General features: G+C 61.3%; 37 protein-coding genes. 19 read left to right on the top strand and 18 right to left on the bottom strand.

The genetic code is table 11. The annotated features are described in order from the left end of the window. Nucleotides 1-234 precede the first annotated feature (234 nt). From PMI35_RS09085 to PMI35_RS09110, 6 genes are all read right to left on the bottom strand, one after another. The gene (locus PMI35_RS09085; RefSeq protein WP_008062814.1) at nt 235-1,059 is read right to left on the bottom strand and encodes an SDR family NAD(P)-dependent oxidoreductase; all 825 of its coding nucleotides are present in this window, start codon (nt 1,057-1,059) and stop codon (nt 235-237) included. Between the two features lie 30 nt (nt 1,060-1,089). Continuing rightward, complete coding sequence (locus tag PMI35_RS09090; RefSeq protein WP_008062812.1) at nt 1,090-1,506, bottom strand: MaoC family dehydratase; 417 nt, start codon at nt 1,504-1,506, stop codon at nt 1,090-1,092. A gap of 14 nt (nt 1,507-1,520) precedes the next feature. After that, nucleotides 1,521-1,961: a MaoC family dehydratase N-terminal domain-containing protein gene (locus PMI35_RS09095; protein WP_008062810.1), complete on the bottom strand. Its 441-nt coding sequence runs from the start codon at nt 1,959-1,961 to the stop codon at nt 1,521-1,523. A gap of 29 nt (nt 1,962-1,990) precedes the next feature. Continuing rightward, nucleotides 1,991-3,175, bottom strand: coding sequence for a lipid-transfer protein (locus PMI35_RS09100; protein ID WP_008062808.1), 1,185 nt, complete (start codon nt 3,173-3,175; stop codon nt 1,991-1,993). Between the two features lie 28 nt (nt 3,176-3,203). Continuing rightward, nucleotides 3,204-4,304, bottom strand: a complete 1,101-nt coding sequence (locus PMI35_RS09105; protein ID WP_238543196.1) for an acyl-CoA dehydrogenase family protein — start codon at nt 4,302-4,304, stop codon at nt 3,204-3,206. Between the two features lie 306 nt (nt 4,305-4,610). Then, entirely contained in the window at nt 4,611-7,415 is a 2,805-nt protein-coding gene (locus PMI35_RS09110) for a LuxR C-terminal-related transcriptional regulator (protein WP_008062805.1), read from the bottom strand. A gap of 202 nt (nt 7,416-7,617) precedes the next feature. On the opposite strand from PMI35_RS09110, the gene PMI35_RS09115 reads away from it, so the two are divergent. The 12 genes from PMI35_RS09115 to wrbA all read left to right on the top strand — a co-directional run bounded on the left by PMI35_RS09115 (nt 7,618) and on the right by wrbA (nt 22,836). Next, nucleotides 7,618-9,174, top strand: coding sequence for an acyl-CoA synthetase (locus PMI35_RS09115; protein WP_008062803.1), 1,557 nt, complete (start codon nt 7,618-7,620; stop codon nt 9,172-9,174). Nucleotides 9,175-9,448: 274 nt separating this feature from the next. Next, entirely contained in the window at nt 9,449-10,588 is a 1,140-nt protein-coding gene (locus PMI35_RS09120; protein ID WP_008062802.1) for an acyl-CoA dehydrogenase family protein, read from the top strand. Nucleotides 10,589-10,611: 23 nt separating this feature from the next. Next, a complete protein-coding gene (locus tag PMI35_RS09125; RefSeq protein ID WP_008062800.1) occupies nt 10,612-11,814 on the top strand; it encodes a lipid-transfer protein in 1,203 nt (400 codons plus the stop codon). A 138-nt stretch (nt 11,815-11,952) separates the two neighbouring features. After that, nucleotides 11,953-13,785 (top strand): DUF1302 domain-containing protein, encoded by a 1,833-nt coding sequence (locus PMI35_RS09130; protein WP_008062798.1) that lies wholly within the window; start codon nt 11,953-11,955, stop codon nt 13,783-13,785. A gap of 26 nt (nt 13,786-13,811) precedes the next feature. Next, complete coding sequence (locus PMI35_RS09135) at nt 13,812-15,179, top strand: DUF1329 domain-containing protein (protein WP_008062796.1); 1,368 nt, start codon at nt 13,812-13,814, stop codon at nt 15,177-15,179. A 169-nt stretch (nt 15,180-15,348) separates the two neighbouring features. Then, nucleotides 15,349-16,701, top strand: coding sequence for a coniferyl aldehyde dehydrogenase (locus PMI35_RS09140; protein ID WP_008062795.1), 1,353 nt, complete (start codon nt 15,349-15,351; stop codon nt 16,699-16,701). Nucleotides 16,702-16,728: 27 nt separating this feature from the next. Continuing rightward, nucleotides 16,729-17,811: a Zn-dependent alcohol dehydrogenase gene (locus tag PMI35_RS09145; protein WP_008062793.1), complete on the top strand. Its 1,083-nt coding sequence runs from the start codon at nt 16,729-16,731 to the stop codon at nt 17,809-17,811. A 14-nt stretch (nt 17,812-17,825) separates the two neighbouring features. After that, on the top strand, nt 17,826-19,019 hold the full coding sequence (locus tag PMI35_RS09150; RefSeq protein ID WP_008062790.1) for an acyl-CoA dehydrogenase family protein: 1,194 nt from the start codon (nt 17,826-17,828) through the stop codon (nt 19,017-19,019). A 12-nt stretch (nt 19,020-19,031) separates the two neighbouring features. Next, nucleotides 19,032-20,174, top strand: a complete 1,143-nt coding sequence (locus tag PMI35_RS09155) for an acyl-CoA dehydrogenase family protein (protein ID WP_008062788.1) — start codon at nt 19,032-19,034, stop codon at nt 20,172-20,174. 237 nt (nt 20,175-20,411) lie between these two features. Beyond that, nucleotides 20,412-21,095 (top strand): nitroreductase, encoded by a 684-nt coding sequence (locus PMI35_RS09160; RefSeq protein ID WP_008062782.1) that lies wholly within the window; start codon nt 20,412-20,414, stop codon nt 21,093-21,095. A gap of 154 nt (nt 21,096-21,249) precedes the next feature. Further along, nucleotides 21,250-22,128, top strand: a complete 879-nt coding sequence (locus PMI35_RS09165) for a ring-cleaving dioxygenase (RefSeq protein WP_443217066.1) — start codon at nt 21,250-21,252, stop codon at nt 22,126-22,128. A gap of 78 nt (nt 22,129-22,206) precedes the next feature. After that, the gene (wrbA, locus tag PMI35_RS09170) at nt 22,207-22,836 is read left to right on the top strand and encodes an NAD(P)H:quinone oxidoreductase (RefSeq protein ID WP_008062778.1); all 630 of its coding nucleotides are present in this window, start codon (nt 22,207-22,209) and stop codon (nt 22,834-22,836) included. A 14-nt stretch (nt 22,837-22,850) separates the two neighbouring features. Here wrbA and PMI35_RS09175 read toward each other — a convergent pair whose 3' ends face one another. Together PMI35_RS09175 and PMI35_RS09180 are read right to left on the bottom strand one after the other, a co-directional pair. After that, nucleotides 22,851-23,453, bottom strand: coding sequence for a glutathione S-transferase family protein (locus tag PMI35_RS09175; protein ID WP_008062776.1), 603 nt, complete (start codon nt 23,451-23,453; stop codon nt 22,851-22,853). Between the two features lie 193 nt (nt 23,454-23,646). Further along, nucleotides 23,647-24,540 carry a tryptophan 2,3-dioxygenase gene (locus PMI35_RS09180; RefSeq protein ID WP_008062773.1) on the bottom strand — a complete coding sequence of 298 codons (894 nt, stop codon included), beginning with the start codon at nt 24,538-24,540 and terminating at the stop codon, nt 23,647-23,649. Nucleotides 24,541-24,735: 195 nt separating this feature from the next. Between PMI35_RS09180 and PMI35_RS09185 the strand changes: the two genes are divergently transcribed. After that, entirely contained in the window at nt 24,736-25,647 is a 912-nt protein-coding gene (locus PMI35_RS09185; protein WP_008062771.1) for a LysR substrate-binding domain-containing protein, read from the top strand. A 171-nt stretch (nt 25,648-25,818) separates the two neighbouring features. On the opposite strand, the gene PMI35_RS09190 is transcribed toward PMI35_RS09185, so the two are convergent. Both PMI35_RS09190 and PMI35_RS09195 read right to left on the bottom strand, forming a co-directional pair. Then, on the bottom strand, nt 25,819-27,165 hold the full coding sequence (locus PMI35_RS09190) for an amidase (RefSeq protein ID WP_008062759.1): 1,347 nt from the start codon (nt 27,163-27,165) through the stop codon (nt 25,819-25,821). Next, nucleotides 27,162-28,277 (bottom strand): iron-containing alcohol dehydrogenase, encoded by a 1,116-nt coding sequence (locus PMI35_RS09195; RefSeq protein WP_008062757.1) that lies wholly within the window; start codon nt 28,275-28,277, stop codon nt 27,162-27,164. The genes PMI35_RS09190 and PMI35_RS09195 overlap by 4 nt, the downstream gene beginning before the upstream one ends. 423 nt (nt 28,278-28,700) lie before the next feature. Here PMI35_RS09195 and PMI35_RS09200 point away from each other — a divergent pair, with 423 nt between their 5' ends. Next, entirely contained in the window at nt 28,701-29,594 is an 894-nt protein-coding gene (locus tag PMI35_RS09200) for a SphA family protein (protein WP_008062756.1), read from the top strand. A 4-nt stretch (nt 29,595-29,598) separates the two neighbouring features. On the opposite strand, the gene PMI35_RS09205 is transcribed toward PMI35_RS09200, so the two are convergent. Further along, nucleotides 29,599-31,176, bottom strand: coding sequence for a winged helix-turn-helix domain-containing protein (locus PMI35_RS09205; RefSeq protein WP_032831852.1), 1,578 nt, complete (start codon nt 31,174-31,176; stop codon nt 29,599-29,601). A gap of 205 nt (nt 31,177-31,381) precedes the next feature. On the opposite strand from PMI35_RS09205, the gene PMI35_RS09210 reads away from it, so the two are divergent. The 4 genes from PMI35_RS09210 to PMI35_RS09225 all read left to right on the top strand — a co-directional run bounded on the left by PMI35_RS09210 (nt 31,382) and on the right by PMI35_RS09225 (nt 35,385). After that, complete coding sequence (locus tag PMI35_RS09210) at nt 31,382-32,134, top strand: SDR family oxidoreductase (protein WP_008062754.1); 753 nt, start codon at nt 31,382-31,384, stop codon at nt 32,132-32,134. A 42-nt stretch (nt 32,135-32,176) separates the two neighbouring features. Further along, the gene (locus tag PMI35_RS09215; protein ID WP_008062753.1) at nt 32,177-32,590 is read left to right on the top strand and encodes a cupin domain-containing protein; all 414 of its coding nucleotides are present in this window, start codon (nt 32,177-32,179) and stop codon (nt 32,588-32,590) included. Between the two features lie 96 nt (nt 32,591-32,686). Continuing rightward, nucleotides 32,687-33,784: an HlyD family secretion protein gene (locus tag PMI35_RS09220; protein ID WP_008062752.1), complete on the top strand. Its 1,098-nt coding sequence runs from the start codon at nt 32,687-32,689 to the stop codon at nt 33,782-33,784. Beyond that, entirely contained in the window at nt 33,781-35,385 is a 1,605-nt protein-coding gene (locus tag PMI35_RS09225; protein ID WP_008062751.1) for a DHA2 family efflux MFS transporter permease subunit, read from the top strand. The genes PMI35_RS09220 and PMI35_RS09225 overlap by 4 nt, the downstream gene beginning before the upstream one ends. Here PMI35_RS09225 and PMI35_RS09230 read toward each other — a convergent pair. The 7 genes from PMI35_RS09230 to PMI35_RS09260 all read right to left on the bottom strand — a co-directional run bounded on the left by PMI35_RS09230 (nt 35,372) and on the right by PMI35_RS09260 (nt 39,840). Further along, entirely contained in the window at nt 35,372-35,872 is a 501-nt protein-coding gene (locus tag PMI35_RS09230) for an outer membrane beta-barrel protein (RefSeq protein WP_008062750.1), read from the bottom strand. The two genes, PMI35_RS09225 and PMI35_RS09230, sit on opposite strands and share 14 nt — an antisense overlap. A 218-nt stretch (nt 35,873-36,090) precedes the next feature. After that, a complete protein-coding gene (locus PMI35_RS09235) occupies nt 36,091-36,981 on the bottom strand; it encodes an AraC family transcriptional regulator (protein WP_008062748.1) in 891 nt (296 codons plus the stop codon). After that, nucleotides 36,981-37,316 carry a hypothetical protein gene (locus PMI35_RS09240; RefSeq protein WP_008062747.1) on the bottom strand — a complete coding sequence of 112 codons (336 nt, stop codon included), beginning with the start codon at nt 37,314-37,316 and terminating at the stop codon, nt 36,981-36,983. Before PMI35_RS09240 ends, PMI35_RS09235 begins: the two co-directional genes overlap by 1 nt. Before the next feature lie 123 nt (nt 37,317-37,439). After that, nucleotides 37,440-37,697, bottom strand: coding sequence for a hypothetical protein (locus PMI35_RS09245; RefSeq protein WP_008062746.1), 258 nt, complete (start codon nt 37,695-37,697; stop codon nt 37,440-37,442). Between the two features lie 110 nt (nt 37,698-37,807). Continuing rightward, nucleotides 37,808-38,290, bottom strand: a complete 483-nt coding sequence (locus PMI35_RS09250) for a hypothetical protein (RefSeq protein ID WP_008062745.1) — start codon at nt 38,288-38,290, stop codon at nt 37,808-37,810. Further along, nucleotides 38,287-39,102 (bottom strand): winged helix-turn-helix domain-containing protein, encoded by an 816-nt coding sequence (locus tag PMI35_RS09255; protein ID WP_008062744.1) that lies wholly within the window; start codon nt 39,100-39,102, stop codon nt 38,287-38,289. Before PMI35_RS09255 ends, PMI35_RS09250 begins: the two co-directional genes overlap by 4 nt. Nucleotides 39,103-39,303: 201 nt before the next feature. Continuing rightward, nucleotides 39,304-39,840, bottom strand: coding sequence for a glyoxalase superfamily protein (locus PMI35_RS09260; protein ID WP_008062742.1), 537 nt, complete (start codon nt 39,838-39,840; stop codon nt 39,304-39,306). 380 nt (nt 39,841-40,220) lie between these two features. On the opposite strand from PMI35_RS09260, the gene PMI35_RS09265 reads away from it, so the two are divergent. Further along, entirely contained in the window at nt 40,221-40,682 is a 462-nt protein-coding gene (locus PMI35_RS09265) for an HvfA family oxazolone/thioamide-modified RiPP metallophore (RefSeq protein WP_008062740.1), read from the top strand. The last annotated feature ends 163 nt before the right edge of the window (nt 40,683-40,845 follow it).

Here is a 40,845-nt window from a genome sequence, read left to right as displayed (position 1 = left end):
GCTTTTGTTTTTGATCTGGGTGCCCCGTTAACCACGATGGCCGAACGCAGGCATTGCGCAGTGGGGAAACCGGCAGGACGCCGGTTTAGCCGCGGGTAGAGGCCCCGATGGCGGTCGTCACAGGTTGACGGACAGGCTCAGGGTGTGAGGGGGCAAGAAAATCTAAAGCCAAAGCAAAGCAAAAGCGAGGCGGCCGACCGGCCTGGTCGGGCACGCTCGCTCCTACAATTTTGCCTACTGCAGATTGCCCGCCACAGCGATGGTCTGCGCCGTGATGTAGTTCGACTCCGGCGAGCAGAACAGGTACACCGCATCCGCCGCTTCCTGCACGGTACCCGGGCGGCCCAACGGGTTGCGCTGGGCGAATGACTGGGCAGCCTGCGGGCTGATCCCGACGCGGATGTCACGGCCTTCGATGTTCACCGTGGCGCCGGCATGGGCGTCGGCCTTGGTCATGCGGGTTTCGATGAAGCCGAAGGCCACGGCGTTGACGTTGACCTTGAAGCGCCCCCATTCACGGGCCAGCGCGCGGGTCATGCCGATCACACCGGCCTTGGCCGAGGAGTAGTTCATCTGTCCGGCGTTACCGTTGAGGGCCGAGACTGAGGAGATGTTCACCACCTTGCGGAACACTTCGCGCTCTGCCGCCGCATCAGCCTGGGCCTGGGCCTTGATGATCGGGTAGGCGGCACGCAGGATGCGGAAGGGCGCGGTCATGTGGCAGTCGAGGATCGCGTACCACTGTTCGTCGCTCATCTTCTGGATCACGTCATCCCAGGTGTAGCCGGCGTTGTTGACGATGATGTCGATGCTGCCGAAGTGGTCCATCGCGGTCTTGACGTAGCGGTCACCGAAGTCCGGCGCGCTGACGTTGCCGTGGCAGACAGTGGCCTGGCCACCCATCTGGCGGATCAGTTCAGCGGTCTCGTGGGCCGGGTCGGCGTCCAGGTCGTTGATCACGATGCGCGCGCCTTCGCTGGCCAGTTTCAGGGCGATCTGCTGGCCGATGCCACGGCCGGAACCGGTGACCAGTGCGACTTTGCCGTCGAGTTTTGCCATGGGGTATTGCTCCTCAATGATGGGGTGTGTTTACAGGGCGATCACGGCGTCGCCAACGATTTTGGTCTCGCCGTACTGATTGGTGGTGCGCACTTCGACCTTGATCCGTTGCTCGCCATCGACCTCGAAGCGCTCGACCACGGCGCCCGTGCAGGTGATCTGGTGGGCCAGGTGGGTAATGCCGAGAAAGCGCACGCCGAACTCGCGCAGTTGGCGTTGATCGACCCACTGGGTCAGCAGGCGGCCGAGGTAGGCCATCGACAACATGCCGTGGGCGAACACATCGGGCATGCCGGCGCGGCGCGCGTAATCGGTGTCGATATGGATGGCGTTGTGATCCCCCGACGCACCGGCAAACAGCGCCAGGGTGGTGCGGTTGATCGGTGGCAGTGCCAGGGCTGGCAGGCTGTCGCCGATATTGATTTTTTCCAGGCTTATCGCGTTCATCAGGGTTCTCCGCTTCAGCTGTTGCGCTGCACGAGCACGCTGCGCAGGTCCGCGACGTGCTCACCGTGCTGATTGGTGACTCGGGTTTCGCGCACCACGAATTCCAGGGCGCCGGCTTTCTTGTCGTAGATGTCGGCGATGCGCACGTCGAAGCGCAGGGTGTCGCCGGCATAGGCCATGCGGTGATAACGGAACGACTCCTCGCCGTGGAGGATGCGTGCGGTGACGATCCCCAGTTCGTCGCGCCAGGCGTTCGACGGGATCTGCAATTCCAGCGAGAACAGGAAGGTCGGCGGCAACGGCAGGTTGGGGTAACCGGCATCGCGGGCGGCTTGCTCGTCGAAGTAGATCGGGTTGGTTTCCCCGGTGGCCTTGGCGAAGAAACGCAGTTGCCCGGCTTCGGCGGTGACGAGGAAAGTCGGCAGCTGTCTGCCGATGTGTTGTTTGTCGATCATCTGGGTGGCTCCTTTGCCTGGCAGGCGCGTCAGTTCTTCTGGTACACGGTCACCACGCAGGCGCCGCCCAGGCCGAGGTTGTGCTGCACAGCGACACGCGCGTCGTGCACCTGGCGCTGCTCGGCGGTGCCGCGCAACTGGTGGGTCAGTTCAAAGCACTGGGCCAGGCCGGTGGCGCCCAGTGGGTGGCCTTTGGAGAGCAGGCCGCCAGACGGGTTGGTCACCCATTCGCCGCCATAGGTGTTGTCGCCATCGTTGACCAAACGCTCGCCACCGCCTTCTTCGCACAAACCCAGGCCTTCGTAGGTCAGCAGTTCGTTTTGCGCGAAGCAGTCGTGCAGTTCGATCACGTCGATGTCTTTGGGGCCGATGCCGGCCTGGTTGTAGGCGATGTCGGCGGCCATGCGCGTCATGTCGAACCCGACCACGCGGATCATGTCCCTGGCGTCGTAGGTGCTCGGCAGATCGGTGGTCAGCGCCTGGCCGGCCATCAACACATCGGTGCGCAGGCCGTGTTTTTTCGCGAACGCCTCGGACACCACGATGGCGGCAGCGGCGCCGCAGGTGGGCGGGCAAGCCATCAGGCGGGTCATCACGCCTTCCCACAACATCGGCGCGGCCAGGACTTCCTCGGTGCTGACCACGTTGCGAAACACCGCCAGCGGGTTGTTGGCCGCATGCCGGCTGGCCTTGGCGCGGATCCTGGCGAAGGTTTCCAGGCGGGTGCCGTACTTCTGCATGTGCGCAAAGCCCGCGCCGCCGAACTGGCGAATCGCATTGGGCAGGTCCGGCATGCCGATCAGTTCGTTGGCCAGCAGCAGGGCGCGTTCGGTGGCCGGGGCGCGGTCGGTCCAGGCGGATTTCAGTGCGCCGGGGTTCATGTGCTCGAAGCCAAAGGCCAGGGCGCACTCGACCGCGCCGCTCTGCACGGCCTGACGGGCGAGGAACAGGGCGCTGGAACCGGTGGCGCAGTTGTTGTTGACGTTGACCAGCGGTATGCCGCTCATGCCTACGCGGTAAAGGGCTTTCTGGCCGCAGGTGGAGTCGCCGTAGACATAGCCGGCATAGGCTTGCTGGATGTCATTGAAGTCCAGTCCCGAGTCGGCCAGGGCCTGGCGAATCGCCTGTTCACCCATGACGTCGTAGGGCGCGTTGGTCCCCGGTTTCTTGAACTGGATCATGCCGACGCCAGCCACGAATACCTTGTTGCTCATCGTGATGTTCCTTTGTTGTTTTAGAGGGTCAGAGCTTGCGCGCGATCAATTCGCGCATGACTTCACTGGTGCCGCCGTAGATGCGGTTGACGCGCATGTCGACGAAGGCGCGGGCGACCGGGTACTCGAGCATGTAGCCGTAGCCGCCATGCAGCTGGACCATGTCGTCGATGCATTTCCACAGGGATTCGGTGGTGTAGAGCTTGGCGATCGCCGCCTCTTCGAGGGTCAGCCGGCGGCGCATGTGTTCGCCCAGGTAGTGGTCGACCATCACCCGCATGGCGGTGGCCTGGGCCTTGATGTCGGCGAGCTTGAATTTGCTGTTCTGGAAGTCCCAGACGGTCTGGTTGAAGGCCTTGCGGTCCTTGACGTACTCGACGGTTTGTTCCAGCAGGCGCTCCAGTTTGGCGGCCGCGGACACGGCGATGGAGAAGCGCTCTTGCGGCAACTCGCCCATCAGGTAGGTGAAGCCCAGGCCCTCTTCGCCGAGGCGGTTGCCGACCGGCACGCGGACGTTGTCGAAGAACAGCTCGGCGGTGTCTTGCGCATGCTGGCCGACCTTCTGCAGCTTGCGACCGCGCTTGAAGCCGGCGCGGCTGGCTTCCACGGCGATCAGGCTGATGCCCTTGGCACCGGCGGCCGGATCGGTCTTGCACACGACGATTACCAGGTCTGCGGTCAGGCCATTGCTGATAAAGGTCTTGCTGCCGTTGATCACGTACTCGTCGCCATCGCGCACGGCGGTGGTGCGTACGGCCTTGAGGTCGCTGCCGGTGCCGGGTTCGGTCATGGCAATGGCGAGGACGATCTCGCCGGTGCAGATGCCCGGTAGCCACTTGCGCTTTTGTTCTTCGTTGCCGCAGCGATTGATGTACGGGGCAATCACGTCGGAGTGCATGCCGAAGTAGGCGCCACTCACCCCGGCCCGGGCGAACTCTTCGTTGAACACCGCGCAGTGGCCAAAATCACCGCCGCCACCGCCGTACTCGGTTGGCAAGGTGATGCCGAGCAAACCTTCACGCCCGGCCTTGAGCCAGGTTTCGCGGTCGACCTGGCCGGCCTTGTCCCAGGCCGCCTGGCGCGGCAGGCATTCACGCTCGAAAAAACGTCGTGCGGTGGTGCGGAACATCTCATGGTCGTCGCGGAAAACGGTTCGGGCAATGTGCACGCAAGACTCCTCAATGATCACGGGCCGGCTCGGGCCAGGCTTCGACGCAGGCGCGCGTTGCGCCTTTGGACTGAGGGTTACGATAGGGTGGGGGGCTTGGGCAAACGCCACCCGGGGTGGGTGGCGGGGCAAGAATCAGCGATTGACCAAACAGCACAATCCCTGTGGGAGCGGGCTTGCCCGCGATAGCGGTGTGTCAGTCACCGATGATGTTGAATGTACCGGCCTCTTCGCGGGCAAGCCCGCTCCCACAGGGATTGGGGGGGCTTAGATTTGATCGCCCTGCGATTCAAGGTCGCGCACCCGCGCCACCGCTTCATCGCGGCTGTTGACGCCCAGCTTGCTGTAGATATGGCTCAGGTGCCATTTCACGGTTTCGGGGGACAGCCCCAGCGCACGGGCGATTTTCTTGTTGGGGAGGGCCTGGGCGAGCAGGCGCACCACTTCGATTTCCCGTTCGCTCAACGGCTCCATGCCGGCGGTGAGGGGTTTGCCCGTGGTGGCGGGGCAGGGCTTGTCGCTCGGCACGGTGGGGGCCGACACCTGGGCCGCCTGCAGGCGCTCGACGTAGAACGCCAGCACCGGGTCCAGGTTTTCCTGGCTCGCAATGTCAGCGATCAGTTGCAGGGCGTCCGGGTGGGCGTCGAGCAAGGTGCGCAGCAACCCGTAGCGTTGCCCGCGCCGCAGCGCTTGCATGACGTGGCCGCGGGCGGCATCCGCGTTGCCGCGCTGGGATTCGATCACGCCACTGAGGACCAGCAGGCGCACGGTACCGAGCTGGCGGCGGTGCCGTTCACAGGTTTCGATCAGTTGTTCGATACGCGCTAACGCGCCGTCGAGGTCGCCTTGCTGAATTTGCCAGCGTGCCCGCGCATTCTCCGCCAGGATGTGGATTTCCTTGAGGGCACTGTGCCCGGCATCGGGATGGCGCGCATCGATGGCTTCCAGGCGCTCAAGCTTGGCGCGGGCCTGCGCATGCTCGCCGAGAATCATCAGCCAGCGCACCTGCCAGGTCAGGCAGTAGGCTTGCAGGCGCTCGAGTCCGAGTTTGATCGCGTACTCGTCGAGCCGTTCGACATAGGCCAGGGCTTCCTGGTGATTGCCCGCCAGCCATTGCACATTCCACAGCACCTGCATCACGCGCAGGACCGAATCGGGAATCGAGATCCGCTCCAGGATGTCGACCCAGCCCGACAGCAGCTTGAACGCCCCGTCGACATCATTGGTTTCGTAGAGCACCTCGCCCAGCAGCGCGGCGGAGAGGTAAGTCGCGTCGGCACCGGCCTTGCCGCAATGCGCAGCCTCATGCATCACGTCCCGGTAAACCCGTTCCGCCTGCTGCATCTGGCCTTCAAGGGCGTGGCTCAAGCCAATCATGCAGCGACCTTGCAAGCTGCCGGCGGTGGTTCCAAGAAGGGGTTCGCCATGGATCAGCAGCAGGGGACGGTCGAGTTGCACCTGGCGTGCCTTTTCGTATTCGCCCCGGTGCATGTAAAGCCAGGACAGGATATTGGCGCATGAGCCGATGGCAACGCTGTTGCTGTCCGGTGGTGGGGAGAGCAGTTGCGGCAGCACCGTCATCGCCGCGTCCGTGTCATCGCGCTGCAACGCCAGGGAGGCACGCAGTAACGCAATCATGAAGCGATCGTGCACGTCACTGTCAGGGACGTCGTGGAACAGTTGATCCAGGCTCTTGGCGCAGGCGACGAAATCCCGGGCATAGAGTTGCATCCGGGTCTTGAGGATGCGCAGCTTTACCCGTGCCTGCACTTGCTCGACAGGCAACAGCCGAACCAGCTCGATCAACATCCGCAAGTCACCATGGGCATACAGTGCCTCGGCCTGTTGCTCCACCAGGTCGGCGGCGCCATCGGGATCGCCGGCCATGACGGCGTGGTGCACCGCCTCATCCAGGTGCTGGTGATCACGAAACCAGGCCCATGCCCGCGCATGCACCGCCTGTTGTTCGGCCGCGCTGCGCGAATCGAAGTATTTGAGCAGCGTTTCACGCAAAAGCGGGTGCAGGCGATACCAGGTTTCCCGTGCGGCGCTGTCCACGGGGATCAGGAACAGGTTATCCCGTTCCAGGCGTGCGAGAAGCGCATTGGCCTCGCCGACTGCCTGCGGGTTGCCGCTGAGGGCGGCGCACAGCGAGGCGCAAAAACGGTTGCAGACCGCCATCAGCAGCATCAGGTCCAGGTCCGTCGGTGACAGATGGGACAGCACCTCGACTTCGAAAAACCTTGCGAACGCCTGGTCGTCCCGCACCTGGTCGGTGCTGGCGACGGCCGGGTGATTTTTCTTGCGGCTGACAGCGAGCAACTGCAGCCCGGCGACCCAGCCATCGGTCAGTTCATGCATCAGCTTGGCATCGCGGGCGCTGATGTCGCCCAGCTGTGCCTTGAGAAACTGCTCGGACTCGGTCGGGGTAAAGCGCAAATCGCGCAGGTTCAGTTCCAGCACCAGCTCCTGGCCACGCAAGCGCGCCAGCGACAGGGGCACGGTGCTGCGCGATACGAGGGCAAGGTGCAGATTGGCGGGGGCGTAGTCGATCAGCCATTGCAGGGCCTGGTGAATGCCGACGTCGGTCAGGTGGTGCAAGTCATCGAGCACCAGCACCAGTTCGCGAGTGCGCCTGGCCATACTGCGCACCAGGGTGATGACGGTGCGCTCCACCGCCTCACTGTCGATACCGCGACCTTCCATCTGGGTGGCTTCGCGTACCAGGTCCGGGTCGATCTGGCCGAGGCTGGCGAGCAAGTAGTCGAGGAAACGCGTCAGCTCATTGTCGTCGGCAGACAGCGTCAGCCACGCCACATCGAAACCCAGCGCAAGCAATCCCTGGCGCCAGGCGATCAGCGTGGAGGTCTTGCCGCAACCGGCCGGCCCCTTGATCACGATGCAGCGCTGACGGCGGGCCTTGAGCATTTTCTCCTGCAGGCGCTCACGGGAAATCAGGCGTCCGGCACCGCGCGGTGGAATCAGTTTGGTGCTGACGATCGGAGACTGGACCGCACTGTAGACCTGGCTGGCAAGGGTGTCCGATGCATCGGACTTGCGGTGTTTGTCCATGGGCTTTCCGATTCTTTTTTGTTTTGTGAATGCGTCGAATCCCTTCGAGTGTAACCCAGACCATGGGCGTCATGACTCTGTCTTTGGCGGCCACCACCCGATGTGGGTGGTGGTCGCGATAGAGCGGATTGATCTACTGGAAAGCACAAGAATAGGGGCGCTACGGCCTTACCTGACAACAATAATTCACAGGAAAACCACCATGTATCTGACCCAAGGACTGCACCGTGTCTTGCAGCAGCGCCCCCATGCCCTGGCAACGGTTTTCCACGACCGGCGCCACACCTATGCTCAGTTGGCCGACCGCGTAGCCCGTCTTGCTGGCGCCCTGCAGCGACTGGGTATGGCAACCGGCGACCGCGTGGGCCTGCTCGGTTTGAACTCCGACCGTTTTCTCGAGTACTACCTGGCCACCTGGTGGGGCGGCGGCGTGGTCAACCCGGTCAATATCCGCTGGAGCGTGGCGGAAATCGTCTACTCCCTGGACGATTGCGACACGCGCATCCTGATGATCGACGACACCTTCCTGCCCATGGCCGAGGCGATCGCCAGCACGGCCAGGGTGCGACCGTTGTTGATCCATGTCGGAGACGGCCCGGCCCCCGACGGCATGCTCTCCTACGAACGACTGATCCGTGACGCCGAGCCTGTCGACGACGCCTTCCGTGGTGGCGACGACCTGGCCAGCATCCTGTACACCGGCGGCACCACCGGCCGGCCGAAAGGCGTGATGCAATCGCACATGAACCTGTGGTCGGCGGCGGTGGCCCGCGCGGCCGATGTACCGGTACCGGCGGATGCGCTGACTTTGCATATCGCTCCGATGTTTCACCTTGCGGCGCTGTCGCGGGTAATCCTGATCTCGCTGCTCGGTTTGCCGAGCATCTTCGTCCCGGCCTTCGATGCGCTGGCGGTGATGCAAACCATCGAGCGTGAGCGGATCACCGACATCCTGATCGTGCCGACCATGCTGCAGGCGTTGATCATGCACCCCGAGTTTGCCAGGCATGACCTCGGCTGCCTGCGCAGCCTGACCTATGGCGCCTCGCCGATTGCCGTGCCGTTGCTGGAACTGGCCCTGAAAGCCTTGCCGAACGTCGAGTTCACCCAAGGTTATGGCATGACCGAAGCCGCCCCGCCGATCAGCGCCAACGGCCCGGAAAACCACAGCGCCGAGGGCATCGCCAATGGCCGCTTGCGCTCGGCAGGCCGTCCCGGACTGGGGGTCACGGTGCGCATCGTCGACGAACAGGACAACGAAGTCCCACGCGGTACGGTCGGCGAAGTCCTGGTCCGTGGCCCGAACATCATGCTCGGCTACTGGAATAAGCCCGAAGAAACCGCCCAGGCCCTGCGCGGCGGCTGGATGCACACCGGCGACGGCGCCTACATGGACGATGACGGCTATCTCTACATCGTCGACCGCTTCAAGGACATGATCGTCAGCGGTGGCGAGAACGTGTATTCGGGGGAGGTCGAAAGTGCGATTGCCAGTCACCCGGCCGTCGCCGCCTGTGCGGTGATCGGCATTCCCTGCGCGCAGTGGGGGGAGGCGGTGCACGCCGTGGTCGTGCTCAAGTCGGACAACGAAGTCGCTGGCGCGCAGATCATCGAGCACTGCCGCCGCCAGATCGCCGGCTACAAGACCCCCAAATCGGTGGAGTTCCGCACGACCTTGCCCTTGTCGGGTGCGGGCAAGGTGCTCAAGCGTGACCTGCGCGAACCGTTCTGGGCCGGCAAGGACCGAGGCGTGAGCTGACACCGCCACACATCTGAATCCATTCCCCCGTAGGAGCAAAGCTTGCTCGCGATGGTCGTGAACGATAACGCGCGCTGTCTGAATGATCGCGTTGTACGGACCTCTATCGCGAGCAAGCTTTGCTCCTACAGGGAACGAGTACATCCGCAATTCCGCTTTTCAACCTCGCCGCCATTCGCTACCCGATCCGGGTGGCGAGAATCCCCACCCCGCTCAATACATTGGACTCACGAACCAGGCGCAAGCCTTGCCTGGCCATCCACTGGAGAGTCCGATGCACATCAACCGTACCGTCTACCGCGAAGACCACGAAATGCTGCGTGAAACCGCGCGGCGTTTTTTCGAGCGTGAATGCCTGCCCAAGCAGGCGCAGTGGGACGAAGCCGGACAGGTCGACCGCGAGACCTGGCTCAAGGCTGGTCGCCACAACCTGCTGTGCCTCACCGTGCCGACCGAATACGGTGGCGGTGGCGGCGATTTCGGGCACTCGGCGGTGTTGATCGAAGAGCTTTACCGCGCCGGGGTTTCAGGCTGGAGCCTGGGTGTGCACTCCGACATCGTCGCGCCGTACATCGTGCGCCTGGGCACCGAAGAGCAGAAGCACAAATGGCTTCCGAAAATCTGCTCCGGCGAAACCATCCTGGCCGTCGCGATGACCGAGCCGGGCACCGGTTCCGACCTCAAGGCGATCCGCACCAGCGCCGTGCGCGACGGTGACGAGTGGGTGATCAACGGCAGCAAGACCTTCATCAGCAACGGCCTGACCTGCGACATGGTGGTGGTCGTCTGCAAGACCGACCCCAGTGCAGGGGCCAAGGGTTGCAGCCTGATCATGGTCGAGTGCGACCGCGAAGGTTTCCGCCGCGGGCGCAAGCTGGACAAGGTCGGCCAGCACGCCGCCGACACCGCCGAGCTGTTCTTCGACAACGTGCGCGTGCCGGTGGGCAACCTGCTGGGCGAAGAAAACAAAGGCTTCATGCACTTGATGGAAGAGTTGCCGCAGGAGCGCCTGGTGATCGCGTTGTACAGCGCCGCCAAACTCGAACGCCTGCTGGAACAGACCGTCGAGTACGTGAAGGACCGCAGGGCCTTCAACCAGACCGTGTGGGACTTCCAGAACAGCAAATTCAAACTCGCCGACATCAAGGCCCAGGCCACGGCCGTGCGCCTGACCATCGATCACTACATCGGCGAACACATGCGCCGGCGCCTCACGGTACAGGAGTCGGCCATCGCCAAGCTCCTGGCCACCGAAACCCTGTGCAAGTGCATTGACGACATGGTCCAGCTGCACGGTGGCTACGGCTACATGCTCGAGTACCCGATCGCCCGCGCCTTCGTCGACATGCGCGTGACGCGGATTTTCGGCGGCACCAGTGAAGTGTTGCGCGAGCTGATCGCGCGCCAGTTGTGACCTCTTATTTTCCAGGTGATTCCATGAGCGAAAAAGTACTGGTGGCCGGTGTCGGCATGATCCCGTTCCGCAAGCCCAGCGAGAGCCCGACCTACGTGCAGATGGGCGCCGAAGCGGTGCGCCGCGCCCTGGCCGATGCGGGAATTGACTACAGTCTGGTCCAGGAGGCGTATGCCGGTTACGTCTACGGCGACTCCACATGCGGCCAGACCGTGCTGTACGAAGTCGGCATGACCGGGATCCCGGTGGTCAACGTCAACAACAACTGCTCCACCGGCTCCACCGCGTTGTACCTGGCGCGCAAGGCCATCGAATCCGGTTCCGTCGACTGCGTGCTGGCGGTGGGCTTCGAGCAGATGCAGGCCGGCGCCCTGAAATCCCATTGGGACGACCGCCCGCCGACCCGCGAGCGTTTCCTGCCGATCCTGCGCGGCCTCACCGCTGATATGGATGGCATGCCTCAGGCCATCCGTACCTTTGGTGGTGCCGGGCGTGAGTACATGCACAAATACGGCACCAGAATGGAAACCTTCGCCGCAGTGCGCGCCAAGGCCAGCCGCCATGCAGCCAACAACCCGCTCGCGTTGTTTCGCAAGGTGCTCAGCGTCGAAGACGTGATGAACGACCCGGTGATCCTGCCAGGTGTCATGACCCGCCTCATGGCTTGCCCGCCGACCTGTGGTGGCGCTGCGGCGATCCTGGTGTCCGAGCGTTTTGCGAAAAAGCATGGCCTGCGCCGTGACGTGCAGATCGTCGCCCAAGCGATGACCACCGACACCCCGCAATCTTTCAACTTCGACAAGCCGTCGCTGCTCGATTGGGTCGGCACGCACATGACCCACGCCGCCGTGGGCCAGGTCTACGAGAAGGCCGGTGTCGGTCCGCAGGACATCGATGTCTGCGAACTGCACGACTGTTTCGCCCAGAACGAAGTGATCTGCTACGAGTCGCTGGGCTTTTGCCCTGAAGGTGGAGCGGAAAAATTCGTCATGGACGGCGACAACACCTACGGCGGGCAAGTCGTGATCAATCCGTCCGGCGGCCTCCTTTCCAAGGGCCACCCGCTGGGTGCCACCGGCCTGGCGCAATGTTTTGAACTGACCCAGCAACTGCGCGGCAATGCCGAGCAGCGACAGGTCGACGGGGCGCGCCTGGCCATGGCGCACAACCTCGGCCTGGGTGGTGCTTGTGTGGTGACGCTTTACGGCAAAACCACAGGCCATTGATGGGTAGTGGACCTGTAGGAGCGGCATCAAATGTCACAGGAAAACGCTTTATCCAGATCACCCATTCGGGTGTGAGGACCTTACGGGAGCCTCGCTGGCAGGGGCTCTCACCACGTCATCCTTAACCGGGGAAACCGCATGACAAAAACAACAATGCGCGGAGTCTTTCAGCCCAGTCTGCTGGCCGTCGCCGTGATGGTTGCCACCTGTGCGAGCAATCAGGCGCACGCTGTTGATTTCAACATCGGGGAGATTCAGGGCAGCTTCGATTCATCGTTGTCGGTCGGGGCCAGTTGGTCCACCACCGATCCGGACAAGCAGTTCATTTCCAACTTCAACTCCCAGGGCGTCACGGGGGGCGAATCGTCCTCGCGAACCACCGACGACAACCGCTTGAACTTCAAGAAGGGTGAAACCTTCTCGAAGATCTTCAAGGGCGTGCATGACCTGGAGCTGAAGTACGGCGACAGCGGCGCCTTCGTGCGCGGCAAGTACTGGTATGACTTTGAGCTGATGGGCGAAAGTCGCCCGTTCTACGACATCGACGACGCGGGGCGTGACCGCGCGGCCAAGTCGTCGGGGGCGATGTTCCTCGACAGTTTCGTCTACCACAATTACACGATCGGCGACCAGGTCGGCAACGTGCGCCTGGGCAAGCAAGTGGTGAGCTGGGGCGAGAGTACGTTCATCGGCAACTCGATCAACAGCATCAACCCGGTCGATGTCGCCGCGCTGCGCCGTCCGGGTGCGGAAGTGAAGGAAGGCCTGATTCCGGTCAACCTGCTCTACGTGTCCCAGGGCCTGGCCGACAACATCACCGCCGAAGCGTTTTACCAGCTGGAGTGGGACAAATCGGTGGTCGACAACTGCGGCACCTTCTTCGGCAGCGACGGCGTACCCCAGGGCTGCAATGACCGGCTGGTGGTCGCCGGTCTCGACCTGCCACCGGGTGCCGCGCGTAATACCGGTGGCCTGGGCGCCATCGCCGCCGGCACTGACGATGCGTTCATTCCGCGCCTGAAGGACAACGATGCCCGCGACAGCGGCCAGTATGGCGTGGCCTTGCGCTGGTACGTGCCGGAAGCGAACGACACCGAGTTCGGCGCCTACGCGATGAACTACCACAGCCGCAGCCCGTACCTGAGCATCAACCAGATGACCAGTGCGGCAGGGGGTGTGACCTCGGCGCGCAGCGTGCGCTATTTCATCGACTATCCGGAAGATATCCGCCTGTATGGCCTGAGCTTCCAGACCAACGTTTCCGGCGTGTCCCTGGGTGGTGAAGTCAGCTACCGGCCGAACATGCCACTGCAACTCAATACCGCCGACCTGCTGTCCGCCGCGACCTTCGGCGCCACCTCGCCGCTGATCACCACCGGTTTCGCCGGTCGCAACCTGGGGGCCGAAGTCAACGGCTACAAACGCATGCCAGTGACCCAGGCGCAAGTGACCGCGACCCAGTTCTTCGATCAGGTGCTGGGCGCCAGCCGCCTGACCGTGGTCGGCGAGGTGGGTTACAACCACATCAATGGCCTGGGCAAGGCCGACGGTAGCGACCTGCGTTTCGGCCGCAGCCCGGCGTTCGGTTCCGGTGAACTGCAAGGGGCAGCAGGCCCGGCCACGTGCCGAGGCACCGCCGTGGGCACGCCGACCGCCAGCAACCCGGCGCAGGAATGCAACGACGATGGCTTCTACACCAGCAACAGCTGGGGCTATCGCCTGCGCGGCAAGCTCGATTACCCGAACGTGATCGCCGGCATCAACCTGTCGCCGAACCTGGCCTGGTCCCATGACGTGGAAGGCTACGGCCCGAACTTCGATGAAGGGTCCAAGGCGGTCAGCGTCGGGGTGGATGCCGATTACCTGAACACCTACAACGCCAGCCTCAGCTACACCAATTACTTCGGTGGCGATTTCAATACCAACGTCGACCGCGACTACGTTGCGCTCAGCTTCGGCGTGAATTTCTGATGCAACCCTGCCAGAGGAAACTGAACATGAACGCACGTTTTATTCTTCGCGCCAGCGCACTTAGCCTGTCGTTGCTGGCCAGTGGTGTGATGGCCGCTGTTTCGCCGCAGGAGGCGGCTCAACTGGGCACCACCCTGACCCCCTTGGGTGCCCAGAAAGAAGGCAATACCAATGGCAGCATTCCGGCCTGGAACGGTGGCCTGAAGCCCGGCGCAGCGGCCCTCGACAACGGCTTTCTCGGTGACCCCTTCGCCGGCGAAAAGCCGCAACTGGTGATCACCGCGGCCAACGCCGAGCAGTACAAGGACAAGCTGACCCCGGGCCAACTGGCGATGTTCAAGCGTTACCCGGACAGCTACAAGATCCCCGTATACAAGACCCAGCGCACCGCCGCAGCGCCGCAGAACATCTACGACCTGGCGAAGAAGAGCGCGGTGACCACTGAGCTGACCCCGGACGGTAATGGCCTGCTGAACTTCAGCCAAACCCGCTACTACCCGTTCCCGATTCCAAAGAGCGGTGTCGAAGTCTACTGGAACCACACCAACCGCTATCGTGGCGGCAACATGGAGCGCCAGGCGGCGCAGGCGGCACCGCAAACCAACGGTGCCTATTCCATCGTCGAGTACGACGACAAGCTGGCGTTCCCGCAATTGATGGAAGGCGTATCGGGCGGCGAGGGCGACAACGTCCTGTACTACTACAAACAGGAAATCACCGCGCCGTCGCGCATGGCCGGCAGTGTGATCCTGATCCACGAGACGATCGACCAGGTCAAGGAACCGCGCCTGGCGTGGGTCTACAACGCCGGCCAGCGCCGGGTGCGACGCGCGCCGCAGGTGGCGTACGACGGCCCGGGCAGCGGCTCCGACGGCATGCGCACCGCCGACAACACCGACATGATGAACGGTGCGCCGGATCGTTATGACTGGAAACTGGTGGGCAAGAAGGAACTGTACATCCCGTACAACAACTATCGCCTGCAGTCGCCGAAAGTGAAGTACGACGACATCATCAAGCCAGGGCACATCAACCAGGACCTGACCCGCTATGAGCTGCACCGCGTGTGGCACGTCGAGGCCACCCTCAAGCCAGGCCAGCGGCATGTCTACGCCAAGCGCGACATGTACTTCGACGAGGACACCTGGCAACTGGCTGAAGTCGATCACTATGACGGGCGTGGCCAGCTGTGGCGGGTGGCGGAAGGGTATGCAATGAACGATTACGAGCGCGGCGCCCCCAACTTCGCCATGCTCGGGATCTATGACCTGATTGCCGGTCGCTACAACGTGCTGGCGATGACCAACCAGGCCAAACATGCAACGACCTATGGCATGACCGCGAAGATGACTGATTTCACCCCGTCGGCACTGCGCAACGCCGGTATCCGCTGACCATTGACCCCCGCTTGAAACAACGCCCTGTTCGCAGGGCGTTGTGCGTTTGCGCGTCAGCCACCTGATCCGGGTGGCGGCGTCGCGCCGGTGATGGTCAACCATGCAGCCAGACCCACGCGTCGCTTCCACAGCGCGGCGCGTCCTGACCATGACAAGAGAGCCAGTGATGAGCGCCATCGAGAGTTCACCGAGTACCGACATCCGCACCCTCCTGGAAAAACAGCGAGCAGCCTTCCTCGCTCGCGAACCTTTCACCCTCGAAGAACGCTGTGAGTTGCTCGACCGGGCGATCGGCCTGCTGGTCGACCACGAACAGTCGATCATCGAGGCCCTGACCGCCGATTTCGGCCATCGCAGCCCGGGGTTCTCCAAAGGTAGCGAAGTGTTGTCGCCGTTGGCCACGCTCAAGCAGACCAAGGCCGAACTGGCTCAATGGATGCGTCCTGAACCACGTCAGGCCAGGGCCGGCGAAGCGTGGGTGCAGTACCAGCCGATGGGCGTCGTGGGCATCGTCACCGCCTGGAACGTACCCGGCTACATGGTGTTCAGCGGCCTGGCCGGTGCCTTGGCGGCCGGCAACCGGGTGATGATCAAACCTTCGGAATTCACCCCGCACACCTCGGCGCTGATCGCCCGGCTGATCCGCTCGGTCTATGCCGAAGACGAAGTGGCGGTGGTGCTGGGCGACGCGGACGTTGGCCAGACCTTTTGCGCTCAACCCTTCGATCACCTGCTGTTCACCGGCGCTACCAGCGTCGGCAAACACGTGTTGCGCGCGGCGGCGCACAACCTGGTGCCGGTGACCCTGGAGCTGGGCGGCAAGTCGCCCACCATCATTTCACGCACGGCGGACTTCAACGATGCGGTGGCCAAGGTGGTCATCGGCAAACTGCTCAATGCCGGTCAGTTGTGCGTGGCACCGGACCATGTGTTCGTGCCGCGTGAATCGGTCGACGCCTTCATCGGCGTAGCACAAGCGGTGGTGGCCAGATTCTTCCCGACGCTCAGGGACAACCCCGAATACACCTCGATCATCAACGCCCGGCATTTCGCGCGGTTGCAGGGCTATCTGCGTGAAGCGCGCGAGGCCGGTGTCGAGCTGATCGAGCTGAACGCCGCGGCCGAAGACTTCAGCCAGACCACGCTGAACAAGATCGTACCGACGCTGTTGCGCGATCCCGCCAACGATCTGCAAGTCATGCAGGACGAAATCTTCGGCCCGCTGTTGCCCATCAAGCCCTACGACGACATCACTGAAGTGATCGCCCAGATCAACGCCCGGCCGCGGCCGTTGGCGCTGTACTACTTCGGCAACGACGCCGCCGAAGAGGCCATGGTGCTCAGCCGGACCTGTTCCGGCGGCGTGACCCTCAATGGCGTATTGAGCCACGCCAGCACCGAAAGCCTGCCGTTCGGTGGCGTGGGTCAGAGCGGCATGGGCGCCTATCACGGCATCGATGGCTTCCGCACCTTCAGTCACGCCAAAGCGGTGTTGCGCACTGCGGCCAACCCGGCCTGAACCCCGATCATCAATGAGAGAACTGCCATGAAAGCTGCCGTATTCCATCAGGTTGGAGCCCCGCTGGTCATCGAGGAAGTGGGCATCAGCAAACCGGGTCCGCGTGAAGTGTTGATCCGCACCAAAGCCGTGGGGGTTTGCCACTCGGACTTGCACGTCATCGACGGCTCATTTCCCTACCCGGGTCCCATGGTGTTGGGCCATGAAGCCGCCGGCGTGGTCGAACAGGTCGGCTGCGAAGTGCGCTCGGTCAAGCCCGGCGATCACGTGGTCACCTGCCTGACGGTGTTCTGCGGGCATTGCGAACACTGCGTGACCGGCCACCTGGCGCGCTGCGTGTCCCCGGAAACCAAACGCGACAAGGACGAAGAGCCGCGCCTGACCTACGTGCAAAAACCGATGCCACAGTTCGTCAACCTGTCCGGGTTCGCCGAGCAGATGCTGGTGCACGAAAACGCCTGCGTGGCGATCCGCCGTGACATGCCGCTGGACCGCGCCGCACTGCTCGGTTGCGCCGTCACCACTGGTACCGGTGCGGTATTCAATACCGCCAAGGTGCGTCCGGGCGAGACCGTGGCCGTGATCGGTTGCGGCGGCATCGGCCTGGCCGCCATCAACGGCGCGGCGCTGGCCGGGGCAGGGCGCATCATCGCCATCGACATGCTCGACTCGAAACTGGAGCTGGCCCGCCAGTTCGGCGCCACCGACCTGATCAACGGCCGGGACGGTGATGCGGCCAGGCAAGTGCTGGAACTGACCCGTGGCGGCGTGCACCATGCCTTCGAATGCATTGGCCTCAAGCAGACCGCCGAGCAGGCGTTCGCCATGTTGGCGCGCGGTGGCACCGCCACCGTCATCGGCATGCTCAAGCCGGGCCTGAAAATCGAGCTCGATCCGTTGCAGTTGCTGCATGAGCGGCGCATCCAGGGCTCGCTGATGGGTTCCAACCGCTTCCCGGTGGACATGCCGCGCCTGGTGGATTTCTACATGGCCGGCAAGCTCAAGCTCGACGAAATGATTTCCCAGCGCATCCGCCTGGATCAGATCAACGAGGCGTTCGATGAGTTGCGCCGCGGTGAACTGGCGCGCTCGGTCATCGTTTTCGAATAAACCGGAGTTCATCGATGAATATTGATTTCACCACGGACGAAATGGCCTTCCGCCAGGACGTCCGGGCCTTCCTGCGCGACAACCTGCCGAGTGAACTGTCCGAGCGGATTTCCCTGGGCAAACGCCTGAGCAAAGAACACCAGGTGCAATGGATGCAGATTCTCAACCGCCAAGGCTGGCTGGCGCCGGGCTGGCCCGAGGAATGGGGCGGCACCGGCTGGAGCGCGGTGCAAAAGCATATTTTCGACGAAGAGTGCTTTGCGGCAGGGGCGCCGAAAGTCGTGTCGTTCGGCTTGAAGATGGTCGCGCCGGTGCTGATCAAGTTCGGCACCACCGAGCAAAAAGCGCACTTTCTACCGCGCATTCTTTCCTGCGAAGACTGGTGGTGCCAGGGTTACTCCGAACCCGGCGCGGGTTCCGATCTGTCCTCGTTGAAAACCCGCGCTGTGCGCGAGGGCGATCACTACGTGGTCAACGGCCAGAAAACCTGGACCACCCTGGCGCACTATGCCGACTGGATGTTCTGCCTGGTACGCACCGACCCCGAAGCCCGTCAACAGCGCGGCATTTCCTTTCTGTTGATCGATATGAAAACCCCGGGCATCACCGTGCGTCCGATCATCACCCTCGATGGCGAGCATGAAGTCAACGAAGTGTTCTTCGACAACGTCCGGGTGCCCGTGGCGAATCTGGTGGGGCAGGAGAATCAAGGCTGGACCTGCGCCAAGTACTTGCTGACCCACGAGCGCACCAGTATCGGCGGGATTGCCCACAACAAGGCATTGCTGGGCCGGCTCAAGCGCATTGCCAGCCAGGAGCTCCGTGACGGCCGGCCATTGATCGAAGACCCGCTGTTTCGCACACAGATCGCCGAAGTCGAGATGCAGTTGCTGGCCGCCGAGATGAGCAGCCTGCGCACCCTGGCGGCCACCCGGAACGGTGATGCACCTGGTGCCGAAAGTTCGTTCCTGAAGATCAGGGGCACCGAGATTCGGCAGGCCATCACCTACCTGATCAGCAAGGCGGTAGGCCCGTATGCCTTGCCGTTCATCGAGGATGAACTCGGTTATGGCGGCGAGCCGTTGCTCTACACCGACTACAGCAGCACGGCCACCTATCAGTACCTGGATGCGCGCAAGGCCTCGATTTATGGCGGGGCCAATGAGATCCAGAAGAACATCATCGCGAAAATGATCCTCGAACTGTAAGGCGCCACGATCATGGATTTCAAACTGACAGAAGAGCAACTGATGCTGCAGGAAACCGCCGCGCGCCTGGTGCGCGACGTCTATGGTTTCGAACGGCGTGAGCAATATCGCCAGAGCCAACAGGGCTTCAGCGCCCGGCTCATGCAGCAGTTGGGCGAACTTGGCCTGTGTGCCGTGCCCTTCGCCGAAACCTATGGCGGCTACGGTGGCAGCGGCGTAGAGAACATGCTGGTCATGACCGAGCTGGGCCGGGGCCTGTGCCTTGAGCCGTATCTGCAATCGGTGATTTTTGCCGGGGGCCTGCTCGCCCAGCTGGGCAGCGAAGCCCAGAAAGACCGGTTGTTGCCGCAGGTCGGCAGCGCCAGCCTGCAATTGGCGGTCGCCCTTGACGAGCCGCAAAGTCATTACCGGCTCAATGATGTACAGACCCGCGCCGAGCCGGTGACCGGGGGCTGGAAACTCAATGGCCGCAAGTCCGTGATTATCGGCGGCCAGAGTGCCGGGCTGATCCTGGTGTCGGCGCGCACCAGTCACGGGGTTCGTGACGAGCAGGGCATCAGTGTGTTTGTGCTCGACCCGCAGGAGGCCGGTGTGTCTCGGCGCGATTTCGCCACCCTGGACGGGCGCAAGGCCTGCGAGCTGTATCTTGAGGACGTGTTCGTCAACGCCAGCGCGCTACTCGGTGAACCGGGCCAGGCGTTGCCCGCGTTGCGTTACCAGCAAGGTCGTTGCATCGCTGCACAGTGCGCCGAAGCCGTTGGCAGCATGGAGGCCGCCTGCGCCTTGACCCTCGACTACCTGAAGACCCGCCAACAGTTCGGCCAGCCAATCGGCAAGTTCCAGGTGTTGCAACACCGCATGGTCGATATGCGCATCGAACTGGACCAGGCCACCTCCATGACCCTGCTGGCCGCGTGTGTGGCCGATCAGGCCGATAGCGACGAGCGCAGTCGCAGGCTGGCGGCCGCCAAATTCATCGTCAGCCGCGCCAGCCGTTTCGTCGCGGACCAAGCTATCCAGCTGCATGGCGGCATCGGCCTGACCTGGGAATACATGCTGTCGCACCATGCCAAGCACTTGCTGATGGTGGCCCGTCAGATGGGCGACGACGATCACCATCTGCAGGCTTATGCGCAGTTGATGCAGGTGGCGTGAGGGAGGTCCGCCAACCACGGGAGCGCCATTGAGGCGCTCCTCTCTCTCGTTGTCGCCAGTCAATCAATGCCTGATCGTTCACGAATCCGCAACCCTGCGTTCAAACGCAGCGCCTTCTATGCCTGGCGCAACGCTCTTATGCTCTGTCACACCCCAGGCAGTCAGCAACAGCAACAGTAACCAGACGCCATCAACGGGAACCGCTGAGACTCCATTCCAATAATAAGGAGACCGAAAATGCCGAGTGGCCTGTTCATTGATGATCTGATTCGCGAGCGTAGTGCCAAGCGTGGTTTTCTCGATCGACCGGTGTCGATGGACATGGTGAAGGACATTTTGTCGGCGGCAAAACATGCGCCGAGCTCGAGTAACAGCCAGCCGTGGCGTTGCTATGTCATAACCGGTCAGTCCCGCGAGCGCATTACCAAAGCCGCGGTGGAGGCGTATCGCGCTGCACCGGAAGGCCAGACTCCGGAATACCCGTTTTTTCCGACTCAGTTGCATGATCCCTACAAGTCTCGCTTCAATTCCTTTCGCGGCCAATTGGGCGATGCCCAGGGCTGCTGTCGTAGCGACAAGGAGGGACGGCGGCGTGACGTCGAGCGTCAGTTCCGTTTTTTCGATGCGCCGGTCGGCATCATTTTCACCATGGATCGGCGTCTGGAATGGGCCAGTTTCCTTTGTTATGGCTGCTTCCTGCAGAACGTGATGCTGGCCGCCAAGGGGCGCGGGCTCGATACCTGCCCCCAGCAGATCTGGTCACTGCAGCACCCTCTGCTGCGTACCGAACTCAATCTTCCCGATGACCAGATGATCGTCGCCGGCATGTCACTGGGCTGGGCCGACAACAGCCTGGCGGAAAACCGCATGAGCGTCGCCAAGCTGGAACTCGAAGAGTTCACCACGTTCCTCGACGAATAACTTCCGACCAACCCCTGGTAATTGCCCACGGCGCCGACAGGCGTTGCGGCACTTGCTCGTCCAAACGAAACTGGAGAATCGAATGTCAGCCATTAAAGGTTTCCACCACCTGACTGCCGGCGTTGCCGGTGCGCAAGAGGACGTTGATTTCTATGTGAAGCTGCTGGGACAGAGCCTGATCAAGAAGACGGTACTGCTTGACGGTGACGAACCGATTTATCACCTCTACTACGGCAACGCCCAAGGGGACGCCGGTACGCTGGTCACCTCGTTCCCGTTCCGCCAACGCGGCGTCAAAGCCCGTCCGGGTTCTGGCCAGATCCGGGTGATCAACTACTCCGTGCCAAAGGACTCCCTGGACTTCTGGCGAGCACGGTTCAAAGCCTTCGACGTGCCGTTCGACAAGGAAACGGTCACGCGTTTCGGTGAGACCCGCCAACGGTTCCTGCATCCGTGCGGCATCGAATTCGACCTGGTCGCCTCCGACCGGGACAACCGTCCTGCGTGCGTCGCCGATGACATCCCCGAAGCATTCGCCATCCGCGGGGTACACAGCATCACCCTGTCACTGCGCGAGGTTGCCGAGTCGATCATCTTCATGAAAGACGCGCTCGAGTTCCGTTACGCCGGGCAGCATGGCCCCTATCACCGTTTTGAAACCGCCAGCGGCGCGCCTGGCACCGTCGTCGAGTTCCAGCATGAGCCCGACCGCCTGCAAGGTTCGTCCATCTACGGGGAGGGCACGATCCACCATGTGGCCTTCGCTGTGGACAACGTCGAACAGCAGATGGCGCTCAAGGACAAACTGATGTCGATGGGGCATATCGATACTTCCGAATCGGTGAACCGCAACTACTTCCGTTCGATGTATTTCAAGATGCCCGGCGGCGTGATGTTCGAAGCGGCAACCACCGACATCGGTTTTACCATCGATGAGGCAGCGGACGAATTGGGCGCCGAATTCCAGACGCCGTCCTGGTTGAGCGAACGCAAGGACGAACTGCTCAGCCGCCTCGAACCGATCGCCATCTGACCCGGCGCAATACACCCCTCAAGCCAGCGACCGCATCGTGGGGTCGCTGTTCACCGTTACTCATCCATAGGTTCCATCATGTCAAAACCAAAAGTCCTGATCGTGTTCTATTCGCGCACCCGTTCCACCGAAATCCTCGCCAACGCCATTGCTGAAGGCGCGTTGGCACAAGGCGCCGAGGTTCGCCTGCGCCGAGCCCGGGAGCTGGTGGGTAGTGAAGTCATGCTGCAAGTTCCGGGTTGGTTCGACAGCGCGCAAACCATGAACGCAAAGTACGAGAAACCTACCGAGGCCGATGCCGAGTGGGCCGACGCGATCATCTTCGGTACGCCAACCCGGTTTGGTTCGATCGCTTCGGAGCTCAAGGCCTACATCGACAGCCTCGGCGGCCTGTGGTTTGCCGGCAAGCTCAACGGCAAGGCGGGTTCAGTGTTTGGCTCGACCTCCTCGAAGCACGGCGGCAACGAATCGACCTTGCTGTCGATCTACGCGCCGATGGCTCACCTGGGGCTGATTATCGTGCCGCTTGGTTATGCCGACCCTTCGATGTTCAAGGCCGGTACACCGTATGGCGCGACCCATGTCTCGGTGCTCGACACCTTGATGCCCGATGAAGAGCATTTGGCCGTCGCCCGGTACCAGGGGCGCAGAGTCGCGTCGGTGGCCCGGTCATTGCGCTGTGTGCAAGCAGTCAGCGAAGTGGCCTGATCCGGGCACGCCGTTCAACCGTTCGGCAATAATTCGACCCACCCTGGCTGGCTTTTGACTTGCGCGATCCATCGTCCAATGGCGGGGAAACGCTGCATGTCGAAGCCGCCGACACTCGCCAGTGAAACGTAGATCGAGACCCCCAGGTCGGCCACGGTGTAATCGTCGCCGACCAGCCAGTTGTGCGTGGTGAGCCAGTGTTCGAGCTTTTCCAGCGCCAGGTAGCCCTCGCCATGCAATTGCTCGATCTGCGCGGAGATTTGCCCGGCCAGGCCTTTCAAATGGTAGACGCGGCACTGCGCCAGTGGTTTTTGCAGATCGCCTTGTTCAAACGACAGCCAGCCGACTATTTGCGCGCGCAGCCAGGGATCGTCTGGCAGGTAGCGACTGCCTTGCGCCAGGTACAGCAGGATAGCGCCGGATTCGACAATGGACCGGCCATCATCGAGTTGCAGTGCGGGGACTCGGGAGAAGCGGCTGATCTGCTGGAATTCAGGGGTTTGCGCATCGCCTTTGGCCAGGTCCAGGGTGATCCGCTCGTAAGGCTGGCCCAGTTGATTGAGCAGAATGCGTACCTTCCAGCAATTGCCCGACATTCGGCTGTCATAGAGTCGCATGATGTCCGCTCCAGTGAGAAATGGGGTCGAGGTGTGGCCGCAATGTAGTGCGGCCCCGGACCTGGAACGGCTTGTATCCTACCTGATTTGCTCGATACGCAAAGGCGCTGCTAAACCTGTGGGAGCGAGCCTGCTCGCGATGGCGATCTCAATGCCGCCATCACGGGCAAGCCATGCTCATGAAGAAAATATCTCAGTTCTTATGCTTGGCCATATGCGGGCAGCCCGACGGTGGGTTGCCGATGAAGGTCCGCGCCGACCACAACTCCGGGAACGGGATTTCATCCAGGGTGGGCACCAGCCAGGCGACGCCTTCGGTGCCGAAATAGGCTGGGCGGGCGCCGAAGGTTCGGCGGGTGGCCATCAGGTGGCGGTACTTCCAGTCGCTGAAGCCTTCGGCGATGTCGGCGAGGGTTTCGCCGATCTGCTGCAACTGGAAGTTGATGTCCGGGCCGGCGTAGATGTCGCGCCAGAGCTGCTCGACGGCCGGGCTCGGGACGTAGGGCGCACTCAGGTCGCGTTCGAGCACTGCCTTGGGCACCGCCATGCCGATGCGGCTGAAATAGGCCAGCAGGTCGTCGTAGAGGCTCGGTTCAACCAGGGCCTGCTGCAGCTGTGCCAGACGCTCAGGCTGCACAGTGAAGTGTTCAAGGTGTTCGGCCTGCTTGATTCCCAGCAGATAAACCATATGCCGATAGGTCCAGCCCTGCAGCGCGGTGTCCTTGCCGTAGGTCGCCGCGGCACGGGACAGGATCGCCATCAGGTCGTTCGGTGTCATCCAGTCGATCGAGCGCCAATTGGCCGCCAGCACCTCTTGATGGGCGACTACGCGCAGGAGCGTGCGCCAGGCCAGGCCAAGGTTGTTTGCCCGCAGCTGGCGTTGCGCCGTTTGCAGTTCCTTGACGATGAGCATCCAGTAGAGCTCGGACACTTGCACGTGGGCGATCCAGGCGTGTTCGCCAGGGTGGTCGCTGACCGGATTCTGCAGCGAGTGCAGCACGTCGGTCCGCATCCAGGCGCTGTAGGGGGTTTGACCGGCGGGTGTGCCGGTTGGATCGAGGCTCGCGGGTTCGCTAGGACTGTTCATTATTGTTTTCCTGATGGAGTTCTGGCTTGCAGGCCAACGGCTGAAAAGCAGGAAAAGTCTAGGGTGAGCGGCCGGGCCTGGGAAGTTGGCCGGGCTGTACGATAAGTCCCGCAATGGCGAACGATCTTCGCGGTGGATTAGCGCTGAAAAACTGCCAGAATAACCGCCATTGCGTGATTGCAAAGGCAGGGCCGGATGCTGGATCTGAAAGATGTCTTTTACTTCGTTCAAGTGGTCGATCGCGGTGGCTTCACCGCCGCCGGCAACAGTCTGCGACTGCCAAAATCGACCCTGAGCCATCGGGTCCAGGAATTGGAAACCTATCTCGGGGTTCGGCTGCTCAACCGCACATCGCGCCAGTTCGGCATGACCGATATCGGCATCGAGTTCTACCAATACGCTATCGCCATGCTCAACAGTGCGGACGTGGCCGAGGAGGCGGTGCGGCAGCGACTGTCTGAACCCAGCGGTGTGGTGCGTATCACTACGGCGGTGGAAATCGCCCAGTTCGCCTTGCGCGACCTGCTGCCGATTTTCCTCACGCGTTACCCCAAAGTGCAGATTGTGGAAATTTCCACCGACCGCCTGGTGGACATTGTTGGCGAAGGTTTTGACCTGGCGATCAGGGGGCACATCAGCCCGTTGCAGGATTCTTCCCTGGTCCAACGCGCGATTGCCAGCGTGCCGTGGTTCCTGTTCGCCGGCGCGCAATACCTGGAAAACTCCGGCACACCGACCACCCCGGAGGAGCTGGCGCAACATGCGTCGATTTCCATTGTGCGAGGAGGGCCGGTGCAATGGCAGTTGCGGGGCCCGTCCGGCCAGGAAACCACAGTGCCGCTGACGCCAAGATTCCAGAGCAACGACATGATTTCCACCAAGGAAGCCGCGTGTGCCAACCTCGGAATTGCCGCCTTGCCAGGTTACATCTGCAAGGAGGAGCTCAAGAACGGCACCTTGCGGCGGGTATTGCCGGGCTGGATGGTCGCGGATGCGCGCATGACCGCGTTGATGCCCCATCGGACCGGGCTGTTGCCTGCGGTGCGCGCGCTGCTGGATTTTCTCGCCGCCGAGATACCCAAGTTGACGACCTTCGACGAGGCGTAGCGCATCTGATCGTTCCCATGCGCAGCAAAGGAATGCCGCCAGGGACGCTCCGCGTTCCGCTGTCGGCGCATGACGTGAGCCGTGCGCAACGGCGACGCGGAGCGTCACAGGATGCATTCCCACGCAGAGCGTGGGAACGATCAGGTCAAGCGCCAGTTGCTCCCATATTTTTCAACGGCTAGCCAGCAACCACTCCAGCGTCAGCGCAATCCCCAGCAAGCCACCATCGTTTCCAGGTCGAGCAACTATTTGCAGCGCGGCAGGCAGGCGGCCGTCCGCAGACGGGCAGGGCAATGGAATCGAGATCGCCGGAAAACCAGCAAGATTGAACGGCGCGGTGTAGGTCATCAGCGCTTCGCGTACCGTGCCTTGCCAGGTGCCGATGCCCAGGGTGGCTTGATCCACGCGCGGCGCGGTACAGGGGCAGGTGGGCAGCAGCAGATAGTCAATGCCGTCCATGACCTGGCCGAGCCTTGCGCCGAGTTGTCGGCGTACTGTCTGTGCGCTCGCGTAATCGCTTATCTCCACACGCCTGGCCCGATCAAGCCGTTCAACGGTCTCTGCGCCATAGTGGTGGTTGATGAAGTCCCAGTCATGCCGCGAAAAGTGCGTCACAGCGCCCTCGGTCAGGACAATGTTGGCGAAGGCCTGGAACGCACCGTCGAACAGGCCGGCGGAATCGACTTCGACGCACTCATGAACCCGGGCAAGACTGCCTACGGCCCGCTCGAAGGCTTCAGCCACTTCTGTACTTAAAGGAACCGGATCGATCTGGCGGATCACACCAAAGCGCGGCATTACCGAGGATGTGGCATCGGGCAGTGCAATGCCCAGGGCCCTCGCCAGCAGCACGACGTCGGCCACGCCAGCGCCGAGCAGCCCCGGATGATCCAGGCTGGGCGCCAGGGGAAAAATGCCTTCGGTGGGAAACCTGCCGTAAGTCGGTTTGAAGCCGGTTACACCGCACAGCGCCGCCGGAATTCGCACTGAGCCACCGGTGTCGGTGCCCAGGCCCGCGGCGATGGCGCCGCAGGCGATCGCCGCCGCCGCACCACCGCTCGAGCCACCGGGAATGCAGTGGGTATCGAGCGGATTGAGGGTGTTGCCGAACTCACGGCTGGCCGTGGTGACCCCCCAGGCAAATTCATGGGTGGTGGTCTTGCCGATGATGATTGCGCCCTGGTCTACCAGCGTTTGCACCACCTGCGCGTGGGCCGATGGCACGTGACCCCGATAGGCGGCCGAGCCGTAACGCGTTTCCAGGCCTTGGGTATCGATCAAGTCCTTGACGCCGATCGGCAAGCCCTCCAGCGGCCGTGGGCAGCCAGCGGCATAACGTCGGTCGCTGTACGCAGCGGCTTGCAGCGCCGAGGCGTGGGCAATGCTCGCGAACGCATTGAGTGTCGGCTGGCCGGCTTGGGCGATGTCCAAGGCTTGCCGGGTCAATGCCGTTGCGCTGATACGTCCGCTGGCCAAAGCTTGCAGCGCTTCAGGCAAACCCGCAATGCGCGCGCTCACCAAAGCCGCTCCAGCAGCAGGTCAAGTTTGGCCGAGGCATTCCCCCCCAGATCGTCGACCTCATTCGGATAATGGGTTTTCAACAGCTCGGCGACTTTGGTCAATTGCGACTTATCGATGTCGAAGCAGCTGATGCGACTGGGCAAGCCCAGGCTGACCACCAGGTTGGCGATCCGCTCAGCCAGTTGCTCGGCGGCTAGCCCCCGGGGCGCTGGCGACAGGATATCGAGCTTTGCTCCGTAATAATCGGCACACGCACGAATCACCGGGGCCAGGGTGATGCACGAAGTCGCGCTGTGGGGCAGGCCGAAAGTGCCGCCCAGGATATGCCCGATGCGGTGGCTCAGCCCGTAAATCACCGACGCCGGCGAGAAGTAACACTGCCAGGCGGCCAGTTGCAGTTGCAGCAGGTCGTGGCGGGTGACCAATCCGTGGTCAATGGCGCGGCGGGTCTCGAGCTTTTCCGGCCACCGTTCAAGGACGTTGAAGAAGCGCTGCAACCCGCTGGCGGACATGATCGCGTGGGGGTGGTCGGTACGCACCTTGCGCATGCCTTCCACCGCATGGTCCATGCCCTTGATCGCTGAGGACAGTAACAGCGCGCGGGGAGTATCGAGCAACAGTACGGGGTCGATCACCACCACTTTCGGGGTCGTTTCGCGAATGGCGTAGCTGCGTTTGAATTTCTCCGGGCCAGCGGTTTCGGTAATGCCGAAATAGTGCGAAAACTCGGAGCCGGACAGGGTGGTTGGCAGTGCCGCGATGGGCAGGAAATGGCCGGTTTGCTGGTGGTGCCGATACGACACGGCCTTGGCGGCGTCGAGCACCGATCCGCCACCGAGGGCAATGATCGACTTGGCTCCGAGACGAAGGCAGGCCTGCAGGCCTTTCTCGACCGTGACATCCGGCACATGCGCAGGCAGTTCGGTAAAAACCCCCACCCCTTGTTTGATGTGCGGTTGCAGGCAGGTGTCGTTCAACTCGGTAAGCGGCGTGACCGTGAATGTGATCGGGCTCTCGATGCCATACTCGGCAAAACGGGAAACGGCTGTCGCCAGGATGTTTTCGCCCCAAATGACGGAGTCCTGTGGCAGGCAAGTTAGTTGATTCATTGTTATTGACCCGGATAGCTGTTGAATACGGATCGAGGCTGATGCATCGGCCGGATCGCGACAAGTCGCAAACCAGGGACATAGCGTCCAACGTCTTGGATGATCGAAAAAGTTACGGGTGTGAAGTTATGGGTAGTTGTTGTTTATTGTTTTTCATGTGTATTGGTTAAGGTTGTATCTTATTGATATATATAATTTTTAATCATTTTCTGACGGCGTTTTCTGAAGACCAAAAAGCTGATGGTGCGCACCTGTCACGCGGGTTCAGCGCTATGTCGCATTGCCTTGGGCAGGCTTTTTTAGCGTGACATTTTTATAAAGTGGTTTTATAAAGCGCTCGAAGTTTCCCCTGGGTAAAACACTGCGACATTATCGCGGGGCTCAACCGTGCGCCCGAACAAAAATAATAAGAAGGTTTAAAGCATGAATCGACAAGCGTTGTTCATCCCGATCAGTTTCACGTTCATGAGCCTGTTCTGTAGCCTGGGCCATGCCAGCGAGAGAGGTGCTTCACCCTACGCGATGGGGGCCGAAACCTACATGGCGGGGGCAATGCCACCTCCGGGATTGTATGGCCAACTGTTCGTCAGCCACTACGAAGCCGACGCCCTGCGCGGCAATGGTGGTGAGCAGTTGCCGGTGGATTTCGATCTGCGGGCCAACAGCATCGCCAGCCGCCTGATCTGGGTCACGGAGCAGCAAATTCTTGGCGGGCAGCTGGGTTTCCACGTCATTGCACCGCTGGTGGATCTCAGGGTCAGTGTCAACGGTCAATCGCAAAGCAACCGCGGTCTGGGCGACATGATCCTTGCGCCCGCCCTGGGCTACCACTACAGCGACAAAATGCACGCGATCTTCGCTGTCGATACCATCGCGCCCACGGGTAAATACGATCGCGATGACCTGGCCAACATTGGCTGCAACTACTGGGTGCTGCAGCCTGTCATTGCCTTGGCATACGTCGATCCGGACGGTCTCAATGTCGACGTGAAAACCATGTACGACTTCAACTTCAAGAACCCCGCCACCGACTACCGCTCCGGCCAGGCCCTGCACATGGATTACTCCGCAGGTTGGGGGCTGGGTAACGGTTGGGTGGTGGGCGTGGGGGGGTACACCCTGTGGCAAACCACCGATGACCGTCAGGACGGCGAACGGCTGCCGGACAACAAGAGCCGCAGCCTGGCCATTGGCCCTTCAATCAAGTACACCAATAAGAGCGGCTGGTTCCTGACCGCCAAATGGCAAGACGAAACCCGGGTACGCAACCGCCCCGATGGCAGTGCGTACTGGCTCAAGCTGAGCGTAGCGTTTTAGTCGGTTACTCCGGCAGCCCGGCCAGCCGCAGGCCATCGGCGAGCCGGGCGAAATCTTCGGGCCGCTGGATCGGCAGCCAGTCCTTGAGGTTGGAGACGCGTAACGAGGGGTCGAGTTCGTGCAGGCGTTGCATCGCCAGTTTCGCCTTGTCCATGCGCCCGCCCAGGGCATGACTGGCCGCCACCAGGACCGCCGGGGGGAGCAGGCTGGGCAGGTTGCCCAGGGCTTTTTCCGCCCAGTGCGCAGCCTCATCGAAGTGCCCGGCAAAGAAGTGCGCCAGGGACATGCCGACCTGCATCCTGAACATTTCCGGATCCAGCGGACTCAATCGAAGGGCATGGTTCAAGTCCTTGATCGCGGCGTCCGTTTCGCCGTGCAGCGCGCGCAGGATGCCGCCCAGGTACCAGGCGGGGGCGAGGTTGGGATTGAGCAGGCGCGCCCTGTCGAGCAACGCAATGCCGGCGTCGACTTCGCCGGCCAGGTGGCTCAGTGCATGGCCGCCGCGGGTCAACGCGACGGCATCATCGCGCCCGAGCGATATCGCCAGGCGCGCCAGCCGTATGCCCTCGGCGATCTCGGCCGGGCGATCGCCCATCCAGCCGTTGAGTTTGCGCCAAAAGTGGCACCAGGCAGCCATGCCATAGGCCGAAGCAAATTCCGCATCGAGTTCGATGGCGGTGTAGAACATCGGCAGCGCTTCCTCGATGGCTTCCCGGCTGCCGCTGTGCAGCTTCGCCATGGCGCGCAGGTAGTAGTCGTAGGCGTCCAGGCTTTCCGTCGGCTTGCGTTTGGCGCGTTCGATTTCTGCCCGTTCCAGTTGCGGCGCGATGGCCCCGACGACGCTTTCGGCAATCTGGTCCTGCAGCTCGAAGATATTGTCGAGCAGGCCTTCGAATCGCTCCGCCCAGATATGCGTGCCGCTCGTGGCGTCGATGAGCTGCCCGGTGATGCGCACCTTGTTCGCCGATTTGCGCACGCTGCCTTCGAGCACGTAGCGCACGCCCAGTGCCTGGCCGACGCCCATGGCATCCACCGCCTGGCCCTTGTAGGTGAAGCTCGAGTTGCGCGCGATGACGAACAGCCAGCGGATCCGCGACAGCGCGGCGATGATGTCCTCCACCACGCCGTCGGCAAAGTATTCCTGCTCGGGATCGCCGCTCAGGTTCTGGAAGGGCAGGACAGTGATCGACGGTTTGTCCGGCAGGACAAGGGCTGGCGCAGGCTTCAGGACAGCGGGTTGCTCGGTGTCAGGTGGCCGCGCCTGGTCGCGATGGTCGACCCTGACCTGCCCTACGAAACGGTAGCCCTTGCGGGCGACCGTGCGCACCAGTCGCTGTTCTTCGCCGCTGTCACCGATGGCCTTGCGCACCGCATTGATGTGGCTGGTGATCGTCGATTCCGAGACGATCCGGCCGCTCCACACCGCCTCGAGCAAGTCGTCCTTGCTGACCACGCGCTCGGGATGGCTGACGAACAGCAGCAACAGGTCGAAGACCTGCGGCCCGACGGCCACCACCTGGCCGCGCCAGGTCAGCTCCCGGCGCTCCTGATCGAGCACGTAGTCTTCAAACGCGAATGGCAAGGTGAAATCCCCTGGCGAAGCGCCTTCAACTCCGTGTCCCAGGCGACTGGCGATTAGTACGTGATGCCGATCATACGGCAGCTTTGGACGTAAATTAAGGATTTCGCCAAGGCAAACCCAAGCCCCGCGCAAGGACTTGCCTCACGCGCGCAGGCAATCTCTCTACACCGACGCAATGGTTGCCGTCGACAAGTGGAGAAAGCCCATGAAGATCGTCGTCATCGGAGGCTCCGGCCTCATTGGATCGAAACTTGTGAAAACCCTCGGCGAGCGCGGCCATGAGGCGCTCGCCGCCAGCCCGAGCACGGGGGTGAACAGCATCACCCGCGAAGGCCTGGCCGAAGCGATGGATGGCGCCGATGTGGTGGTCGACGTCGCAAACGCGCCGTCCTGGGAAGACCAGGCCGTGCTGGATTTCTTCGAAACCTCGAGCCGTAACCTGCTGGCCGCCGAAGCCGCGGCCGGGGTTCGCCATCACGTGGCCCTGTCGATAGTCGGCACTGAACGCCTGCCGGAGAACGGCTACTTCCGGGCCAAGGTCGCCCAGGAAAACCTCATCAAGGCCTCCGGCATTCCCTACACCCTGCTGCGCGCCACGCAGTTCTTCGAGTTTGTCGGCGGCATCGTCCAGTCGTTCGCCGTTGGCGAGGAGATCCGTGTTTCGCCGGCGCTGATCCAGCCAATCGCCTCCGACGACGTGGTGGCGGCGCTGGCCGATGTGGTGCTGGCAGCCCCGGTCAATGGCACCGTTGAAGTCGCAGGGCCCGAGGCCATGCCGACCGACGACCTGGCCAGGCGCTTCATGCGGGCAACCCAGGACCACCGCAAGGTCGTGCCGGACGTCAACGCGCGCTATTTCGGCTCGGTGCTCGACGATCGATCGCTGACCGCCAGCAAGGACGCACGCCTGGGCGCAATCCGCTTTGAAGACTGGCTCGCCCGGTCGACGACCCGCTAACGGTGCGCGCCACCCCATCCGCAATCAAGAAGGAGCAATGCCATGTTTAGCCGATTTGTATTGGCCGCGGTTTTCGCCGCGCTGTCGGTCAGCGCGGTGTCGGCCGCCGAGCCACCCGCCGGCAAGGTGACGGTGGTGTTCGACCGGCCCATTCCCAACATTCCTGGCAAGAGCATGAAGGGCGTGGTCGTCGAGTACGGGCCGGGTGCCGCCTCGCCGGCCCACACCCACCCGCAAACCGCCTTCATCTATGCAACGGTTCTGGAAGGTGCGTTTCGCATCAAAATCAAAGGCCAGCCGGAAAAGATCTACAAGGTCGGCGAAAACTTCGTAGAGGAGCCGGGCTCCGTGCACGAAGTCAGCGCCAACGCCAGCGCCACCGAACCTGCACGCCTGTTGGCCGTGTTCGTCCTCGACACCGATAAAACGCCCCTGGTGACACCTCTTGAAAAGTGAGCCGGTCACCCGCTCACGTACCCTCGACAGCCGGGCGGCACAGCGCTGCCGCCCGGTGGCTGCGGCAGTTCCAGGCATAACACAGGAAATGCAAAAATGAACGCGCTCCAGGACAAGTCCGCCATCGCCGCCGGTGCAAGTACCGGGATCCCAGCCGTCGTAGTGCGGCGCAGCAAGCGCAAAACCCTCGGTGTCTTGCTGTGTGTGGTCGCCGTGGTGGTCGTGGCGGCCTGGGGCGTCATGGCATTTTCCAGCGGCGTGACCTCGACCGACAACGCCTATGTCCGCGGCGACGTCACCTCGCTGGCCGCCAAGGTGGCCGGCTACGTCACGGCGCTGGAGGTCGGGGACAACCAGGCCGTGCGCGCCGGTGACGTATTGTTTCGCATCGATGACCGCGACTATCGCGCCAAACTCGCGCAGGCAGTGGCCAATGTCAGCGCCGCCCAGGCGCGCCTGAGCCATGTCGATGCGCAGATCCAGCTGCAACGGGCGTTGATCCGCCAGGCCGAAGCCCAGCGCCGTTCGGCCAGCGCCGACATGAACCTGGCCACCAAGACCCACGAGCGCAGCCGCAAACTGATCGTCAGCAACGCGGTCAGCCAGGCCCTGGTGGATGAAACAGGCACCGCGCAATCCAGGGCCGTCGCATCGGTATCGGCCGCGGCGGCAACGGTCGAGGCGCAGCAGCAACACATCGCCGTGTTTGTCGCGCAAAGAGAGGCGGCGGTGGCGGCCGTAACCCAGGCGGAGGCAGCACGCGAGCTTGCCCGGATCGACCTTGAGCACACCGTGGTGCGCGCGCCCGTGGATGGCGTGGTCGGCAACCGGCAGATCCGTCTCGGCCGCTTCGTGACGCCGGGGGTTTCCCTGCTCGATATCGTGCCGGTCAACGATGTGTGGGTCGTGGCGAACTTCAAGGAAACCCAGCTCGAACATATCCGCCCCGGCCAGCGCGTGCGCATCACGGTCGACGGCTACCCCAACGCGGCACTGGCCGGCGTGGTCGACAGCTTTGCGCCGGGCAGTGGCGCGGCGTTCAGCTTGCTGCCACCGGACAATGCCACCGGCAACTTCGTGCGCGTCGTGCAGCGCGTTCCGGTGAAGATCCGCCTGGCCGACAATCCACTGCCGGGGCGTATCGTGCCGGGCCTGTCCGCGCGGGTGGAGGTGGCGCAAGGGGAAGGTTCATGAACACCCTTGCCAAGGCCACTTTGAACAGCAGGACCCCCACCGGCGTCCTGCTCATGCTGGGCATCGTGCTGGCCGCGCTGACGGAGGCGATCGCCGGCACGGTGCTGGCGCTCGGGCGCAGCGATATTATTGGCGACACCTATGCCACGCCTGACGAATTCGCCTGGCTGGATGTCGGCTACATTGCGCTCAAGCTGATCGGGTTCATGACCGCGCCTTGGCTGATGCAGCGTTTTTCTGCGCGGCATGTCCTTATCGGCGCCACCCTGGCCATGGGAGTGGCGTGTTGCATGGCCGCCATCACCGCTCATTTGGGCCTGTTGATTGCACTTCGGCTCATTCAAGGTTTCGCCGGCGGTGCCCTGCTGGTGGCGGGGCAGGCGATCATTTTCCGCGCTTATCCGCGTTCGCTGCAGCCGATCCTGCAAGCGCTGTTCGCCATGGGCGCCGTGGTCGCGCCCGGGACCCTCGCACCGGCCCTGCAAGGGTGGTTGATCGACAGCCAGTCCTGGACCTGGATTTTCTTCAGCGTGGTGCCGCTGGCTTTGGCGGCGAGCGGTCTGTTGCTCATCGCCGACCACCCCATGCCCGCCAAAGTGCGGCAACCGGGCTTTGACTGGCCGGGCTTGTGCCTGATCTCCGTGACCCTGTTCTGTTTCACCTACGTGCTCAGCCAGGGCAGCCGATGGGACTGGTTCGAGGAACCGCGCATCCAGTGGTTGACGGCCATCGGCAGCGCTGCGCTGCTGGCCTTTCTCGGCCAGCAAGTGTTGGCCAAAGGCCGGGGGTTGTTCGATTTCACGGTGTTCAGGTCCAGCGATTTCACCTTTGCCTTTTTCGTCAGTTTCGTCGCCGGTGCCGCGTTGTTCGGTAGCGCGTACCTGATACCGGCGTTCGCCCTGTCGGTGCTCGCGTTCACGCCGACCGATGCCGGCCTGCTGCTGTTGCCCAGTGGCGGTTTGTTTGTCGGCTCGCTGCTGATCGCGGCCATTGCCTTCAAATTCGCACGCGTTCCACCGGTTGCGACCGTGCCCTTTGGCATCCTGCTGATCATGGCGGCGATGTGGATGCTGTCCGGTTCCACCAGCGAAAGCGGCAGCGACGACATGATGGCGGCCATCCTGCTACGCGGCCTGGGCCTGGGCTTGCTGTTCCTGTCGATCACCCTGATCGCGTTCAGCAACCTCAACAGCCGTAACCTTGCCGCGGGCATCGGCCTGTTCAATACGGGGAGGCAACTGGGTGGCTTGATGGGCGTCGCCGGGCTGCAGACCCTGATCGAGCACCATATCGTCAGCAATGCCGCGGTACTCGGCGCCAACGTCACCCCTGGGGGAAGCGCGCTGATCGAACGGCTGATCTCCAGCACGGCGATGCTGGCGGGCAAGGGCATGGATCAGTTGGCCGCCGCCCGCGGCGCGGCCAGCCTGTTGGGCAAGGCGGTGTCGGCGCAGGCCACGGTGATCGCCTTCGATACGGCGTTTTTCACCGTGGCCCTGCTGTTTGTCGTGGCCGCGCCCATGCTGGTCGGCATCAAGATTGCCCTGGGCCGCTACGACCGGCATCGCCGCTCAATTGAAGTGGGGGTTAGAACAGAATAAAAGCAGAGGCCGTCGTTTGATTCAGGTTGATGTTGCCGACTTCCAGTACTTCATATTCAGCGCGGACACCGATGTTGCGAAATACATCGACTTCAACACCTGCACCATAGGTCAGGTTGACACCCGTATCATCATCGGCGGCATTGCCGTCCGCATCCCAGGCATGGGCACCGACACTGCCGAAGAGTCGCACGCGCTCTCCCAGCGGAATACCGAGATGGGCGCTGGCCTGGACAGATTTACCGTCGAAGTCCAGATTCTTGTCCTTGAACTGGCCAAGATCCACGAAGGCGCCTTCAAAGGCCAGATAACTGTTGAGACGATAACCTGCAAAAACCTTATAACTGTTGTCTTCATCGTTCAAATGGGTTTTGTCGGTTTCAATGTTACTGACGCCAGCGCCAAGGTATAAACCCTTGTCATCGGCGAGCGCCTGAAAAGACAGCAACGAAAGCAACGAAACGAAGCCAAGGTTTCGAAGTAGCATGTGTGGTGGATCCTTGTACAGGTTGTGGATTATCAGGTGTAGGGTGTTAATAGGCGTCGATCATCCAGGCCAACGCGACGCCACATAAATAAGCGGCAAGGCACAGGAAGATCTTCTGTTTGAGTGGCAGCGTATTTATTCGATAGCGCATGCTTTTCCCCTTGGGTAGACATAAACAATCGTGGCCATTGCGCGAGTGAACTGAAAGTCATTGATTGTTATTTGTTCGCCGCTGCCAGTTTTGTACTGTTGCGCCTGGCCGTTTCCGAGGGTGTCTCACCATAAGCTTTCTGATACGCCTTGGAGAACCGGCTCAGATGATGAAAATTCCAATACATTGCAGTTTCAGTGACCGTCGGCCAGGTATTGCGGATCAAGTCTCTGCGGACATGGGCGAGCCTGAGGTTTCTGATGTAGGCGATCGGCGAAGTCCCGAATGTTTCAACGAAACCATGATGTAAGCTGCGAGTGGTGGTTTTCAGTTGTTTTACCAGCACCTTCATGTTCAGTGGCCTGTTGGTGTTTTGATGAATGTACTCAATGGCCTCTGTCGCGATCTTCCTTCTGGTCGGGGGCTTGAGCGCACAGCGTCCAATAGGTGTCAGGGCCCGTAACAGGGCAACCAGCAATTCACCGTCAGCGGCTGATTGTTCATGGTGGTCGCGTTGATTCAGATCAGGCTCATTGATGTCGATCAAATGAGCTTTAAAGACGTCAATCGCAGATTGCACCAGTTTGAAATTGGCCACCTGGAACTGGTGCACCTGTCGATGTGCAAGTACGTCGATCAATGAATGGTTTTTCACGCATTGTGCGTAATGTTCTAACGTCGTGGTCAGGGTGAAAAGAGTTTCATTCGGCTCGCAGGTGTAGTGCACGGACTCGCCGCTAGAAAGTACGATGATTTCGTTAGGTCGCAATTGATGGTTGTTGACAGTGGGTCGACCGACAGTCGTCCGGGAGATGGCCAAGGTTATGCAGCCATGAGGAACAGAGCCGATCAACGTGACGGCTGAATCAAACTGCAGTCGACTGCAAGGGCGCCTGCAACCAGCAATGAGTTTTTGTTGGCGAAAGCGGGCTTCGTGGTTTGCGGGGGCGAGGCTCATCACGTTGATGACTCCCGCATGAGCTCTATTGTCGTCGCAAAGACGTACGCTTCGCTTGTGGTCAACTCCACCAGGCTCTGCAGTTTGCACGGCGCTATTTTCGAGCCAAAGATGGCTGTCTGGTTTGCCGAACCGAGGGCGGCGGCATCATAGGCGAAAAAATCATCCACGCGATAATCGGTGCAAATCTTGTAACTGGATTGTTCTTCGACCAGCTTGTTTTCGTTGCTTTCAATGTGCGTCAGGTCGGCGCTATAAAGTGCCTTGTCATCGGCCCAGGCCTTGAGAGAAAGCAATACACCAAAGGATACGCTTGCGAGGTTTTTAAGCAGCATTGAGGTGCTTTCCTTATTGATGATTTTTCAGGCAGTGCAGTGTGTCAGCCGCATCACTGTCACGGCGTGGCCATCGGATAGTCCTGTGCTCCCGAGGCTTGTTGAAATCAAAAATCCGTATTTTCAAACGGGGGTCAGCGAAAGCTCATCGCCCTCGTTGTTTTGTGAAGGGGGAGGCAGCGTGTTATCAAACGCCCCTTCACCTTCATTGCGCTCATTCTCGGAATAGATTTTCAGGTGTTTCAATTTGATGTTTTCGTTCGGACTAATTTCTATTTCGTAGAGCTCGATTTCCGTGCTGCCGATGGCATATTCATTGTGCGCCATTGAATGGAAGGGTATGGCGGCTAGAAACAGAACTGCCAGGATCTTGGTCATCATTGATTTGACGGCTCGCGAACACTATAAAGGCGGGATCCTGATGGGGGAGGGGTGTTTGATTCAAATCAGTAATTATTATTTTTATTATGACGTGATTTGCTGAAGAGATTTCAGTGGTTCATGCAGCGCAAACGGCCAATGTCATGCACATAAAAACAGACGCTGTTCTTGTTGGCGGTAGGCAGTAATTCGTAGTTCAGGATGGTGCCTTCCTGTAGAACGAATTGACGTCTGAAAAACAGGTCCGGTGTTTTTTCAATGGCGAATAATTCGTTGTCCTGGCTCAGTTTGACGTTGTTGATTTTTATCTGCACATGATGATTGCTTTCGCGGATCACCTGCGCCGAAATGGTCGCGTTACGGATTTTACCGTTCAAGCTTTCCAGGGTGGTTTGTGTCAGTCGACCGTGCCCGATGGTCAGGTACTCTTCAGTGTTGAGTTGATTCGAGTCCTCCAGCCATTGTCGGGTAATGGTTTGATAACTGATATTTTCCATGTAGTGCGAGGGCGAATACATCAAGGAAAAGACACAGGCGGCATTGATGATTGCAAGTGCAACCCAGTGCGCGGTTGAAGATGTCATTGACTTCATAGGGTGGCTTCCAGACATTGCCGGATCATCAGTGCAAGGTCTTTTTGTTCGCTGTTCAATTGCAGGTTTGCAGTACTTTGGTCCGGGCGAATGCACGAAATCGAGTAGTTTGTTTTAAACAGGTTCAGCCAGACATCGCCTTTCAAATTGGCTGGAAGCTGTTGAGCCTGCGTAACCGAAAGATCCCTCAGTGCTTCGGCCTCTGCCACGCTTTGGCCTACCGCATGGATGGCCAGTTCATGATGTTTTGCGCTGGAAACTTCTATTTTTGTTGTGTCGAAGCCAGAGTGGAAACCGGTGAAGGCACATACGCCCAAAGTCACCACGTAGCCGATCAACTGGGCTTTTGTAATGTAAGTTGATGTTCTGGTTTTTTCTGCAGGCACCGGCAGATCATCATTGCCCTGTGGCGCCGGCTCTTCAATGGCAGGCACAGGCATGGCTTCATCTGAAGGCGTCGGCAAGTCTGAATGCGCATCCACTACATAGAGACGGTTGAAGCAATAGCCTCTGCGCGGAACCGTCATCACTATTTCGTGATCTCGACTGTCGTTGAGCAGGTTTCTAAGAGAGAAAACGGCCTGGTTCAAACTGCCGGAGGCAACGACGCGATCATTCCAGGTGTAGTCGATGATCTCCTCGCGGCTTTTGGTCTGGCCGGGCTCCATGAGTAGAAGGTCCAGCAGACGTGATTCGGCCCTGCCTATCGTAGTGCTTTGAACTTCTCCATGGGTCGTGGTGATGGTAAGCAAGGCGGTATCTGGATCGAAAAGGGCCATGGCACCATTTTTCAATGTGAAGGCGTAGCGCATGGGTATCCTCCGTTCAGGTGGTTCTGGCTGAGTATAGAGACGGTTTTGACTGGCCGGATTTGACGCAGGGCATGCTAGTCGGGGGTGAACGGCTATAAGCGGGGGTGGCGATGATGCTCGGATCGGGCGGTTTGCGCTATCCGAAAACTGCAAGGCAGGGCGGTTAAAAGCCCAGCCTTGCAGGTCTCAGGGATGCGTCGATCAGCCTTGGCAGAAGCGGATCCGGTTGCCGAACGGATCGTAGACTTCCAGGACTTGCCCCCAGCCCTGCTGGACAATATCCGGGCGTCCATAGCCGTAGCGCTTGGCCAGTAACTCATCGCGAAGCAGTTCGATATTGTTCATCGGGACAAACACTGTCGAACCCGGGCTGGCATCGCCATGGTGTTCGGAAAGGTGAAGTTGCAGGCCGTTGCGGCTGATGCCCAGGTACAACGGCAGATCGGCTTCGAACCGGTGCTCGAATTCGACGCTAAAACCCAGGAAATCGAGATAGAACTCACGGGCCTTGGCTTCGTCGAACATCCGCAATATGGGAATGGGCTTGTCGAATGTAACCGTGGGCGTGGGCTGGGGGGCTGCCGGGGCAAGCATCGCAGACGCGGTGTTCCAGTCCTTGTAGCCCAATTGCTGCGCGACCAGTTCCAGCGCGGTGGAGTGAGACAGGCTCTGATTGCGCTCCTCCAGCGAGGCGCGCAATTGTTTGGCCATTTGCTTGGCTTGTTCGATTGAAAACATCGTTGCTCCTGTAGCCGAGATACCTTGGTGCTCGCGTTGCCAAACCTCGACCGTCAAGAGATACGACAGGGTTCGTTTGAGGAAGCGATGCTTTCACCTTTCCCATCGGGAGCGAGCGGCGGGCAGCATTGGCCCGCTGCCGATAGTACATAGCCACTCCAGTGACGGGAAGACCTGGGCCTGTGTATCGCTGTGTATCCAGGCCCGTCGTACGCAGACTGGCTTACAAATGCCCCGGCAACCGGATACATCCGGGATACACGGTTGCAGTCAAATAGCCCTGCCTTAGCGAGAAAGCAACCGCGCCTCGCACCACGGCTTATCGCCCTTGTGGCATAGACCTTCGCGGCTCGGCCGCACACAGTATCCGGAGAATCACCATGTCCCGTATGTCGAACAAATCCCGTATTGGCCTGATCGCTGTTGCACTGGCCGGCAGCCTCAACCTCGCTTCGAACGCCTTTGCCGCAGACGCGCTGCCTCAGGGCTACCAACTGGCCTCGGCGGAAAAAACCAGTGAAGGCAAGTGTGGCGAAGGCAAATGTGGCGCTGAAGAATCCGCCGCCAAAGTGACCAAGGCCGGCGAAGGCAAATGCGGTGAAGGCAAGTGCGGCGATGCTTCGTTCGCCCGTACCGACGCCGACCACGACGGCCGCGTTTCGCTCAAGGAACTGCTGACCGTAGCCCCGCAGGGTGGTGAAGAGTTCAAGGCCATGGACACCAACAACGACGGGTTCCTCTCCGAAGGCGAGGTCTACAAATTCCGCACTAATCAGTTCACTTCCAATGGTAAGAAAGTGCCTACGGAGTTGTTTACCCAGATGAGCAAGGCCAAGGGCTGATTGCGCGTTGTAGCGGTGAATAACCTCCCTGGGATTTTCCTGGGGAGGTTTTTTTTGGTGTGCATATCCATTGCTGCGGTAACGGCCACCTATCTGTTGTTGACTGAGTACATATCCATTCCTGCGGGCACGGCCACTTATGGTTTCGCTCTTATGTATGGAC

This window comes from Pseudomonas sp. GM78 (assembly GCF_000282475.1).
Classification (GTDB): domain Bacteria; phylum Pseudomonadota; class Gammaproteobacteria; order Pseudomonadales; family Pseudomonadaceae; genus Aquipseudomonas.
The sequence above is the reverse complement of the archived record's forward strand: the minus strand, read 5'-3'. Positions and strand labels throughout refer to the sequence as shown.

Excerpts from the sequence above, each read along its gene's own strand:
- PMI35_RS09085 (WP_008062814.1), bottom strand. The coding sequence starts at position 1,059 with ATGGCAAAACTCGACGGCAAAGTCGCACTGGTCACCGGTTCCGGCCGT.
- PMI35_RS09090 (WP_008062812.1), bottom strand. The coding sequence starts at position 1,506 with ATGAACGCGATAAGCCTGGAAAAAATCAATATCGGCGACAGCCTGCCA.
- PMI35_RS09095 (WP_008062810.1), bottom strand. The coding sequence starts at position 1,961 with ATGATCGACAAACAACACATCGGCAGACAGCTGCCGACTTTCCTCGTC.
- PMI35_RS09100 (WP_008062808.1), bottom strand. The coding sequence starts at position 3,175 with ATGAGCAACAAGGTATTCGTGGCTGGCGTCGGCATGATCCAGTTCAAG.
- PMI35_RS09105 (WP_238543196.1), bottom strand. The coding sequence starts at position 4,304 with ATGTTCCGCACCACCGCACGACGTTTTTTCGAGCGTGAATGCCTGCCG.
- PMI35_RS09110 (WP_008062805.1), bottom strand. The coding sequence starts at position 7,415 with ATGGACAAACACCGCAAGTCCGATGCATCGGACACCCTTGCCAGCCAG.
- PMI35_RS09115 (WP_008062803.1), top strand. The coding sequence starts at position 7,618 with ATGTATCTGACCCAAGGACTGCACCGTGTCTTGCAGCAGCGCCCCCAT.
- PMI35_RS09120 (WP_008062802.1), top strand. The coding sequence starts at position 9,449 with ATGCACATCAACCGTACCGTCTACCGCGAAGACCACGAAATGCTGCGT.
- PMI35_RS09125 (WP_008062800.1), top strand. The coding sequence starts at position 10,612 with ATGAGCGAAAAAGTACTGGTGGCCGGTGTCGGCATGATCCCGTTCCGC.
- PMI35_RS09130 (WP_008062798.1), top strand. The coding sequence starts at position 11,953 with ATGACAAAAACAACAATGCGCGGAGTCTTTCAGCCCAGTCTGCTGGCC.
- PMI35_RS09135 (WP_008062796.1), top strand. The coding sequence starts at position 13,812 with ATGAACGCACGTTTTATTCTTCGCGCCAGCGCACTTAGCCTGTCGTTG.
- PMI35_RS09140 (WP_008062795.1), top strand. The coding sequence starts at position 15,349 with ATGAGCGCCATCGAGAGTTCACCGAGTACCGACATCCGCACCCTCCTG.
- PMI35_RS09145 (WP_008062793.1), top strand. The coding sequence starts at position 16,729 with ATGAAAGCTGCCGTATTCCATCAGGTTGGAGCCCCGCTGGTCATCGAG.
- PMI35_RS09150 (WP_008062790.1), top strand. The coding sequence starts at position 17,826 with ATGAATATTGATTTCACCACGGACGAAATGGCCTTCCGCCAGGACGTC.
- PMI35_RS09155 (WP_008062788.1), top strand. The coding sequence starts at position 19,032 with ATGGATTTCAAACTGACAGAAGAGCAACTGATGCTGCAGGAAACCGCC.
- PMI35_RS09160 (WP_008062782.1), top strand. The coding sequence starts at position 20,412 with ATGCCGAGTGGCCTGTTCATTGATGATCTGATTCGCGAGCGTAGTGCC.
- wrbA (WP_008062778.1), top strand. The coding sequence starts at position 22,207 with ATGTCAAAACCAAAAGTCCTGATCGTGTTCTATTCGCGCACCCGTTCC.
- PMI35_RS09175 (WP_008062776.1), bottom strand. The coding sequence starts at position 23,453 with ATGCGACTCTATGACAGCCGAATGTCGGGCAATTGCTGGAAGGTACGC.
- PMI35_RS09180 (WP_008062773.1), bottom strand. The coding sequence starts at position 24,540 with ATGAACAGTCCTAGCGAACCCGCGAGCCTCGATCCAACCGGCACACCC.
- PMI35_RS09185 (WP_008062771.1), top strand. The coding sequence starts at position 24,736 with ATGCTGGATCTGAAAGATGTCTTTTACTTCGTTCAAGTGGTCGATCGC.
- PMI35_RS09195 (WP_008062757.1), bottom strand. The coding sequence starts at position 28,277 with ATGAATCAACTAACTTGCCTGCCACAGGACTCCGTCATTTGGGGCGAA.
- PMI35_RS09200 (WP_008062756.1), top strand. The coding sequence starts at position 28,701 with ATGAATCGACAAGCGTTGTTCATCCCGATCAGTTTCACGTTCATGAGC.
- PMI35_RS09210 (WP_008062754.1), top strand. The coding sequence starts at position 31,382 with ATGAAGATCGTCGTCATCGGAGGCTCCGGCCTCATTGGATCGAAACTT.
- PMI35_RS09215 (WP_008062753.1), top strand. The coding sequence starts at position 32,177 with ATGTTTAGCCGATTTGTATTGGCCGCGGTTTTCGCCGCGCTGTCGGTC.
- PMI35_RS09220 (WP_008062752.1), top strand. The coding sequence starts at position 32,687 with ATGAACGCGCTCCAGGACAAGTCCGCCATCGCCGCCGGTGCAAGTACC.
- PMI35_RS09225 (WP_008062751.1), top strand. The coding sequence starts at position 33,781 with ATGAACACCCTTGCCAAGGCCACTTTGAACAGCAGGACCCCCACCGGC.
- PMI35_RS09230 (WP_008062750.1), bottom strand. The coding sequence starts at position 35,872 with ATGCTACTTCGAAACCTTGGCTTCGTTTCGTTGCTTTCGTTGCTGTCT.
- PMI35_RS09235 (WP_008062748.1), bottom strand. The coding sequence starts at position 36,981 with ATGAGCCTCGCCCCCGCAAACCACGAAGCCCGCTTTCGCCAACAAAAA.
- PMI35_RS09240 (WP_008062747.1), bottom strand. The coding sequence starts at position 37,316 with ATGCTGCTTAAAAACCTCGCAAGCGTATCCTTTGGTGTATTGCTTTCT.
- PMI35_RS09245 (WP_008062746.1), bottom strand. The coding sequence starts at position 37,697 with ATGATGACCAAGATCCTGGCAGTTCTGTTTCTAGCCGCCATACCCTTC.
- PMI35_RS09250 (WP_008062745.1), bottom strand. The coding sequence starts at position 38,290 with ATGAAGTCAATGACATCTTCAACCGCGCACTGGGTTGCACTTGCAATC.
- PMI35_RS09255 (WP_008062744.1), bottom strand. The coding sequence starts at position 39,102 with ATGCGCTACGCCTTCACATTGAAAAATGGTGCCATGGCCCTTTTCGAT.
- PMI35_RS09260 (WP_008062742.1), bottom strand. The coding sequence starts at position 39,840 with ATGTTTTCAATCGAACAAGCCAAGCAAATGGCCAAACAATTGCGCGCC.
- PMI35_RS09265 (WP_008062740.1), top strand. The coding sequence starts at position 40,221 with ATGTCCCGTATGTCGAACAAATCCCGTATTGGCCTGATCGCTGTTGCA.